Source organism: Caballeronia sordidicola, assembly GCF_002220365.1.
GTDB classification, from domain to species: domain Bacteria; phylum Pseudomonadota; class Gammaproteobacteria; order Burkholderiales; family Burkholderiaceae; genus Caballeronia; species Caballeronia sordidicola_C.
In genome coordinates this window covers 114,694-170,833 of record NZ_MTHB01000023.1, presented here as the reverse complement: position 1 = coordinate 170,833, position 56,140 = coordinate 114,694, and the positions used below count along the sequence as shown (strand labels likewise).

At 60.7% G+C, this 56,140-nt stretch carries 54 protein-coding genes and 3 tRNA genes (1 of these 57 cut by a window edge); 36 read left to right on the top strand and 21 right to left on the bottom strand.

All coding sequences use genetic code 11. From position 1 onward, the window contains the following. The 6 genes from BSU04_RS03215 to BSU04_RS03190 all read right to left on the bottom strand — a co-directional run. Window positions 1-296 carry the 5' portion of a GNAT family N-acetyltransferase gene (locus BSU04_RS03215; RefSeq protein ID WP_089159244.1) on the bottom strand. It extends 193 nt beyond the left edge of the window, so the window shows 296 of its 489 coding nt (coding positions 1-296); its start codon is at window positions 294-296; its stop codon lies beyond the left edge, outside the window. Further along, window positions 296-571 (bottom strand): hypothetical protein, encoded by a 276-nt coding sequence (locus BSU04_RS03210; RefSeq protein ID WP_031363462.1) that lies wholly within the window; start codon window positions 569-571, stop codon window positions 296-298. Before BSU04_RS03210 ends, BSU04_RS03215 begins: the two co-directional genes overlap by 1 nt. 133 nt (window positions 572-704) lie before the next feature. After that, window positions 705-2,039 (bottom strand): molybdopterin molybdotransferase MoeA, encoded by a 1,335-nt coding sequence (moeA, locus tag BSU04_RS03205; RefSeq protein ID WP_089159221.1) that lies wholly within the window; start codon window positions 2,037-2,039, stop codon window positions 705-707. A gap of 180 nt (window positions 2,040-2,219) precedes the next feature. Beyond that, a complete protein-coding gene (gene mobA, locus BSU04_RS03200; protein WP_089159220.1) occupies window positions 2,220-2,867 on the bottom strand; it encodes a molybdenum cofactor guanylyltransferase MobA in 648 nt (215 codons plus the stop codon). 1 nt (window position 2,868) lies between these two features. Then, window positions 2,869-3,978, bottom strand: a complete 1,110-nt coding sequence (gene moaA, locus BSU04_RS03195) for a GTP 3',8-cyclase MoaA (RefSeq protein WP_089159219.1) — start codon at window positions 3,976-3,978, stop codon at window positions 2,869-2,871. 187 nt (window positions 3,979-4,165) lie between these two features. After that, window positions 4,166-7,585, bottom strand: a complete 3,420-nt coding sequence (locus tag BSU04_RS03190) for an Rne/Rng family ribonuclease (RefSeq protein ID WP_089159218.1) — start codon at window positions 7,583-7,585, stop codon at window positions 4,166-4,168. A gap of 924 nt (window positions 7,586-8,509) precedes the next feature. Here BSU04_RS03190 and BSU04_RS03180 point away from each other — a divergent pair. The 4 genes from BSU04_RS03180 to BSU04_RS03165 all read left to right on the top strand — a co-directional run bounded on the left by BSU04_RS03180 (window position 8,510) and on the right by BSU04_RS03165 (window position 11,664). Then, window positions 8,510-9,514: an RluA family pseudouridine synthase gene (locus BSU04_RS03180; RefSeq protein ID WP_089159216.1), complete on the top strand. Its 1,005-nt coding sequence runs from the start codon at window positions 8,510-8,512 to the stop codon at window positions 9,512-9,514. Next, a complete protein-coding gene (locus tag BSU04_RS03175; protein WP_089159215.1) occupies window positions 9,515-10,174 on the top strand; it encodes an HAD-IIIA family hydrolase in 660 nt (219 codons plus the stop codon). Then, window positions 10,171-10,581 (top strand): Rieske (2Fe-2S) protein, encoded by a 411-nt coding sequence (locus BSU04_RS03170; RefSeq protein ID WP_089159214.1) that lies wholly within the window; start codon window positions 10,171-10,173, stop codon window positions 10,579-10,581. Before BSU04_RS03175 ends, BSU04_RS03170 begins: the two co-directional genes overlap by 4 nt. 84 nt (window positions 10,582-10,665) lie before the next feature. Next, a complete protein-coding gene (locus BSU04_RS03165; RefSeq protein WP_089159243.1) occupies window positions 10,666-11,664 on the top strand; it encodes a S49 family peptidase in 999 nt (332 codons plus the stop codon). 134 nt (window positions 11,665-11,798) lie between these two features. Here the strand turns inward: BSU04_RS03165 and BSU04_RS03160 are convergent, their stop codons facing one another. Both BSU04_RS03160 and BSU04_RS03155 read right to left on the bottom strand, forming a co-directional pair. Then, window positions 11,799-12,518, bottom strand: coding sequence for an SAM-dependent methyltransferase (locus BSU04_RS03160; protein WP_089159213.1), 720 nt, complete (start codon window positions 12,516-12,518; stop codon window positions 11,799-11,801). After that, window positions 12,515-13,129, bottom strand: coding sequence for a Maf-like protein (locus BSU04_RS03155; protein WP_089159242.1), 615 nt, complete (start codon window positions 13,127-13,129; stop codon window positions 12,515-12,517). Before BSU04_RS03155 ends, BSU04_RS03160 begins: the two co-directional genes overlap by 4 nt. Before the next feature lie 478 nt (window positions 13,130-13,607). Between BSU04_RS03155 and BSU04_RS03150 the strand changes: the two genes are divergently transcribed. From BSU04_RS03150 to nagZ, 22 genes are all read left to right on the top strand, one after another. Further along, window positions 13,608-14,261, top strand: coding sequence for a DUF177 domain-containing protein (locus BSU04_RS03150; protein ID WP_089159212.1), 654 nt, complete (start codon window positions 13,608-13,610; stop codon window positions 14,259-14,261). A 196-nt stretch (window positions 14,262-14,457) separates the two neighbouring features. Next, window positions 14,458-14,637 (top strand): 50S ribosomal protein L32, encoded by a 180-nt coding sequence (gene rpmF / locus BSU04_RS03145; protein ID WP_056354381.1) that lies wholly within the window; start codon window positions 14,458-14,460, stop codon window positions 14,635-14,637. A 141-nt stretch (window positions 14,638-14,778) separates the two neighbouring features. Next, window positions 14,779-15,951: a phosphate acyltransferase PlsX gene (gene plsX, locus BSU04_RS03140; RefSeq protein WP_089159211.1), complete on the top strand. Its 1,173-nt coding sequence runs from the start codon at window positions 14,779-14,781 to the stop codon at window positions 15,949-15,951. Next, the gene (locus tag BSU04_RS03135; RefSeq protein ID WP_089159210.1) at window positions 15,951-16,940 is read left to right on the top strand and encodes a beta-ketoacyl-ACP synthase III; all 990 of its coding nucleotides are present in this window, start codon (window positions 15,951-15,953) and stop codon (window positions 16,938-16,940) included. Before plsX ends, BSU04_RS03135 begins: the two co-directional genes overlap by 1 nt. A gap of 77 nt (window positions 16,941-17,017) precedes the next feature. Further along, a complete protein-coding gene (gene fabD / locus BSU04_RS03130; RefSeq protein ID WP_089159209.1) occupies window positions 17,018-17,959 on the top strand; it encodes an ACP S-malonyltransferase in 942 nt (313 codons plus the stop codon). A gap of 46 nt (window positions 17,960-18,005) precedes the next feature. Further along, window positions 18,006-18,746, top strand: coding sequence for a 3-oxoacyl-ACP reductase FabG (gene fabG / locus BSU04_RS03125; RefSeq protein WP_089159208.1), 741 nt, complete (start codon window positions 18,006-18,008; stop codon window positions 18,744-18,746). 262 nt (window positions 18,747-19,008) lie between these two features. Next, on the top strand, window positions 19,009-19,248 hold the full coding sequence (gene acpP / locus BSU04_RS03120; RefSeq protein ID WP_004197638.1) for an acyl carrier protein: 240 nt from the start codon (window positions 19,009-19,011) through the stop codon (window positions 19,246-19,248). Window positions 19,249-19,394: 146 nt separating this feature from the next. Next, a complete protein-coding gene (fabF, locus tag BSU04_RS03115) occupies window positions 19,395-20,633 on the top strand; it encodes a beta-ketoacyl-ACP synthase II (protein WP_089159207.1) in 1,239 nt (412 codons plus the stop codon). 46 nt (window positions 20,634-20,679) lie between these two features. After that, the gene (locus BSU04_RS03110; protein WP_089159206.1) at window positions 20,680-21,174 is read left to right on the top strand and encodes a hypothetical protein; all 495 of its coding nucleotides are present in this window, start codon (window positions 20,680-20,682) and stop codon (window positions 21,172-21,174) included. Between the two features lie 93 nt (window positions 21,175-21,267). After that, window positions 21,268-21,867, top strand: a complete 600-nt coding sequence (rpoE, locus tag BSU04_RS03105) for an RNA polymerase sigma factor RpoE (protein WP_031363443.1) — start codon at window positions 21,268-21,270, stop codon at window positions 21,865-21,867. An 80-nt stretch (window positions 21,868-21,947) separates the two neighbouring features. Beyond that, window positions 21,948-22,577 (top strand): sigma-E factor negative regulatory protein, encoded by a 630-nt coding sequence (locus BSU04_RS03100; protein ID WP_089159241.1) that lies wholly within the window; start codon window positions 21,948-21,950, stop codon window positions 22,575-22,577. Between the two features lie 3 nt (window positions 22,578-22,580). Beyond that, entirely contained in the window at window positions 22,581-23,624 is a 1,044-nt protein-coding gene (locus tag BSU04_RS03095) for a MucB/RseB C-terminal domain-containing protein (RefSeq protein ID WP_089159205.1), read from the top strand. Window positions 23,625-23,643: 19 nt separating this feature from the next. Next, the gene (locus BSU04_RS03090) at window positions 23,644-25,302 is read left to right on the top strand and encodes a DegQ family serine endoprotease (protein WP_089159204.1); all 1,659 of its coding nucleotides are present in this window, start codon (window positions 23,644-23,646) and stop codon (window positions 25,300-25,302) included. Next, on the top strand, window positions 25,299-25,580 hold the full coding sequence (locus tag BSU04_RS03085; RefSeq protein ID WP_089159203.1) for a glutaredoxin family protein: 282 nt from the start codon (window positions 25,299-25,301) through the stop codon (window positions 25,578-25,580). The genes BSU04_RS03090 and BSU04_RS03085 overlap by 4 nt, the downstream gene beginning before the upstream one ends. A gap of 131 nt (window positions 25,581-25,711) precedes the next feature. After that, window positions 25,712-27,502: a translation elongation factor 4 gene (gene lepA / locus BSU04_RS03080; RefSeq protein ID WP_089159202.1), complete on the top strand. Its 1,791-nt coding sequence runs from the start codon at window positions 25,712-25,714 to the stop codon at window positions 27,500-27,502. 21 nt (window positions 27,503-27,523) lie between these two features. Beyond that, the gene (lepB, locus tag BSU04_RS03075) at window positions 27,524-28,417 is read left to right on the top strand and encodes a signal peptidase I (protein ID WP_089159201.1); all 894 of its coding nucleotides are present in this window, start codon (window positions 27,524-27,526) and stop codon (window positions 28,415-28,417) included. Window positions 28,418-28,641: 224 nt separating this feature from the next. Further along, the gene (rnc, locus tag BSU04_RS03070; RefSeq protein ID WP_089159200.1) at window positions 28,642-29,988 is read left to right on the top strand and encodes a ribonuclease III; all 1,347 of its coding nucleotides are present in this window, start codon (window positions 28,642-28,644) and stop codon (window positions 29,986-29,988) included. Between the two features lie 105 nt (window positions 29,989-30,093). After that, the gene (gene era / locus BSU04_RS03065; protein WP_089159199.1) at window positions 30,094-30,993 is read left to right on the top strand and encodes a GTPase Era; all 900 of its coding nucleotides are present in this window, start codon (window positions 30,094-30,096) and stop codon (window positions 30,991-30,993) included. After that, window positions 30,980-31,894, top strand: coding sequence for a DNA repair protein RecO (gene recO / locus BSU04_RS03060; protein WP_089159198.1), 915 nt, complete (start codon window positions 30,980-30,982; stop codon window positions 31,892-31,894). The genes era and recO overlap by 14 nt, the downstream gene beginning before the upstream one ends. After that, the gene (gene pdxJ / locus BSU04_RS03055; protein WP_089159197.1) at window positions 31,891-32,664 is read left to right on the top strand and encodes a pyridoxine 5'-phosphate synthase; all 774 of its coding nucleotides are present in this window, start codon (window positions 31,891-31,893) and stop codon (window positions 32,662-32,664) included. The genes recO and pdxJ overlap by 4 nt, the downstream gene beginning before the upstream one ends. A 46-nt stretch (window positions 32,665-32,710) precedes the next feature. Continuing rightward, entirely contained in the window at window positions 32,711-33,166 is a 456-nt protein-coding gene (gene acpS / locus BSU04_RS03050; RefSeq protein ID WP_089159196.1) for a holo-ACP synthase, read from the top strand. Between the two features lie 49 nt (window positions 33,167-33,215). After that, on the top strand, window positions 33,216-34,220 hold the full coding sequence (nagZ, locus tag BSU04_RS03045; RefSeq protein ID WP_089159195.1) for a beta-N-acetylhexosaminidase: 1,005 nt from the start codon (window positions 33,216-33,218) through the stop codon (window positions 34,218-34,220). Between the two features lie 95 nt (window positions 34,221-34,315). Here the strand turns inward: nagZ and BSU04_RS03040 are convergent, their stop codons facing one another. The 4 genes from BSU04_RS03040 to earP all read right to left on the bottom strand — a co-directional run bounded on the left by BSU04_RS03040 (window position 34,316) and on the right by earP (window position 38,618). Then, a complete protein-coding gene (locus BSU04_RS03040; RefSeq protein WP_089159194.1) occupies window positions 34,316-35,698 on the bottom strand; it encodes a sigma-54-dependent transcriptional regulator in 1,383 nt (460 codons plus the stop codon). 314 nt (window positions 35,699-36,012) lie between these two features. Continuing rightward, window positions 36,013-36,348 (bottom strand): BON domain-containing protein, encoded by a 336-nt coding sequence (locus BSU04_RS03035; RefSeq protein ID WP_089159193.1) that lies wholly within the window; start codon window positions 36,346-36,348, stop codon window positions 36,013-36,015. Window positions 36,349-36,641: 293 nt separating this feature from the next. Beyond that, window positions 36,642-37,199, bottom strand: a complete 558-nt coding sequence (efp, locus tag BSU04_RS03030; RefSeq protein ID WP_062089336.1) for an elongation factor P — start codon at window positions 37,197-37,199, stop codon at window positions 36,642-36,644. 216 nt (window positions 37,200-37,415) lie between these two features. Further along, a complete protein-coding gene (gene earP, locus BSU04_RS03025; protein ID WP_089159192.1) occupies window positions 37,416-38,618 on the bottom strand; it encodes an elongation factor P maturation arginine rhamnosyltransferase EarP in 1,203 nt (400 codons plus the stop codon). Between the two features lie 286 nt (window positions 38,619-38,904). On the opposite strand from earP, the gene uvrC reads away from it, so the two are divergent. From uvrC to BSU04_RS03000, 5 genes are all read left to right on the top strand, one after another. Then, entirely contained in the window at window positions 38,905-41,112 is a 2,208-nt protein-coding gene (gene uvrC / locus BSU04_RS03020; RefSeq protein WP_089159240.1) for an excinuclease ABC subunit UvrC, read from the top strand. A gap of 85 nt (window positions 41,113-41,197) precedes the next feature. Then, window positions 41,198-41,794, top strand: a complete 597-nt coding sequence (gene pgsA / locus BSU04_RS03015; protein WP_089159191.1) for a CDP-diacylglycerol--glycerol-3-phosphate 3-phosphatidyltransferase — start codon at window positions 41,198-41,200, stop codon at window positions 41,792-41,794. Window positions 41,795-41,953: 159 nt separating this feature from the next. Next, window positions 41,954-42,029: transfer RNA gene (locus BSU04_RS03010), tRNA-Gly, on the top strand. Between the two features lie 57 nt (window positions 42,030-42,086). Beyond that, a tRNA-Gly gene (locus BSU04_RS03005) sits at window positions 42,087-42,162 on the top strand. Window positions 42,163-42,272: 110 nt separating this feature from the next. Continuing rightward, window positions 42,273-42,346, top strand: a tRNA-Cys gene (locus BSU04_RS03000). 79 nt (window positions 42,347-42,425) lie between these two features. Here the strand turns inward: BSU04_RS03000 and lhpI are convergent. From lhpI to BSU04_RS02985, 3 genes are read right to left on the bottom strand one after another with little or no spacing between them, the layout of a single operon-like run. Then, on the bottom strand, window positions 42,426-43,340 hold the full coding sequence (gene lhpI / locus BSU04_RS02995; RefSeq protein ID WP_256982057.1) for a bifunctional Delta(1)-pyrroline-2-carboxylate/Delta(1)-piperideine-2-carboxylate reductase: 915 nt from the start codon (window positions 43,338-43,340) through the stop codon (window positions 42,426-42,428). Between the two features lie 2 nt (window positions 43,341-43,342). After that, window positions 43,343-44,350, bottom strand: a complete 1,008-nt coding sequence (lhpH, locus tag BSU04_RS02990) for a trans-3-hydroxy-L-proline dehydratase (protein WP_089159189.1) — start codon at window positions 44,348-44,350, stop codon at window positions 43,343-43,345. A gap of 16 nt (window positions 44,351-44,366) precedes the next feature. After that, entirely contained in the window at window positions 44,367-45,488 is a 1,122-nt protein-coding gene (locus tag BSU04_RS02985) for a branched-chain amino acid ABC transporter substrate-binding protein (protein ID WP_089159188.1), read from the bottom strand. A 128-nt stretch (window positions 45,489-45,616) separates the two neighbouring features. Here BSU04_RS02985 and BSU04_RS02980 point away from each other — a divergent pair, with 128 nt between their 5' ends. Further along, window positions 45,617-46,345, top strand: a complete 729-nt coding sequence (locus tag BSU04_RS02980; protein WP_089159187.1) for a FadR/GntR family transcriptional regulator — start codon at window positions 45,617-45,619, stop codon at window positions 46,343-46,345. A gap of 93 nt (window positions 46,346-46,438) precedes the next feature. Here BSU04_RS02980 and BSU04_RS02975 read toward each other — a convergent pair whose 3' ends face one another. The 3 genes from BSU04_RS02975 to BSU04_RS47330 all read right to left on the bottom strand — a co-directional run bounded on the left by BSU04_RS02975 (window position 46,439) and on the right by BSU04_RS47330 (window position 48,957). After that, the gene (locus tag BSU04_RS02975; protein WP_089159186.1) at window positions 46,439-47,560 is read right to left on the bottom strand and encodes a glycosyltransferase family 1 protein; all 1,122 of its coding nucleotides are present in this window, start codon (window positions 47,558-47,560) and stop codon (window positions 46,439-46,441) included. A 45-nt stretch (window positions 47,561-47,605) separates the two neighbouring features. Beyond that, window positions 47,606-48,625, bottom strand: coding sequence for a hypothetical protein (locus BSU04_RS02970; protein WP_089159185.1), 1,020 nt, complete (start codon window positions 48,623-48,625; stop codon window positions 47,606-47,608). 209 nt (window positions 48,626-48,834) lie between these two features. After that, window positions 48,835-48,957, bottom strand: coding sequence for a hypothetical protein (locus BSU04_RS47330; protein WP_256982056.1), 123 nt, complete (start codon window positions 48,955-48,957; stop codon window positions 48,835-48,837). Window positions 48,958-48,990: 33 nt separating this feature from the next. Between BSU04_RS47330 and BSU04_RS47325 the strand changes: the two genes are divergently transcribed. Further along, window positions 48,991-49,116, top strand: coding sequence for a hypothetical protein (locus BSU04_RS47325; RefSeq protein WP_256982055.1), 126 nt, complete (start codon window positions 48,991-48,993; stop codon window positions 49,114-49,116). Between the two features lie 116 nt (window positions 49,117-49,232). Beyond that, on the top strand, window positions 49,233-49,730 hold the full coding sequence (locus BSU04_RS02965; RefSeq protein ID WP_089159184.1) for a GNAT family N-acetyltransferase: 498 nt from the start codon (window positions 49,233-49,235) through the stop codon (window positions 49,728-49,730). 13 nt (window positions 49,731-49,743) lie between these two features. Here BSU04_RS02965 and BSU04_RS02960 read toward each other — a convergent pair whose 3' ends face one another. After that, on the bottom strand, window positions 49,744-50,595 hold the full coding sequence (locus tag BSU04_RS02960; RefSeq protein ID WP_089159183.1) for a cytochrome c oxidase assembly protein: 852 nt from the start codon (window positions 50,593-50,595) through the stop codon (window positions 49,744-49,746). A 38-nt stretch (window positions 50,596-50,633) separates the two neighbouring features. Continuing rightward, a complete protein-coding gene (locus BSU04_RS02955; protein WP_089159182.1) occupies window positions 50,634-51,284 on the bottom strand; it encodes an SCO family protein in 651 nt (216 codons plus the stop codon). 347 nt (window positions 51,285-51,631) lie between these two features. Between BSU04_RS02955 and otsB the strand changes: the two genes are divergently transcribed. Together otsB and otsA are read left to right on the top strand one after the other, a co-directional pair. After that, window positions 51,632-52,402 carry a trehalose-phosphatase gene (gene otsB / locus BSU04_RS02950; protein ID WP_089159181.1) on the top strand — a complete coding sequence of 257 codons (771 nt, stop codon included), beginning with the start codon at window positions 51,632-51,634 and terminating at the stop codon, window positions 52,400-52,402. Further along, window positions 52,399-53,778 carry an alpha,alpha-trehalose-phosphate synthase (UDP-forming) gene (gene otsA / locus BSU04_RS02945; RefSeq protein WP_089159180.1) on the top strand — a complete coding sequence of 460 codons (1,380 nt, stop codon included), beginning with the start codon at window positions 52,399-52,401 and terminating at the stop codon, window positions 53,776-53,778. Before otsB ends, otsA begins: the two co-directional genes overlap by 4 nt. 104 nt (window positions 53,779-53,882) lie before the next feature. Here the strand turns inward: otsA and BSU04_RS02940 are convergent, their stop codons facing one another. Beyond that, window positions 53,883-55,721 (bottom strand): ABC transporter ATP-binding protein, encoded by a 1,839-nt coding sequence (locus BSU04_RS02940; RefSeq protein ID WP_089159179.1) that lies wholly within the window; start codon window positions 55,719-55,721, stop codon window positions 53,883-53,885. Window positions 55,722-56,140 lie beyond the last annotated feature (419 nt).

Below are 56,140 nucleotides of genomic sequence, written 5' to 3'. Positions count from 1 at the left end.
GTGCCGAGACCGCTGCCGCGAGTGGCCGGCTTCACGTACAGGTCTTCGAGAAACAAGCCGCGCTTGCCGAGGAAGGTCGAGTAATTGTGGAAGAACAGCGCATAGCCCACTATGTGCCCGTTCTCTTCGGCTACCAGGGCTTCGGCTGACGGCCGCGCGCCGAATAGCGCGTCGTGCACGCCGCCCTCGGTCGCAATGAACATGTGCATGAGCTTTTCAAACTCGGCCAGCTCGAGCATCAAGCTAAAGATCGCGGCGGCATCGGCGGGCGCGGCGGGTCGGATCTGAGTGTTCATCATGCCTCCTCTGGTGCGTCGGACAAGACGATCTCAATACCGCCGAACCGTGACGCCACCCAGTTGTACGCATGGCACGCGATCCACAGCAAGATGAAGCCGAGGATCGCATTAAGCAGGAGCGCGCTTGTTACGGTGCTCAGCTCGACCGAGCCGTATCGGAAGAACGCAACCAGCACGCCGAGCAACACGATGGGTACGCTGAAGGTCAGGTACACGAGAATCAGCGCTTTGGCCGTTTGTCCCGGCGCGATGAACGAAATCTGTTTTTTCATGAAGGAAAAGCCCCGTCAGTCATAGTGCAATGCATTCGAACCATCCGTTTTAGCCGCCTGAGTCAGGGCGGCGCGGCGGTCCAGGTTCTTGAGGTTCAGGTTCTTGAAGCAGGTTGTCGAAGAGCCTTTGAAACTAGATCAGGCCGTCGAATGGCAGGATATCCACGCTGTCACCTGCATCGATATTTCCTGCGTCGTGCTTCAGGACAATGAAGCAATTGGCTTCGCTCATTGAACTCAGCACGCCCGAGCCTTGCGGCCCGGTTGTCACCACATGCCAGTGCCCGGCGGTGTCCCGGCGTGCAATACCGCGTTGAAACTCCGAGCGCCCGGCGCGTTTGTTGATCGGTTGCGAACTCGTCGCCGCTATCAACGGCAGCGAATAGGGCGTCGCGCCCGACATGGCGAGCAACGCCTCGCGCACGATGAAATAAAACGTTGCCATCACCGCAACCGGATTGCCCGGCAAGCCAAAGAACAAGGCAGATTCGCCTTCGCCCGGACGCTTGCCCGACCACAGGCGGCCGAACGCGAGCGGCCGGCCGGGACGCATCGCGATCTTCCAGAACGCCACGTCGCCAAGCGCGTTCATCAGGTCGCGCGTGAAGTCGGCATCGCCAACAGACACGCCACCCGAACTGATCACCACGTCGGCGCCCTGCGTAGCCTGTCGCAACGCCCGTTCAAGCGATGCACGGTCGTCACGCACAATCCCCAGATCCACCGGTTCCACGTTCATCCGGCGCAGCATCGCGAAGAGGGTATAGCGGTTGCTGTCGTAGACGCAACCCGGCGCCAGCCCTTCACCGACCGAACGTAATTCGTCACCGGTTGAAAAAAACGCAACACGCACGCGCCGTTGTACCTCCACGCCGCCAATACCCAGCGACGCAAGCAAACCAAGATCCGACGCACGCACAATACGGCCCTTGCGCAACGCCGGCTGGCCTTGCGCGAGATCCTCTCCCGCGAGCCGCCGATTTGCACCGCGCACGATACCCGCTGGGGCGAACGTGATGGCATCGCCTGTGCGCTGCACGAGTTCTTGCGGCACGACGGTGTCGCAGCCAGGCGGAATCAGCGCTCCGGTCATGATGCGCACGCATTGCGCGGCAAGCGGATGCCCTTCGAACGGTTGTCCGGCGAGCGCCGTACCCGCGACCGTCAAGCGGAGCAGTGCATCGTCGGGGAGGCTCGATCTCGCCGCATGGTCCGATCCACTCGGCAGCGTCGCACCATCGAACGCATAACCGTCCATGGCCGAGTTGTCGTGTGATGGAACGTTGATCGGCGAGATGACATCTTCTGCCAGCACCCGATCAAGTGCGTTGAAGAGACCAACGTGTTCCACCTCGGTGCGACCGCGCGGCAACGCCCACTGGCGCACGATCTCCTGCGCCGCGCTGACGGGCAGCGCGTTCGGATCGTACTCGGCGACGCAGCTCGGAAAGTGCCTGGGTGTGTTCATTGATGGGTGGAGCGGAAATCGCGATGCAAAGCCCGCGATGCAAAGCCCGCGGGCGGACCGGTGAAAGGGCTGGCATGTCGAGGATGCTGGCGCTGCCGCTGCTGTAGTCGCTGCAAAGCGGCGACTGACCAAGCCGAGGCATCGCCGCAACCCTGAGCATGGAGCGAAACGAACCGGTGCTTAGTTGCGATTGAGATCGGCTAGCTGCTGCAAATCGTTGACATTGTAAAACGCACGCTCGTTGGCGAAGCTCACTTCTACCGCCTTGTGGCGCGCGTACCACGCGCGGACCTTGCGCTCGCCGGTACGGATGTACGCGTCGAGATCGTCCGCCAGCGAAGCGCGCAGCAACGCGAAAACCGGGTGCACCTGGCGTTCGCCCGCGGCATCGACGACCGCCGCCATCGCGATATCCGCTTGTCCGGCGCTCAAGCCGTCGAATAGCCGTTCGGCCAGATGAGACTCGATGAAAGGCGCGTCGCAGGGCACGAACAGCACGAATTCAGTTTGTGCTGCATGCAACGCCGCCGATATCCCGGCAAGCGGGCCCGGAAAATCGGGAAACGCATCGACAATCACCTTTGCCTGGAAGGGCATGCCAAGCTGCGCGTAGATCTCGAGGCTGCGATTCGCGCTGATCAGCATCGCGCCGCATTGAGGCTTGAGCGCCCGCAGCGCATGGAGCGCAAGCGGTTCGAGGTCGAGCGGTTGCAGGCCTTTATCGACACCGCCCATGCGCGATCCGCGTCCGCCCGCCAGCACGACGCCAGTGATGTCGCGCTTGTGCACTGGACTGCCGGCCGGGCGAGGTAAATCGACATCGGCCATGTCAGCCGCCGATATAGGACATTTCGACGCGCGGAGCGTCCGGGTCGGCAGCAGGCAACGCGTTGCTGCCGCGAAGTTCCGAGTAGCGGTCGGTGCGCGCTTCCCAGATCCGGGCAATAGCTGTGGCAACCTTGGCGTCGCTTGCGCCACTGCGGATCAGCGCGCGCAAGTCGTGGCCGGACGTGGCGAACAGGCACAAGTACAGCTTGCCTTCAGTGGAGAGGCGGGCCCGCGTGCAGGAGCCGCAGAACGCGCGTGTCACGCTCGAAATGACACCGATCTCACCGCTGCCATCCTGGTAAGCCCAGCGCTGCGCGGTCTCGGCGTCGTTGTGGGCTTCGAGCGGCCGCAGCGGAAAATGCTCGGCAATGCGCGCGACCACGTCCGCCGACGGCAACACTTCGCTCATGTTCCAGCCGTTCGACGCCCCCACATCCATATATTCGATAAAGCGCAGCACCGTGCCGCTGCCTTTGAAATGGCGCGCCATCGGCACGATTTCGGCGTCGTTCGTGCCGCGCTTGACCACCATGTTGACCTTCAGCGGCGCCAGGCCGGCAGCGTGCGCGGCCTCAACGCCTTCGAGCACGTTGGCGACGGCGAAATCGGCGTCGTTCATGCGGCGAAACAACGCATCGTCGAGCGCGTCGAGGCTCACCGTTACCCGCGACAACCCCGCGTCTTTCAGCGAGCGCGCCTTGCGGGCGAGGATCGATCCGTTGGTGGTGAGCGTGATATCGAGCGGACGGCCTTCCGGCGTGCGCAGCAGGGCCAGCCGTTCAATCAGGAATTCGATGTTCTTGCGCAGCAGCGGTTCGCCGCCGGTCAGACGGATTTTTTCTACGCCGTGTTCGACGAACAACTTCGCCAGCCGTTCGATTTCCTCAAACGACAGCAGGGCACTATGCGGCAGGAATTCGTGGTTTTTATCGAAAACTTCGCGCGGCATGCAGTACACGCAGCGAAAATTGCAACGATCAGTCACCGATATGCGCAGATCGCGCAACTCACGCGACAGCCGGTCGGTGAGCAGTCCGCGCGGCGTCGCTGCGATGCCGGAAAAATCCGGGATCGCGCTGACATCGGTGACAGGAATGATGCGTCGGGACATGATCCTTTTATTTCTCGTGCAGCGGCGGCGGAGCGGGCCGCTATCAACTTCGAACAGTTCATTTTAGCGGAAGGGCGGTCCGAAGGCGGCTCGCCCTCGCCTTTTCAGGGGCATTTGTCCTCCGGCCGATAAAAAAGCGCCACGGACCGAAGTCACGTGGCGCTTTTCGACAGGTCAGATGCGATTACTAAGCGTCTTTACCTGTTTCCACTTGCTGCATCGGCGCGGCGTCCAGCGGCGGCAGGCGTTTGCGTTCGCGCACGATACGCTTGGGCGCTTCCGCCTGAGCCGCGGCTTCGCGGGCTGCGCGGAGTTTGTCGGCGTCGGTATTCACCCAGACGAGGCCCGCCGTATCCAGCATCGGCTTGAGCGCTTCTTCTTTCAGGGTGACAGCCGCGACCGGAGCGACTGGCGCAACCTCGGCAGCCGGGGCAGCTGCTACGGGAGCGGGCGCTACAGGCGCTGCAGGAGCCACGGTTTCCACCGGTTCAAACGTCTTTACCGGCTCGGATTCGACCGGCGCCGACGCCTCTGCCAAAACCGGCGCGGGCGATGCGACTGGTGCAAACGTCTCCGATGCCGGTGTCGAGGCGACATTCGCCGTTTCCACCGGTTCAGCGACTTGAGCTTCCGGCACCGCTTGAGCTACGACGGGCGCGGGTTCCGCTGCCTTCGGGGTATCGGTGAAAGGACTTTCGACCTTTTCTTCCGCTACCTTCGGCGTCGGTCCGAACGGGTTTTCGATCGGCCGTGACACTGGCTTTTCAAAGATGTGCGTCGCGGGGGCTTCGACAACCGTTGCGCCGGTTTCCTGCGCAGCATGCACTTCCTGCGCGCCATGCGACACCACAAAACCTTCGGCTTCGGCGCGCTTTGCTTCCACGGGCACGGCTTCAACCGGCGCAACGCGAACCGGTTCCGGCAACTCCGTCACGCTGATCGCGGCGGCCGAAACCGGCTCGACCGTGACTGCATGTGCGGGTGCTTCCACGGGCGCCTGCACAGCGGGTGCCGTTTCAACGGGTTTAGCCACAGCGGGTGCGAAATCGCGGCTGTCATCGGCTTCGTTCGACGAATCCGTGTCAAACACGCCGGCTTGTGCCCGTTCGCTGTCAACATTGCCTTCGTTTTCAGCAGTGTCGGCGGCCTGATTGGCCGTTACACCGTCTTCTTCGCGATCACGGCGTCCGCCACGACGACCCCGACGACGGCGACGGCGTTCTTCGCCTTCACGCGCTGCGCTGGCCTGATCGGCCTGCAATGCGTCAGCGTTGCCGTTCTGCTGCGATTCCTGGCCCGACAGGGTGGTGTCCGTCAACTCCGACACGACCGTTTCGCCTTGCGTCAATGCTTCGACGGCGGCTTCCGGTTGCGGCTTGCGGCGTTCGCCCCGTTCCGGACGTTCCCCACGTTCACGGCGTTGACCACGATCAGCGGCTTCAGCACTTTCCGGTGCGCGTTCACCACGGTTCTCACGCGGTTCACGCGGCTCGCGTACTTCGCGCGGCTCGCGTGGTTCACGGCCTTCACGTGCCTCACGCGGTTCGCGACCTTCGCGTGCCTCACGCGGCTCGCGGCCTTCACGTCCACCACGCGGTTCGCGCGGCTCGCGGGTTTCACGTGCTTCGCGCGGCTCACGCGTTTCCTTCGGTTCCCGTTCCTCGCGGCGCGGGTTTTGACGACCACCTGCCGTGCCCGGCGCGCTTGGCGTAGCGCCCGTAGCGGCAGCAGCGCTATCGCGCGAAGCAGCGCCACCACGACGGTTGCGGTTCCGATCACCACCCTGGCCCGTACGCTCTGGCCGTTCGCCACGAGCCGGACGTGCCGGTGCGGGCGCTGCGACCGGCGCGGGAGCCGGTTTTACTTCGGGCTGGACGCCGAACAGGTTCTTCAGCCAGCCGATAAACCCGCCTGTCGATGCAGCCACCACCGGAGCCGCTGCCGCGACCGGAGCCGCAACGACCTTCACCGGTGCGCTAGGCGCAGGCGATGCCGGCGTGATGCCCTTGACCATCGCTTCCTGCTTCGGCTTGATTTCTTCGGTGCGCTTGCTGTAACCCGTTTCGGATTCCAGTTCGTGCGCCGCTTCTTCGGCCATTTTCCAGGAGGCACGCGGTTCGTCGAGACGGGTATCGTCGTGACGCAGGCGTTCCAGCTTGTAATGCGGCGTTTCGAGATGCTTGTTCGGGATCAACACGACGTTGACCTTGAAGCGCGACTCGATCTTGTTGATTTCCGAACGTTTTTCGTTCAGCAGGAAGGCGGTGACTTCCACCGGCACCTGGCAATGAATCGCCGCGGTGTTTTCCTTCATGGCTTCTTCCTGAATGATCCGCAGCACTTGCAGCGCGGACGATTCGGTGTCGCGGATATGGCCTGTGCCGTTACAACGCGGGCACGTCACGTGGCTGCCTTCGGAGAGCGCCGGACGCAGCCGCTGACGCGACAGCTCCATCAAACCGAAGCGCGAAATCTTGCCCATTTGTACGCGCGCACGGTCGTGCTTGAGCGCGTCTTTGAGACGCTGCTCGACTTCGCGCTGGCTCTTGGCCGACTCCATGTCGATAAAGTCGATCACGATCAAGCCGCCCAGATCGCGCAGGCGCAACTGGCGTGCAACTTCGTCGGCGGCTTCGAGGTTCGTGCGGGTCGCCGTTTCCTCGATGTCCGCGCCCTTGGTCGAGCGGGCCGAGTTCACGTCGATGGCCACCAGCGCTTCCGTATGGTCGATCACGATCGCGCCGCCCGAGGGCAACGGCACCGTGCGCGAATACGCAGTTTCAATCTGGTGTTCGATCTGGAAACGGGAGAAGAGGGGAACGTCGTCGTGATAACGCTTAACCTTGCTCAGGTTATCCGGCATCACGATGTCCATGAAGGCGCTAGCCTGGTCATGGATCTCGGTGGTATCGATGAGAATTTCGCCGATATCCGGCTGGAAGTAATCGCGGATTGCGCGGATCACGAGGCTGGATTCGAGATAAATCAGCATCGGCTTGCCGGCCACGCCGCTTTGCGACGCCGCTTCCACCGCGCGCCACAATTGCATCAGGTAGTTCAGGTCCCACTGCAGTTCTTCAGCCGAGCGGCCGATCCCTGCTGTGCGCGCGATGATGCTCATGCCTTCCGGCAAATCGAGCTGGGCCATCGTTTCGCGCAATTCCTGGCGCTCGTCGCCTTCAATCCGGCGCGATACACCACCGCCACGCGGGTTGTTCGGCATCAGGACGAGGTAACGTCCGGCGAGCGAGATAAACGTGGTCAGGGCCGCGCCCTTGTTGCCGCGCTCTTCCTTTTCGACCTGGATGATCAGTTCCTGGCCTTCGCGCAGCGCGTCCTGGATGCGCGCGGAGCGCATGTCGACGCCTTCCTTGAAATACTGGCGGGCGACTTCCTTGAACGGCAGGAAACCGTGGCGGTCTTCGCCATAGTTCACGAAACAGGCTTCGAGCGAGGGCTCGATGCGGGTAATGACTCCCTTGTAGATATTGCCTTTGCGCTGCTCGCGCCCGGCGGTTTCGATGTCGATGTCGATGAGTTTTTGCCCATCGACGATGGCGACGCGCAATTCTTCTTGCTGCGTCGCGTTAAACAGCATGCGTTTCATTGGACGGCTCCAGAGCGGCTCTACCGGCCCCCATCGAGCGAATTCGCGCGGTTGTCAGTCGCGTGAAGCAGGAGGGCGGGCGCGCCGCGCTTTTTTGTGTGTGTTGTCACAAAGCACGCTGGAGCGGGAGTTCTGGCGGGGAGAATTGCCTGGGACGGGTCTAGCCACCGGCCAGCGACGAAACGCGTCGTGACGGGCAACCAGCCCTGGGGCACATGCGAACAGACTTCGACACGCCGTGAAGCAACGGCTGGCGGCTTAAGCGGCACAGCACTGCGGCTCGACGTCCTTCAAACTACTTGAGGAGCCGGCAGCGCAGCCAGCAGCAGCCGGATGCGGCCTGACACAGTGTCAAACGGGTGGAGGGTTTTCGCGCCAAACCCGCGCAATAAGCAAACCGACCGACGTTTTCCAAACCTGCAGCAGGCTGCCGTTGCGGTTTGCCGGGTGCTCAAAGCGCCCGACAACCGCGTTGGGTGTCTCGTCTTGTTGCGTCCTCTGCCACGCTTCGCCCGTTTCAGCGCAGCTTGCAGCAGAAGCCGTTTTCTTCGCAACGGCCAAGCGACAATGTTCCGTTCACCCTAACTTGATACCCGCCCGATATCTTTTAGATACCTGCCTGATACCCGGGTCACATCCGGAAGAAGCCGGGTTTAAGTCCGGACCTCATCGTCTCTCGCCGATAAAATTCTTGATCGCCAAAAATCCGTTACCGTGTCGACGATCGACTCGACCGAACGCGCCTGTGGGCACCGTCCCTGCCGCGCGATATCGTCGTGCGTGCAACTTGTTACTCCGTTTTCCGGGTGAGCAACTGACCCTGGGCGCAAGTAAAATAACGGTTTACTACTTGCACCTGTACAGTCTGACAACATCCGGCCAGCTTAGTGGCTTTTTCCAGACTGTCCGCAAATTATATTCAGAATGAATGAGTTAGGCAAAACATCCCATAAAAAGGTCGCAAGCGAACAGGTCTCAATGATCGAGATCGACGAAAATGCGGCGGGTCAGCGCATCGACAATTTTTTACTCCGCGTCTGTAAAGGCGTGCCGAAAAGTCACATTTACCGGATTTTGCGCAGCGGGGAAGTGCGCGTAAACAAGGGCCGTATCGACGCCGCTTATCGGCTGGAAATGGGCGATCTTGTCCGCGTCCCGCCTATTCGCACCGCACAATTGGACGAAACGCCGGTTTCATCGAATGCGCCCGCAGCCGAATTCCCCATACTATTTGAAGACGATCACCTGATCGTGATCGACAAACCTGCGGGCGTCGCCGTTCACGGCGGCAGTGGCGTGGCGTTCGGTGTTATCGAACAATTGCGCAATGCGCGCCCGCAGGCAAAATTCCTCGAATTGGTGCATCGGCTGGATCGCGAGACCTCCGGCGTGTTGATGCTCGCAAAAAAACGCACAGCGTTGATCAACGTGCATGAGCAAATGCGCGAGAACCGTATCGATAAACGCTATCAGGCCGTCGGTCACGGCGACTGGCTCGCGGGTTGGGGTCGTCGGCGGATCGTGAAAGAACCGCTGCACAAATACCTGACGCCCGAGGGCGAGCGCCGCGTGCGGGTCCAGGACGACGGCCTCGCGTCGCATACCGTGTTCAACCTGATCGAGCGTTTCAGTGACTACGCGTGGGTCGAGGCGGAACTGAAGACCGGTCGTACGCATCAGATTCGTGTGCATATGGCGCATATCGGCCTGCCGATCGCTGGCGACACCAAATATGGTGACTTTGCGCTAAACAAGAATCTGGTGCGCACCGACGCCAATCCGTCGCTCAAACGCATGTTCCTGCACGCTTTCCGGCTGAAACTCGTGCATCCGGCCAGCGGCGAGACGCTTCAGGTCGAAGCGCCGCTGCCCGCCGAATGCCGGCGCTTCATCGAACAACTCAAACAAAATTCTAGAGAGACCCAATAAATGGCCCGTCAGCAATTCGATCTGATTGTCTTCGACTGGGACGGCACCTTGATGGATTCCACGGCGCACATTACGCGCAGCATTCAGGCGGCGTGCCGCGACCTGAGCCTGCCCGTTCCCGCCGACGAAGCGGCAAGCTATGTGATCGGCCTGGGGCTGCGCGACGCATTGCAGATCGCGGCGCCCACGCTCGATCCCGTCGATTACCCGAAGCTTGCCGAGCGGTATCGCTTCCATTATTTGATCAAGGGTGAGCAAACCGAGCTCTTCGACGGCGTGCGCGGCATGTTGCAGAGCCTGCGTGACGAGGGTTATCTGCTGGCCGTCGCAACAGGCAAAAGCCGTGTGGGCCTGAACCGCGCGCTGGACCAGTCGCGCCTGACGAGCCTCTTCGACGGCACGCGCTGCGCCGATGAAACCTTCTCCAAGCCGCATCCGGCCATGCTGCACGAACTCACGCGCGAACTCGGGCAGGACGTAAGCCGCACCGTGATGATCGGCGACACCACGCACGACCTGCAGATGGCGAAGAACGCCGGTGCGGCCGCGGTCGGCGTGACGTATGGTGCGCATCCGGCGAAGTCGCTGCACGCGCTCGAGCCGCTGTTCGTGGCCGAAAACGTGACGTCGCTGGGGGATTGGCTGCGGGAGAATGCATGACAGGAACGCCGCTTGAGGCGCCGCTCAAGGCGCCTCCAGAACCGGTCCGAATCTGCGCGTCGGAGGAGTTGATCGACGGCGGCGACGGCGTCCGTCATAAAGCCGTCGACAAAGGCGGCGAAGCCACCGTGTTTTTTGTCCGATACGACGGCAAACCGTTTGGCTACCTCAACCGCTGCGCCCATGTGCCCATGGAGATGGACTGGTCCGAGGGCAAGTTCTTCGAGAGCTCCGGCTTATACTTGATGTGCGCGACACATGGCGCGATTTACGAGCCGGACACGGGAAAATGCGTCGGGGGCCCTTGCCGCGGCGCGCGTTTGCGGCGGGTGGCAGCGGAAGATCGCGACACACCCGAAGGCAGCGCCGTCTTCTGGCTTCCCGACGACGATCTCCGTCCGGCTTGACCGTTCTAGCGGGTGTTTTCGCGGGTGTTTTCGCGATTCGAAACGAACCCGCTCTTCATTTTCAATCAGTCAACCAGGCGACGCATGTCCGATCAAATTCCCACCGATTCCGCGGATAAGGCGCGTCCCAAATCCATCGGCGACACCGGCGACAACTGGGAGCGCGCTGCGCTCGAACGCATTGCGCTCGCAGCGATCAATGAACAGCGGGCCGCACGCCGCTGGCGGATATTTTTCCGCTTCGTGTTCCTCGCCATCCTGGCGATCGCGGTCTGGAGCGCGTTCGATTTCACCAGCGACAAAGTCGCGAAAACCTCGCGCCATACGGCGCTGGTCGAACTGGAAGGCGAGATCTCTGCCAATAGCGACGCCAGTTCGGACAACGTCAACGCAGCGCTCGACAGCGCTTTTGAAGACGACGGCACTGCAGCGGTGATCCTTCGCTGCAACAGCCCGGGCGGCAGTCCGGTGCAGGCCGGCATCATCAATCGCGAGATCACGCGCTTGCGGGCGAAATATCCGTCGAAGCCGCTGTACGTGGTCGTGGGCGACATGTGCGCGTCGGGCGGTTATTACGCCGCGGCCGCCGCCGATAAAATTTACGTCGACAAGGCGAGCATCGTCGGATCGATCGGTGTGCTGATGGACGGTTTCGGCTTTACGGGCCTGATGGACAAGCTGGGCGTGGAACGCCGGCTGCACACGTCGGGCGCAAACAAAGGCGCGTTCGATCCGTTCTCGCCCGAATCGCCGGCCATGAACGCCCACGCGCAGGACATGCTCGACCAGATTCACCAGCAATTCATCGATGCCGTCAAACAAGGCCGGGGCAATCGGCTGAAAGACACGCCCGACGTGTTCTCGGGCATGTTCTGGACGGGCCAGAAAAGCGTGGAATTGGGTCTCGCCGATGGATTCGGCGACGCCGATTACGTCGCGCGTGAGATCGTGAAACAGCCGGATCTTGTCGATTACACGCAGAAGGAGAGCATTGGCGAGCGGGTGGCGCGCAAGTTCGGCGCGGCGGTCGGCAATGCATCGATGCACGCGCTGATGATGGGCGGGAAGATGCAGCTGAAGTGACGCAGCTGAAGTGACGCAGTTGAAGGGAGCGCGCCGGCGTTCTTCATTCAGATGAAAACCGCTCGCCTTGAGTCTTCAGGCGAGCGGTTTTTCGTGCGAAGTGCGGAAAGCGTGGCAAAAGGATGCGCCCCGACCTATGCGCCTAGTAGCAAGAAAATCGCTGGCCGCTTATGCAACTCTGGCGCAGCTTTCTTTTTCCAGTCTGACACGGTTCGCGTGACGATCGTCTCGGCCGGTAACGTCAGGTCGACCGCGACGCACACCAGCGTGGACGGCGCGCAGGTCGCGAGCAGCGTGTCCAGCAGCGCACGATTCCTGTACGGCGTCTCGATAAATATCTGCGTCTGGTTCGCCTTGCGGGACAGCGCTTCCAACTCGCGCAGGCGTTTGCCCCGTTCGGCGGCATCAACGGGAAGATACCCGTTGAACGCGAAACTCTGGCCGTTCATTCCCGAAGCCATCAGCGCCAGCAAAATCGAACTGGGTCCGACGAACGGCACCACTTTGACACCGCGCTCGTGGGCGCGGCGCACGAGCAGGGCGCCCGGATCTGCGACCGCCGGGCATCCCGCTTCCGAAACGAGGCCGGCGTCGGTACCGGCCAGAATCGGCTTGAGCAGTTTGTCGACTTCACCCGGCGGGGTGTTGACGTTGAGTTCGCGGATCTCGATTTCCTGGATCGGCCGTTCGGTTCCGACCTTTTTCAGGAAGGCGCGTGTGGTTTTCGCGTTCTCGCCAATGTAGTACTGCAGCGCCGCGGCGCGTGCTCGCACGGGTTCGGGAAGAACGTCGGCGAGCGCGGCGCTGTCGCCGTCGCCGAGCGTGTTCGGAATCAGGTACAAAACGCCGCTCATGCTGCCCCCAATAACGGAAACCCGGCCGCGCGCAACATTCGCGACAACGCGATCAGCGGCAAACCGACCAGCGCAGTGGGATCGTCGGAATGAATTGCATCGACAAGCGTAATGCCCAAACCCTCCGATTTCGCGCTGCCCGCCACGTCGTAAGGCGTTTCGGCAAGTAAATATGCTTCGATTTCCGCGTCCGACAACTCGCGAAATTGCACGCGGGTGACGATATCGGCGGATTGGATATGGTCCGAGCGGCTGTCGAAGAGACACAGCGCGCTGTGGAATTCGACACTTTTGCCGCGCATCGACTGAAGCTGAACGCGCGCGTTGTCATGCGTGCCGGGCTTGCCGATCTGACGGCCGTCGCAGGTCGCAACCTGATCGGAGCCGATCACGAGTGCGCCGGAAGCGTCGGACACGCGGGCCGCGGCCGCACGTGCCTTGGCGATCGACAGCCGGACAGCCGTGGCTTCCGGCGTTTCACCGGCGAGCGGCGTTTCGTCGATATCGGGCGTGATCACATCGAAGGGAATGCGCAAGCGCTCGAGCAACTCCCGCCGGTAACGCGAACTCGAGGCAAGGATGAGACGCGGCTTAGTTGAGACGTCGGGCATGAAGGGTTGGCTATGAACAAATGGGGTGAAGGACGGAAACGGGCTGGGACCGAACCAAAATGGCGGTGCCGCACGCCGAAGCATAAGTGTTTGACTCGAAAAGACAAAGCCGCTATGATTTTGGGCTTTTCATCGGTATGCGAAGGCCTTTTTACGCATGCCGAGATGGCGGCAGTGGCCGGAAGTGTACTGAGATGTCTCGCGGTTCTGTTTCACAGTTCTGTTGCGCGGTTCTGTTGCGCGGTTCTGTTTCGCTGCTCAAGAGGCAGCCCAGAGTAGGCAGGGCCGTTTTTGAGGGCCGTTTTTGAGGGCCGGATGTGGCGCTCTCAGGCACGCGGCAAGGCGCTCAGCTGGAAAATCGGGATAAACCACACCAGCCGGACGGGTCCGGTGCGGTGCATACTGCAGTTTCACCCCCGGTCGTCCTCCGCGGACTTGCTATCCAGCCGTCGCGGCAACGACCACTGCAGGAGCGCACATGACACAGAATCCTGGCAAACCTGCATGTCCCGCCGACTTGCGCGCGCTCGACTTGTTCGAATTCGCCCAAAGCCGTCGGCAGGCAGCAGGCGGTGTACGGGTCTCGCAATTGCCACGCATGCTGAACGAAGTGCCGGCAGATGCCCCAGACCGCGACACGGTATTTTCATGGCAGGCCGAAGGCTCCATGCAGCCTGAGTTGCAGGACGACGGTACCGAAGCGCCGCAGCCTTATTTGCGGCTCGCGGTGCACGGATCGGTCTGGATCGAATGCCAGCGTTGTCTTTCGCCGTATTCGCAGCACCTGGATGTCGATGCAACGTATCGCATAGTCACGACGGAAGACGAAGCAGACGAGTTTCCGCTAGATAACGATGAAGTGGAAGTGATCGTTGGCTCACGCCAGTTCGATCTCGTCGACTTGATTGAAGAGGAATTGTTGTTGACCTTACCGCTCGTGCCGAAGCACGAAGTGTGTCCTGAAGTGCACGAGAGCCTGGTAACGGGCCTCGCGGGCGCCGAGGGCGAGCTGGACGATGGTGGTCTGAATGGCGATGCAGGCACGCAGCAGGATGGCGGCACAGGCAGGCCCAATCCGTTCGCCGCGCTCGGTAAGCTCAAGCAGGGCGGTTCCGACGACAACAAGCATTAAGTAACATTAGCGGGCAATGAAGCGCGTGCATTGAGTGCGCTTCAATCGCTCGCTTTAAAAGAGTATTGATGTCCGGCATCAGGCCGGGCGTCGAATCATCAGGCGGCGCGATGCGCCCTGAGACTCACTGGCCTCACGTCAGGGTCTCGGGCGTGCCGAGCTGTGTTAGAATTCGCAAAATTTTTCTGGAGTCATCATGGCAGTTCAGCAAAACAAGAAATCGCCGTCCAAGCGCGGCATGCATCGTTCGCACGACTTCCTGACCGCGCCGGCGCTGGCTGTTGAGCCGGGCACGGGTGAAGTCCATCTGCGTCACCACGTGAGCCCGAATGGCTACTATCGTGGCAAGAAAGTCATCAAGACGAAGAACGACTAAGCGTACGACGCTTGTTGCGTCTGGCGTCACCGTCTTGACTCGTGGTCTGAGTCGCGGTTGTTCGCGCTTGACATGTTCCCGGTACAACAAGAAGGCGGCATTTCACTGCCGCTTTTTTGTGCCTGAAATTCGTCGCACTCCATGACCGTAAAGATCACTATCGACTGCATGGGAGGCGACCACGGCCCGGCCGTGACCGTTCCCGCCGCGGTCAGTTTCGTGCGTTCGCATCCTGATGCGCAGCTGTTGCTTGTCGGCATCGAGTCGGCCATCCGCGCGCAGCTGAAAAAGTGCAAAGCCGCTGACGAAACCCGGCTGACGGTCGTCCCGGCCACCGAAGTGGTCGAGATGGACGATTCGGTAGAGGTTGCGCTGCGGCGCAAGAAAGATTCCTCCATGCGGGTGGCGCTCAATCTCGTCAAGGACGGCCAGGCCCAGACGTGCATCTCGGCGGGCAACACCGGCGCATTGATGGCTGTGTCCCGCTACGTGCTCAAGACACTGCCGGGCATTGAACGTCCGGCGATCGCAACTGCGATGCCAAGCCAGAATGGCTTCACCACCGTGCTCGACCTGGGCGCGAACGTGGACTGCGAGCCGCAACACCTGCTGCAATTCGCCGAAATGGGCCACGCGCTGGTTGCCGCTATCGGGAACAAGGAGCGGCCGACCATTGGTCTGCTCAACATCGGCGAAGAAGTCATCAAGGGCAACGACGTCATCAAACGCGCCGGCGAATTGCTGCGCGCAAGCACGCTCAATTTCTACGGCAACGTGGAAGGCAACGACATCTATAAAGGCACGACCGACGTGGTCGTGTGCGACGGTTTTGTCGGCAATGTGGCGCTGAAGACCTCAGAAGGCTTGGCGCAGATGCTGACCGACATCATCCGCGAGGAATTCAGCCGATCGCTCGCGACCAAGCTGATGGCGCTCGTCGCCATGCCCGTTCTCAAACGCTTTAAACGCCGGGTCGACCCCGCTCAATACAACGGCGCCGCGCTGCTCGGCCTGCGCGGGCTGGTCATCAAGAGCCACGGATCGGCACAAGCCTATGGGTTTGAGTGGGCTATCAAACGCGGGTATGATGCCGTCAAAAATGGCGTGCTTGAACGCCTCGTGCGCGCCATGGAAGAAAACGCTGCTCCCGTGCAACAAGCGGCGCTCGGCGCTTTCGCTGACACTGCTGGCACCGTGGTCCCGAATCAGGCCGACCCCGCGGCCGACCCCGTCGTCCCTGGCGATAATACGGTCGCTGCCCGCCCGCTAGTGCAGCCGGGCGAACCGGGTGCCGCGCTATCCTCGAAGGCATAATGGCTCAATCGAATCTCTATTCTCGCGTCATCGGAACGGGCAGTTATTTGCCGCCGGATCGTGTCACGAACCAGGATCTGGCCGAGCGCCTGGCAAAACAGGGTGTCGAAACGAGCGATGAGTGGATCGTCGCCCGCACCGGTATTCATGCACGTCATTTCGCCGCTCCTGATCAGACGACCAGCGAACTCGCCTTGCAGGCTTCGCGTCATGCGATCGAGGCTGCGGATATTGATCCGCAATCGATCGATCTGATCATTGTTGCCACGTCCACGCCTGACTTCGTCTTCCCCAGCACAGCTTGCCTGTTGCAAAACAAGCTCGGCATCAAGAACGGCGGCGCCGCGTTTGATATCCAGGCCGTCTGCTCGGGCTTCGCTTACGCAGTAGCAATGGCCGACAGCCTAATCCGCGGCGGCTCAAATCGCACGGCGCTGGTCGTTGGTGCCGAAACCTTCTCGCGCATTCTCGATTTCAACGACCGCACCACGTGCGTATTGTTTGGCGACGGCGCGGGCGCAGTGATCCTGCAAGCTTCTGACGAACCCGGCGTACTGTCCAGCGCGCTTCACGCCGACGGCAGCCACGCGAACATCTTGTGCACGCCGGGCAATGTGAACAAGGGTGTGATCGAAGGCAGCGCGTTCCTGCACATGGACGGTCAGGCTGTGTTCAAGCTGGCGGTGAAGGTGCTGGAAAAAGTGGCCGTCGAGGCGCTCGAGAAGGCGCAACTGAGCGCGAGCGACATCGACTGGCTCATTCCGCATCAGGCCAATATCCGCATCATGGAGAGCACCGCGCGCAAGTTGCATGTGCCGCTCGAGCGCATGGTCGTGACCGTTGGCGAGCATGGCAATACGTCGGCGGCATCCATTCCGCTCGCATTCGACGTCGCCGTGCGTGACGGCCGTATCAAGCGCGGCCAGCATGTGCTGATCGAAGGGGTGGGCGGCGGCTTCACGTGGGGCGCGTCGGTTATCCGCTATTAAGCGGTTATCAAGCGGATACGACTCCCCCTTCGTCACGCCACGTCAGTCATTCGACAATCCAATCGAGCAAAGACCTCATGAAATTCGCGTTCGTTTTTCCGGGACAAGGTTCCCAGTCGGTCGGCATGCTCAATGCATTCGCCGATCACGCCGTGGTGCGCGAAACCGTGCAACAGGCATCCGATGCGCTCGGCCAGGATCTGGGCAAGCTGATCGCAGAAGGCCCGGTGGAAGAACTGGGTCTCACCACGAACACGCAACCCGTGATGCTGACGGCCGCGTACGCGATTTATCGCGTGTGGGAAAAGGAGACCGGGCTCAAGCCTGCGATCGTCGCGGGCCATAGCCTGGGCGAATATACGGCGCTGGTTGTCGCCGGTGCGCTGCCCTTTTCCGCCGCTGTGCCGCTCGTGCGGTTTCGCGCGCAAGCCATGCAGAGCGCCGTGCCGGTGGGCGTTGGTGGCATGGCCGCCATTCTTGGTCTCGACGACGACGCGGTGCGCGCCGTCTGCACCGAAGCATCGGCGGCGGGGATCGTGGAAGCGGTGAACTTCAACGCACCGTCTCAAGTGGTGATCGCCGGCGCCAAGGCAGGCGTTGAAAAAGCCTGCGAAATCGCGAAGGCCAAGGGCGCGAAACGCGCATTGCCGCTGCCGGTATCGGCGCCGTTCCATTCGTCGCTGCTCAAGCCGGCGTCGGACCAGTTGCGCGAGTACCTGGCGAGCGTCGATATCAGCGTGCCGCAGATTCCGCTGATCAATAACATCGATGTCGCGAGCGTCGCCGAACCGGCTGCCATCAAGGACGCGCTCGTGCGCCAGGCCGCGGGTCCCGTGCGCTGGGTCGAAGTCGTGCAGAAGATGGCGCACGAAGGGTTCACGCACGTGATCGAATGCGGTCCGGGCAAGGTGCTGAACGGGTTGACGAAGCGGATCGACGGTACGCTGATCGGCGCGTCTGTCTTCGATCCGGCTTCGCTCGAAGAAACCCGCAAGCTGCTCGCCGGCCGAATTCGTTAGCCAGACAGGCCAAAGCAGTTAAGCCAAGACAAGGAACGGACGAAAGATGATTCTGGACAAGCACATAGTGGTCGTGACGGGTGCGTCGCGAGGGATCGGCCGGTCGATCGCAGTCGAACTCGCACGTCAGGGCGCGACCGTGATTGGTACGGCGACCAGCGAAAGCGGCGCAGAAGGCATTACCGAAGCGTTGAAAGAGTTTGGCGGACAAAGCCGTGGCGCCGTGCTGAACGTGACTGATGCGGCCGCGAGCGAAGCGTTTATCGACGGCGTGGTCAAGGAATTCGGCGGCCTCGACGTGCTGGTGAACAACGCCGGGATCACGAAAGATCAGTTGGCGATGCGCATGAAGGACGACGAGTTCGACGCCGTCATCGACACCAACCTGCGCGCCGTTTTCCGTCTCTCGCGCGCAGTGCTGCGCCCGATGATGAAAGCGCGTGGCGGACGGATCATCAACATCACGTCGGTGGTGGCTTCGTCGGGCAACCCGGGCCAGGCTAACTACGCGGCTGCCAAGGCTGGCGTGGCGGGCATGACGCGGGCGCTGGCGCGTGAAATCGGCAGCCGCGGGATCACGGTGAACTGCATTGCGCCGGGTTTTATCGATACCGACATGACCAAGGTCTTGCCGGAAGCGCAGCGCGCGGCGCTCACAGCACAGATACCACTCGGCCGACTGGGCAGCCCGGAAGATATCGCTCATGCTGTGGCTTTCCTGGCTTCCCGCCACGCGGGGTACATCACGGGCACGACGCTTCACGTGAACGGCGGCATGTACATGTGACAGGCATTTCGTTAATATCCGCGCCTTGGGGCGCGGGTGCGCAAAGTGCTGATTTGAAGCACGGTGCGCGAGGCGGGAAATTTGCTGTCAGAAGTGGTAAGCGGGAAAGGGCGCAGGAGAGTGCGCAGAAAAGGGCGTGACGGGCATCAAAGGCATGTCACGCGCCAAACAAAGCTGATTCCGTGCGTGGGTATTTACGGGTACAAACCTGATAAAATGCGCGCACTTGTGTTTTTGAACTACATTTCCCTCGGAGGGCTGCATGGACAATATCGAACAGCGCGTGAAGAAGATCGTCGCCGAACAACTGGGCGTCGCCGAAGCCGAAATCAAGAACGAAGCTTCGTTCGTCAACGATCTGGGCGCTGACTCGCTCGACACCGTCGAACTCGTGATGGCTCTCGAAGACGAATTCGGCATGGAAATTCCTGACGAAGAAGCCGAGAAGATCACGACGGTTCAGCAAGCAATCGACTACGCTCGCGCCAACGTCAAGGCCTAAAGCCCGACGCGCAAGCTGCTTCTACGCTATTCGGGGTTGACGCTCTGTCGCGATTCGAACCGATTTAACAGCCACAGGGCTCACAGGGCAATTTCCTGTGAATCTTGTGGCTTTTGCTTTTTGTCATTTATGGATAAGGGGTTACCGTGAGCCGTCGTCGTGTTGTTGTTACAGGCCTTGGGCTGATTTCGCCTGTTGGCAATACCGTTGCCGACGGCTGGGCCAATCTGGTCGCTGGCAAGTCGGGCATTGCCGAGATCACGAAGTTCGATGCCACGAACTTCTCCACGCGCTTTGCCGGCGAAGTCAAAGGCTTCAATGTCGAAGACTATATGCCGGCCAAGGAAGCGCGCCACATGGATACCTTTATCCATTACGGTATCGCGGCCGGCGTGCAGGCCATGCAGGACAGCGGGCTGGAAATCACCGAGGAAAACTCGGAGCGCGTGGGTGTCGTGGTCGGCTCGGGCATCGGCGGCTTGCCGATGATCGAAGTCACGCAAACGGAATTGCTGAATCGCGGCCCGCGCCGGATTTCGCCGTTCTTCGTACCGGCGTCGATCATCAACATGATCTCCGGCCATCTTTCCATCCGCTTCGGTTTGAAAGGACCGAATCTCGCCATCGTGACTGCCTGTACGACGGGGCTGCATTGCATCGGCGAAGGCTCGCGGCTGATCGAATACGGCGACGCCGACGTCATGATTTGCGGCGGCTCTGAAGCGACCGTATCGCCATTGGGTGTCGGCGGCTTCGCGGCGGCGCGCGCATTGTCGCAACGCAATGACGACCCGGCGACCGCCAGCCGTCCGTGGGACAAGGATCGGGACGGGTTTGTACTGGGCGAAGGCGCCGGCGTGATGGTGCTCGAAGAATACGAACACGCGAAGGCACGCGGCGCGAAGATCTACGCCGAAGTCAGCGGCTACGGCATGAGCGGCGACGCGTATCACATGACCGCACCGCCGGAAGACGGCGACGGCGCGCGCCGCAGCATGCGCAATGCGTTGAAGAACGCCCAGGTCAATGCGGACGAAGTGCACTACCTGAACGCGCATGGCACATCCACGCAGCTCGGTGATCTGGCCGAGACCATCGGTATCAAGAATGCCTTCGGCGACCACGCGAAGAAGATCGTGGTGAATTCCACCAAGTCGATGACGGGCCATCTGCTCGGTGGCGCCGGCGGACTGGAATCGGTCTTCACTGTGCTGGCACTGCACCACCAGATCTCGCCGCCCACCATGAACATCTTCAACCAGGACCCGGCTTGCGACCTGGACTACTGCGCGAACGAAGCGCGGAAAATGAAGATCGACGTGGCGCTGAAGAACTCGTTCGGTTTCGGCGGCACGAACGGCACGCTCGTTTTCAAGAAGCATTGAGCGGCGTGTGCAGCGGCGTGCGCCTGATCGTTGCTGGAACGGACGAATGACAAGCGCGCACATTCTGTTGCCGCAGGTGTCGGCGGATTTGCTCGCAGCCGACTTGCCCGCCGATTCCCCGCGCCGGCATATACTCCGTCCCTCACGGTTCCTGTGGGGTGCTACCGCAGCATTCGTGGCGGTAGCGGCGGGGTCCGTATTCCACTGCGTGGCGGCTTACGCCGGGCTGTCCAGCGGATGCATAGCGGCTTTGACCGTAACTGCCGCGCTGGCCACTGCGGCCTGGGGCGCCGAGCGGCGCCGACCCATCGCGTTCGAGATCGGACAAGATGGTTTGACCACGTGGGATCGCGCGGGGAACGCGCAATACCGGCGTATTACAGGTTGCGCCCAGTGGAGCGACCGCTTGCTTGCCCTCATGCTGGTCTCGGCGGAAGGCCGCCTCGCATCGTTTCTGGTGGCCGCCGACGCGCTCGCCAATGCCTGCGCGTTCCGCGAACTGGCTGTACGCGCCCGGCGTTGCGCCCAGGAACATCTGTAACGCGTGTAACCGCCGGTCAGCATCGGGCGTGTTCCGGCGGCGTAACGCTACAATAGCCGTCCGCGTAGCACCCCCAAATAACGGATTTCCCAGGTGAGCGAAAAAGAAATCGATCAGGTACTGGTCGAACGCGTGCAAAAGGGCGATAAAGCAGCGTTCGAGCTACTGGTCGCCAAATATCAGCGCAAAATCATCCGGCTTATCTCGCGTCTCGTGCGGGATCCTGCCGAGGTCGAGGACGTCGCGCAGGACGCCTTCATCAAGGCTTATCGCGCGTTGCCGCAATTTCGCGGAGAATCGGCGTTTTATACGTGGCTTTACCGGATTGCGGTGAACACCGCGAAGAACTACCTTGCCACTCAGAGCCGGCGTGCTCCAACTTCTACCGAAGCTGATGCAGAAGAAGCGGAAACTTTCTCCGACGCAGACCAACTAAGGGATATCAACACGCCTGAGTCGATGTTGATGAGCAAGCAGATCGCACAGACGGTCAATGCTGCAATGGCGGTTTTACCGGAAGAACTGCGCACCGCCATTACTCTTCGTGAGATTGAAGGTCTGAGCTACGAAGAAATTGCCGAAATGATGAATTGCCCTATTGGGACCGTCAGATCAAGAATTTTTCGTGCTCGCGAAGCCATTGCGGCAAAATTGCGTCCGTTGCTGGACACTCCCGAAGGCAAGCGCTGGTAACAGCGAGGGTGCGCGGGGCAGGGACGCGGTATCTGAGTCAGGTAGTGTCACTACGGGGTGCAGTCAAGATGGGGAGCATCATGGGGTCGGTTTCGGTGCAATCGCAAGCTAGCTCGCGCGGCGAGCGTCTGTCCGCTTTTGTCGACGGTGAATCGTTCGACGGTTCGGGCGACATCAGTCAGTTTCTTTCCGGGTTTACGCAGAAGGATCGCGCGGCGTGGTCGGATTTCCACTTGATCGGCGACGCCCTGCGTTCCGACGATCTCGCGGCGAGTCCTGCAGCCAGCAGCGCATTCATGAACGCGTTTTCGGCGCGCTTCGAGGCCGAAGCGCATGTATTTGCGCCTGCGGCCATTCCAGCGGTCGCAGCGCAACGCGTTCGTTCGAATCTGTTCCGCCGTCGCGTCATGCCGGCTTTTGCCGTCGCGGCTGCCGCAGCCACGCTCACGTGGATCGTCGTGCCGCAATTGCAGGGCGTGGACGGCCACAACGGCGGCCAGATGGCGTCCTTGTCGTCGGATCATGTGCAGCGCGTGGCCATGGCTTCCATGCCTGCCGCCAGCACGCGTTCACCGGTTGTCGAAGCGAACATCATTCGCGACGCAAGCCTGGACCAGTATCTCGAAGCGCATCAGCAATTCTCCCAACAGCCCGTCATGCCGGGCTCGATGCCTTTGATTCGCACTGCGGCTACCAGCCAAGGCCAATAACTGATGCAACGTGTGCGGTTGAAGAAAACGACTCATTGGGGGCGGTTGCCGGCGTTGATGTTCTGTGCAGCCGCGTTGTTATCCGCGGCATCAAGTGCTTTTGCGCAGGGCGACGATTCCGCCGCCGCGCGCAAGTCCGCTGCGGAACTGCTCAACCGGATTCACGACGCCGCACAGCAGCAGAACTACGAGGGCACCTTCGTCTACCAGCGTGGGACAACAGTGCAATCGTCGCGGATTACCCATTCGGCGGCGCGCAGCGACGGTGAGTTCGAGTCGCTGGAAAGCCTGGACGGCAAGCCTCGCAGGATGCTTCGCCACGACGACGACATGTATACGTTCGTGCCCGAACGGCATTTGGTCGTCGTCGAAAAACGTCAGAACAAGGACGCGTTCCCATCGTTGCTGACTACCAGCAGCGAGCAGGTTCTCACGGTCTATGAGCCGAAAATGCTTGGACCGGACCGTGTAGCCGGGATTGACAGCCAGGTGATCGAGCTCGATCCGAAAGATGCTTGGCGCTTTGCGTACAAGCTTTGGGCCGACTCGAAAACCGGTCTTCTGCTGCGCGCGCAGACGCTCGGTCCCGACGCTCAGGTGCTCGAACAGCTTTCATTCTCGCAAGTACAGATTGGCGGATCCGTGGACCGCGCCGGCATTGCGAACGGAATCAAGAACATAGCCGGGTGGACGGTCGTGCGCCCGCCGGTTGAGCCGGTCGATATGGAAGCGCAGGGATGGAAGATCACACCTGCCGTGCCGGGTTTCCGCGAGATTCGCGAGTTGCGCCGGCCGATGGCGTCGCGTGAAGAGGGCCAGCCGCCGATTCCCGTCGATCAGGCTGTTTTCTCTGACGGACTCGCGGCAATCTCGATTTTCGTCGAGCCCGTGGAAAAAAATTCCCGCAAGGAAGGTGCTGGGGAGAGCGGCGCGACACACGTGCTGGTCAAGCGCCGCGGGGATTTCTGGATTACCTTGCTGGGCGAAGTACCCCAGGCCACGTTGCAGCAATTTGCTTCTGCCATAGAATACAAGCCTTCCAAGTAATTCCTCGGCCCACCACGATATGAGCAATCTCTCGCTGCGCACCTATTTCGCGGCCGCGGCGTTTGCCGCATGCCTGCCGCTCGCGACCTTCGCGGCCACAGCAACAGCAACGGCGCCCTCGTCGATGCCAGCGCCTGCAGCCACACCGGTCGCGGTGCCGGGAGTGAATCTGCCCGACTTCACCACTCTTGTCGATAAAGTGGGCCCGTCGGTCGTCAATATTCGTACGACAACCCGCGTCAGTAGCAGTAACGATCTGCGCGGCTTGCCGCCCGGTATGGACGACGGCGACATGTCGGAGTTCTTTCGCCGTTTCTTCGGCATTCCAATGCCCGGCACGCCCGGTTCGCCGCGCGGTGGCGGTGGAAGCGGTGGTGGTAACGGCGGCAACGGCGGCAACGGCGGCAACGGCGGGAGCGGAGGGAGCGGAGGCGGCGACCAGGGTGGCAGCGATAACGGCAGCAGCCAGGGCAATCGCAACTCACCGCAGGACAGCCCTGACAATCAGGACAATTCGGAGCAGAGCAGCGGCGTAGGCTCGGGCTTCATCATGTCGGCCGATGGTTACGTGATGACCAATGCACACGTGGTCGACGACGCGGACACCATTTACGTCACGCTCACGGACAAGCGCGAATTCAAGGCGAAGCTGGTCGGTGTAGATGAGCGCACGGACGTGGCGGTCGTCAAGATCCAGGCGACGAGCCTGCCAGCCATTACCATCGGCGATTCGAACAAGGTTCGTGTCGGTGAATGGGTGCTGGCAATCGGCTCGCCGTTCGGGCTCGACAATACGGTGACGGCGGGTATCGTCAGTGCGAAGGGACGGGACACCGGCGACTATCTGCCCTTCATCCAGACTGACGTCGCGGTGAATCCGGGCAATTCGGGTGGTCCGCTGATCAACATGGCGGGCGAGGTGATTGGCATCAACTCGCAGATCTACAGCCGTACGGGCGGCTTCATGGGGATTTCGTTCGCGATTCCTATCGATGAAGCCATGCGCGTCGCCGATCAATTGAAGACGACGGGCAAGGTCACGCGCGGCCGCATTGCTGTGGCGATCGGCGAGGTCACGAAGGAAGTGGCGGACTCGCTTGGGCTTCCGAAGGCGCAGGGCGCGCTCGTGAGCAGTGTGGAAGCGGGCGGCCCGGCCGACAAGGCGGGTATCCAGCCGGGCGACATCATCCTGAAGTACAACGGCCACGACGTGTCCACGGCGACGGACCTGCCGCGCATGGTCGGCGATACGAAGCCGGGCACGAAGGCGACGATCACCGTGTGGCGCAAGGGTGAGTCGCGCGATTTGCCGATCACCATTGCGGAAATGCAGCCGGACAAGGTCGCGAAGACCGAGGCCAAGAAGACGCCGGCGCCGAAGGCGAGCGCGAGCAACACGCTCGGCATTGCGGTGAGCGACATTCCGGCCGACCAGAAGAAGGCGCTGAAACTCACGAATGGCGTGATGGTGGACGCGGTGGAAGGTCCGGCGGCGCGTGCCGGCTTCCAGAAGGGTGACATCATCTTGCGGATTGGCGATACGGATATCACGAGCGCGAAGCAATTCGGCGCGGTCGCGCAAAACGTCGATCCGAGCAAGATGGTCGCGGTGCTGGTGCGTCGTGGCGACAACACGCAGTTCGTGCCGTTGCGCCCGCGTGCGCCGGCGCAGAAATAAGCACGATGAGCGCGCTTAAACTGTATGGGCGCGCTTGGTGCCACCTGTGCGAAGACTTGCGCGCCGAACTTGAGCCGATTGCGGCTGAGTTCGGCGTCGCTATCGAGTGGATCGATGTTGACACTGATCCCGCGCTCGAAGCGGTATACGACGAACTCGTGCCCGTTCTCGTGCTGGATGGCGTGGAGTTATGCCACTACCGGCTGGACGAAACGCGGGTGCGGGATGCGCTTTCAAGCACGCGTGCAAGCGCTCCCAGCACGCGCACAAGTCCCTGAGCAATCGGACCTTTCCCGTAAAATCCGCCGTCAGCCCGCCTTTTCGGCTAAAATAGACAAGTTTTTCACCCCCATTTTCAAGGCGTGCTCCGCGTTTGTCTGGGCGCGCCTTTTTGCTTGATCGGCACTGAATGAATCATATTCGTAACTTCTCGATCATTGCGCACATCGACCACGGCAAGTCGACGCTCGCCGATCGCATCATCCAGTTGTGCGGCGGACTGTCCGACCGCGAGATGGACGCGCAGGTGCTCGACTCCATGGATCTCGAGCGCGAACGCGGCATCACCATCAAGGCGCAAACGGCGGCACTGAGCTACAAAGCGCTCGACGGTCAGGTCTACAACCTGAATCTCATCGATACCCCGGGCCATGTCGACTTCTCGTACGAGGTCAGCCGCTCGCTGTCCGCCTGCGAAGGCGCGCTGCTCGTGGTCGACGCCAGCCAGGGCGTGGAAGCGCAGACGGTCGCCAATTGCTACATGGCGATCGAATTGGGCGTGGAAGTCGTGCCGGTCCTGAACAAGATCGACCTGCCCGCCGCAGACCCCGAGAACGCGATTTCGGAAATCGAAGATGTGATCGGTATTGATGCAACCGACGCCGCGCGTTGCAGCGCGAAGACGGGCCTCGGCGTGAGCGACGTGCTCGAGGCGCTGATCGCCAAAGTGCCGCCCCCGAAGGGCGATCCGGACGCGCCGCTGCAGGCGCTGATCATCGATTCATGGTTCGATAATTACGTCGGCGTGGTCATGCTCGTGCGCATCAAGAACGGCACGCTGCGCCCGAAGGACAAGATCAAGATGATGGCGTCCGGTGCGATTTATCCGGTCGAAAGTCTCGGCGTGTTCGCGCCGAAAGCCACGAATCTCGCGTCGCTGTCGGCGGGGCAGGTGGGCTTTATCATCGCGGGCATCAAGGAGTTGCAGGCGGCGAAAGTGGGCGATACGGTCACGACCGTCGCGCGCCCGGCCGAAGTGCCGCTGCCCGGTTTCAAGGAAGTGAAGCCGCAAGTGTTCGCGGGTTTGTATCCGATCGAAGCGAATCAGTACGACGCACTGCGTGAATCGCTGGAAAAGCTGAAGCTCAACGACTCCTCGCTGCAATACGAGCCTGAAGTGTCGCAAGCACTTGGTTTCGGTTTTCGATGCGGCTTTCTCGGTCTCCTGCACATGGAGATCGTGCAGGAGCGGCTCGAGCGCGAATTCGACATGGACCTCATCACCACGGCGCCGACCGTGGTGTATGAAGTCGTGAAGCGCGATGGCACGCTGATTCAGGTCGAGAACCCGGCCAAGATGCCGGAGCCTTCTTACATTGAAGAAGTGCGCGAGCCGATCGTGACCGTGAACCTCTACATGCCGCAGGAGTATGTGGGCGCGGTGATCACGCTCTGTACGAACAAGCGCGGTTCGCAGATCAACATGCTGTATCACGGCCGTCAGGTCCAGCTCACGTACGAAATCCCGATGGCGGAAATCGTGCTGGATTTCTTCGACCGGCTGAAGTCGACGTCACGTGGTTATGCTTCGATGGATTACGAGTTCAAGGAATATCGCGCGTCGGATGTGGTGAAGGTCGACATGCTGATCAATGGCGACAAGGTCGACGCGTTGTCAGTGATCGTGCACCGGTCGCAGAGCCAGCATCGCGGACGCGAAGTGGCGTCGAAGATGCGTGAACTGATTCCGCGGCAAATGTACGACGTGGCAATCCAGGCGACTATTGGCGCGAATATTATCGCGCGCGAGAACATTAAAGCATTGCGTAAGAACGTTCTGGCAAAGTGCTACGGCGGCGATATCTCGCGAAAGAAAAAGCTTCTGGAAAAGCAGAAGGCCGGCAAGAAGCGCATGAAGCAAGTCGGTTCGGTCGAGATTCCGCAAGAAGCTTTCCTCGCGATTCTTCGCGTCGAAGATTAATAAAACAACCGGAAACGATTGATGAATTTTGCGTTGATTCTTTTGGTGCTCGTCATCGTGACGGGGATTGCGTGGGTGTTCGACAAACTGGTGTTCGAGAAGCAACGGCGTCGGGCAGCAGATGCAGCGGTAGCGGAATTCGATCAGCAGCAGGCACGCCTTGAGCCCCGTTTCGCCGATGAAAACGCGCCGCAAACGCGCGCTCGCCTGCGCGATGAAAAGCTCCGCCAGCCATGGTATCTGGAATATTCCGCAAGCTTCTTTCCGGTGATCCTGGTGGTGTTCGTGGTGCGCTCGTTCGTAGTCGAACCGTTCAAGATTCCGTCGGGATCCATGGTGCCGACACTGCTGGTAGGCGATTTCATCCTCGTCAATAAATTCGAATACGGTCTGCGCCTGCCGATCAGCAATACCAAGCTGACCGGCGGCACGCCGCTCAAGCGCGGTGACGTCGTCGTGTTCCGTTATCCGAAAGACGAGTCGGTGGATTACATCAAGCGCGTGATCGGCCTTCCCGGCGACACCATTGCGTACCAGGACAAGAAGCTGACCATCAACGGCAAGCCGGTTCCGGAAACAGCGTTGCCGGATTTCTTCGATGACGAACGCATTGGTTATGCAAAGCAGTTCGAAGAAGATCTCGACGGCCGCAAGAATGCGATCCTGAATAACGCGCAGGTGCCGCCATTCGTCATCGGCGCCGACGACTTCCCGTTCCGCGACAACTGCAACTACAACGCTCAAGGCGTCATTTGCAAAGTGCCGGCGGGTCACTATTTCATGATGGGCGACAACCGCGATAACAGTGCAGACAGCCGTTATTGGGGTTTCGTGCCGGATGCGAATATCGTAGGACGCGCATTCTTTATCTGGATGAACTTCAGCAGTTTGAAACGCATTGGGGTGTTCCATTGAAGCGCGGTTTTGATAGCGGGTTTGATCAGGATCACAAGCAGTAATTTCGTTCGACAACTACGCCGCGTCATCGCGGCGTAGTTGTTATTGCAAGTCACCTTTGAGCCGCCTAGAAACAGCACGAAGAAGCGCGGCTAACGTGTGCTTGTGGTGTCATTTTCCTTGCGGTTTTTCGGCCTGACAGCCGGATTCGCCCCTCCCGGCGCCCGCGTTATACTCTGCCCATGCCCTCAACCCCGTTGGAAAGCCGGCTCCAGTACGAATTTCGCAATGCGGAATTGCTGCGCCAGGCGATGACCCACCGCAGTCACAGTGCCACGCACAATGAACGACTCGAATTTCTCGGAGATTCCGTTCTAAATTGCGTGGTGGCTGCGCTTTTGTTCCAGCGATTCGCAAAACTCGACGAAGGTGATCTTTCTCGCGTCCGTGCAAATCTCGTCAAGCAGCAGTCGCTGTATGAGATTGCACAGGCACTGAATGTCTCCGAGGCGTTGCGGCTGGGCGAGGGCGAGTTGCGCAGCGGGGGCTTCCGCCGCCCGTCCATATTGGCTGACACGCTTGAGGCCATTTTCGGCGCGGTCTTTCTGGACGGTGGTTTTGACGCCGCGCTTCAGGTGATCAAGCGGCTTTACACGCCAATCCTCGATCATATCGATCCACGCACGATCGGTAAGGACGCGAAGACGCTGCTGCAGGAATATCTGCAGGGCCACAAGATTGCATTGCCGACCTATACGGTCGTGGCTACGCACGGCGCGGCGCATAACCAGCAATTCGAAGTCGAATGCACGGTGCCGAAGCTCGATGTGAAGGTGTCCGGTTCCGGTGCGAGCCGGCGCGCGGCCGAACAGGCTGCGGCAAAGAAGGCGCTCGATGAGCTGGCTTCCGCCGCGCCGGCCATGACGGCGAAGCCCAAGCGCAAGGGTTCGCGCGCAGCCAAGCAGGCGGAGCTGGAAATCGTACCGGGCGTCACGGGCGTGCAGGCGGCGCTCGACCTTCGCGCACCGGACCGGCGCGAACGTGCACGCGCCAGCAGCAGCAATAGCGCCAGCCAGAGCAGCAACACGCATAACGATCCCGAGCGTCCGGCCACCGCGCCGTTCGCCGTGATTCGCGCATCGCATGTGGAACCGTCGGCGGGTGCATTCGCCGGTGCGGAGAAAACCGAGCGGTCGACGATTCATCGGACGGAGAAGGCGGAGAAGGCCGAAAAAGCAGCGGCGGAAGCGCCGGCGGTCGCAAACGAGGGCGCGGACAAGTCATCGGTTGCGCACGTTGAATCCGCAGGGGATAAACCTGTGCATAACCCGGTGGAAAAAAGCGCCGCGAAAGCAGATAGTGCAGGTGAAAAGGCCGTCGCGAAACAAGCCGACAAGCCTGCAGTGAAAAATGCTGAAGCGTCCGGTATCGAGAAGCCCGCTGTCCCCGCGCGGCAGCGTGAAGACGTGTCCGCCGCGCATTGCGCAACGGCCCCGAAGGGCGCAGAGAGCGTTGAAGCGCAGGTTGAAGTGCACCTGGAAGAAAGCGTCGATGAAACTGTCGTACGCGCCGCCGATACCGGCCACTGACGAGCGCTCTGAAGCCCGCCACTGAAGCTTGCACGCTTCCGATCACAAGCATAATCCCGACGCCACGCGTCCCCACGAATTCACCGAATCTGCAGCCGCACAATTATGAACGCACCCACTCCCTCTGGTTTCCGCTGCGGCATGGTCGCGATCGTCGGTCGGCCTAATGTCGGTAAATCGACCTTGATGAACGCACTGGTAGGGCAGAAAGTCAGCATCACGTCGCGCAAGGCGCAGACCACGCGCCACCGCATCACCGGCATTCACACGCTGGACGACGCGCAGTACATTTTCGTCGATACCCCGGGTTTCCAGACCAAGCACAGCGGCGCGCTGAACCGTTCGCTGAACCGCGCGGTGACGTCGACGCTCACGTCCGTCGACGCAATTCTGTTCGTGATCGAAGCGGGTCGGTTTGGTCCCGACGACCAGAAGGTGCTCGACCTGATTCCGAACGACACGCCGTGCCTGTTGATCGCGAACAAGCTCGACCACGTCAACGACAAAGCGACGTTATTCCCGTTCATGCAGAAGATGAGCGCGCTGCACGACTTCAAGGAAATCGTGCCGATGACCGCGAAGCATGCTGATGACATTACGCGTCTGATGACGGTCGTGAAGCCGTATCTTCCGGAAGGTTCGCCCATTTACGGTGAAGACGATCTCACCGACCGCAGCGAGCGTTTTCTCGCCGCTGAAATCCTGCGCGAGAAAGTGTTCCGCTGGACCGGTGACGAATTGCCTTACACGAGCACGGTGATGATCGACAAATGGGAAACCGAGGGCCGTTTGCGCCGCATTTTCGCGACCATTCTGGTCGAACGCGATACCCACAAGGCGATGATCATCGGCCAGAAGGGTGCAAAGCTGAAGCAGATCAGCACCGAAGCGCGCCAAGACATGGAGCGGCTGTTCGATGGCCCCGTGTACCTTGAAACCTTCATCAAGGTGAAGAGCGGCTGGGCGGACAACGAAGCGGGACTGCGCGCCTATGGGTACGAATGACGCGTGGATGACCCAGTCCTCCGACGCAGAATCCGATCCGCTCGCCGACGATAATTTCAGCGCCGACGAACCTTCTCCCCCTGCGCCGAAAAGGCGCAGGACGGCGTCGGCGTCCGCGAAATCGGTCGCGCCTAAAGAGTCCAAAGAGCCCAAAGCGCCAAGACCGCCGCGCGCCGCGCCGCGCTCGGACTTTCGTATCGCGGAGCAACCCTCGTTCGTGCTGCACAGCTATCCGTATCGCGAGACGAGTCTCGTGCTCGACGTATTTTCCCGCGATCACGGCCGCGTTGCGTTGGTCGCCAAGGGCGCCAAGCGCCCGCATTCCGCATTGCGCGGCGTGCTGCAAACTTTCCAGCCGCTGGGTTTATCGTGGACGGGGAAGGGCGAAGTCCGCACCCTGACGCAAGCGGAATGGGTCGGCGGCATGTTGCCTCTTGCGGGCGACGCGTTGTTATGCGGTTTCTACGTCAACGAATTGCTCGTCAAGTTCTGCGCTCGTGAAGACGCGCATCCTGCGTTGTTCAATCATTATGTGTTGACGTTGTCGCGTCTCGCGCACGGTGAGCCCGCCTTGCATGCGCTGCGTTCGTTCGAGCGGGTGCTGCTGCGTGAAACCGGTTACGCGATGGCGTTGAATAAAACCATCGCGCGCCAACCCGTTCTCGCCGATCAAAAATACGTCTTCGATCCCGAACGCGGTGTGCGCGATGCATCGGATGATGTACCGTCGCAATGGCCGGTGATCGCCGGTCAAACCCTTCTCGACATGGAGAAGGACGAATACAGCCGCCCGCAGACGGCCGCGCAAAGCAAGACGTTGATGCGTTTTCTGCTGAATGTGTATCTTGGCGGCACGCCGCTCGCCACCCGTCAAATCCTGATCGACCTGCAAAATCTATGAGCTTCTTTCTATCGTCGCCCGCTAACGTGATCGATCTGGGCGTCAACATTGATCACGTCGCCACGCTGCGCAACGCGCGCGGCACGCAGTACCCCGACCCGATCCGCGCCGCGCTGCAAGCCGAAGAAGCGGGCGCCGACGCCATCACGCTGCATTTGCGGGAAGATCGCCGGCATATTGTCGATGCTGACGTTCACGCGTTGCGTCCGCTATTGAAAACGCGCATGAACCTCGAGTGCGCGGTGACGCCGGAGATGCTGGATATCGCGTGTGGCGTTCGTCCGCACGACGTGTGTCTCGTTCCGGAAAAGCGCCAGGAACTGACGACCGAAGGCGGGCTCGATGTCGCCGGCCAGTTCAACGCCGTGAAAGCCGCGTGCGAGCAGTTGCGTCAGGCGGGCGCGCGGGTGTCGCTGTTTATCGACGCCGATGAAACGCAGATCCGCGCCGCGTATGAAGCCGGCGCACCGGTGATCGAATTGCATACCGGTTGTTATGCCGAAGCCCACGACGAAGCCACCCGCCAGAAAGAGTTTGAGCGCGTCGCGCGCAGCGTCGATTTCGGCAATTCCCTTGGCTTGAAAGTGAATGCCGGGCACGGTCTGCATTACACCAATGTCCAGCCGATCGCGGCGTTGGAAGGCATCGTGGAATTGAATATCGGCCATGCGATCGTGGCACACGCCATCTTCGCCGGCTGGGACAATGCGGTGCGCGAGATGAAGGCAATCATGGTGGCGTCGCGCCTGGCCGCCACTGCTTCGCGATAAACGCGAGATAAACGATAAGCGCCAACAACCCAACTCAGGCCCAACGATGGCGATCTACGGAATAGGTACGGATCTCGTTCAGGTAAGCCGCGTGGCGGGCGTGATGGAGCGCACGAAAGGGCGCTTCGCTGAGAAGGTGCTCGGGGCTGACGAACTTCGCATTTACCATGCGCGTAAAGCGCGCTCCGAAGTCCGCGGCCTCGCCTTCCTCGCGACGCGGTTCTCCGCGAAAGAAGCGTTTTCGAAAGCGATCGGACTTGGCATGCACTGGCCGATGACATGGCGCGCGCTGCAAACGCTCAACGAGCCGAGCGGCAAGCCAAAGATTGTCGCGTCGGGGGAACTCGCCGACTGGATGGCGGTGCGCGGTATCACGGCCCAGGTCACGATCACCGATGAACGCGATTACGCGGTGTCATTCGTGATCGCGGAAACGGGCGTGAGTCCGCACGCGACCCCAGGCGTGAACCCAGAAGCGCACACAGCACCCAAAACCCCCTGACTTTTTCGCTCCCAATTTGAACTCGTTAAAACGCATTCCCGGGCCGGTCATGCTCGACGTGGCCGGCACCACCCTCTCCGACGCCGATATTCACCGTATCGACCATCCGATGACCGGCGGCATCATCCTCTTCGCACGGCATTTCCAGGATCGCGCCCAGCTCGTCGCGCTGACTGACGCGATTCGCGCGGTTCGTGACGACATCCTGATTGCCGTCGATCACGAAGGCGGCCGCGTGCAGCGTTTCCGTACCGATGGCTTCACCGTCCTGCCCGCGCCAGGCAAGCTCGGCGAACTGTGGGACCGGGACGTATTGCTGGCGACGAAAACCGCGACCGCGTTCGGTTATGTGCTCGCGGCAGAGTTGCGGGCGTGCGGCGTCGACATGAGTTTTACGCCCGTGCTCGACCTCGATTACGGGCACTCGAAGGTGATCGGCGATCGTGCGTTGCATAGCGACCCGCGCGTGGTGACGATGCTCGCCAAGAGCCTGAACCACGGTCTCGCGCTCGCCGGCATGGCCAATTGCGGCAAGCATTTTCCGGGGCATGGGTTTGCATCGGCGGATTCGCATGTGGCCATGCCCGTGGACGACCGTTCGCTCGAGGACATCCTCGCCGCCGATATCAAACCGTACGACTGGTTGGGCCTGTCCTTGGCGTCGGTGATTCCGGCGCACGTGATTTACCCGCAGGTCGATGAGAAACCCGCGGGCTTTTCGCGAGTCTGGCTGCAGGACATCCTGCGCGGCAAGCTCGGTTTCAACGGCGCGATTTTCAGCGACGACCTGTCGATGGAAGCCGCCCGCGCCGGTGGAACGCTGACCGAAGCGGCCACGGCGGCGCTCACGGCAGGCTGTGACATGGTGCTGATCTGCAATCAGCCAGACGAAGCGGAGAAGGTGCTGGACCGGCTTACGTTCGTGCAGACTAAGGCATCGCAGACCCGCTTGCGGCGGATGCGGCCACGAGGCCGTGCATGGCGCTGGGGCAAGCTCATGGCACAGGTGGAGTATCAGCAGGCGCTGGCACTGGTCAAACGTGCGCTGGGCTGAAAGGCTTTCTACCGTAGGCGGGTGCAGATGAGCGCAGCCGTAAAAAAAGCCGCTGGTTCGAAAGAACGGGCGGCTTGTTTCAATCAACGTCCGAATCACTCCAGCTTCATGCGCTGCAGCTTGTTGTAAAGCGTCTTCGGGCTGATCCCGAGCAGCGTCGCCGCGCGGTGCCGCGTGCCGCCCACCGCCTCCAGCGTGGCACGAATCAGCATGTCTTCGACATCGGCGAGCGCCGTGCCCACCGTCACCTGCACGCTGCTGCCGTTCAATCCACGCCCGCTTGCGCCGCTTTGCTCGTCGGCGCGCAAGGTTTCGATCACATCGCCGGATGCGTGATACGCGCGGCGCACCCGTTCGCGTAGTTCGCGCACGTTGCCAGGCCATTCGGTCGCGAGGCACTCGCGAATGAAATCCGGGCTCACGCGTTTGGGAGCGCCGCTCGTGATGCCGCTCACGTGGGTCTCGCGATTCAGTTCATCGACGAAATGCTCCGCCAGCAAGGCGATGTCATCGCCCCGGTCGCGCAAGGGCGGCAAGGCGATCGACGACGCATTCAGGCGCAGGAACAGATCCTCGCGCAATTTGCCGTCGGCGACCGCGTCTTTCACCGGCGTACGCGTCGCGGCGAGCAGGCGGAAGTCCGTGACGATCTTATTGCTGCCGCCCACGCGCATGAAGGTCTGCGAATCGAGCGCGCGTAGCAGCGCTTCCTGCTGCGGGATCGGCAATGCATCGATCTGGTCGAGGAACAGCGTCCCGCCACCCGCTTGCTCAAGCAAGCCGGGTTCGCGGTTCTCCGCGCCGGCAAACGCACCGCGTTCGTGGCCGAACATCAGGCTTTCCATCGAACGATTGCTGGTTTCGTTAGCCGCGGCGCAGTTGAACGAAACAAACGGACCTTTGCGACGCCGGCTCATCTCATGCAGCGTGCGAGCGGCGACTTTCTTGCCGGTGCCGCTTTCGCCGCAAATCAACACGGCCGCTTCCGTGGGCGCGGTGTGTTCAATCAGATCGTAGACATGCTGGATCGCACCGCTGCGTCCAAGCAATCCGCCGAAATGGCCGAGGTCGCGCAGCGTGGAGCGTAACCCCCGTACTTCTTCCGTCAACTCGTAAGGGCGCGGAATACGGGCGAGCAAGCTGCGCAGGCGCGGGATGTTGACCGGCTTTAGCAGATAGTCCCAGATCCCTTGCCGCAAGCCCTCGATCGCGCTCTCCACCGTCGCGTTACCCGTCATCACAATCACAGGCAGCGCACCACCGGGCGGTTGCGCCGGCAGGTTGTGCAGAAGGTCGAGACCGCTGCCGTCGGGCAGGTTCAGGTCGACCAGCACGACGTCCGGGATGAAGCGCGTAAGCGCCGAGCGCGCTTCGGCGAGCGTGGTCGCGGTATCGACGGAAAAACCGTCGGCCGCGAGGATGGCGGACAGGCCGGAAAGGCTGTTGGGATCGTCTTCGACAATCAAAGCGTGTGGCATGGCGGACACAACGTATTAAATGGTCTGAAATTCGTTCCGCGCCGGTCGCCTTCAACGGCGAGATCCAGCGGCGGACGCCTCGATGCCGGGCTACGTCGGTGTGGGCTGCGAGCGGGGTGACGTCAAGGTGTCAGTTTCCGCCCAAGTTTCCAGCCCTGTCCCGACGCTGCGGGGTCTTTGTCCTGCGCTTCCCGATGTGCTCCTGAAGCGTTCTCCTGAAGCGTTTTCCTGAAGCGGCGGTTTCGTTGGAGCATGGGCTAAGCACGCCCTGCTCCCGACGCAATCGCTTAGCCCGTTGGCGTGCGATTGACGTGCTATTGCGGCTTCACGTTCAGTTCGTTCTTGACCGACTGCACGCCTTCTACGCCGCGCGCGACCGCCACCGCTTTTTGAATCTGGTCCGGCGAATTCACAAAGCCCGACAACAGCACTTCACTCCGATACGTCGTCACACTCACTGCCAGCGACTTCAGGCCCGGATCTGCGAGTAATGCTGTTTTAACCTTGGCGGTCAGTGCTGAGTCAGCGGTGTACTCGCCAGCCGACTCATGCGATGGTGTCGACGAACATCCTGCAGTGATCGCGATTGCCGGTACGGCGCATGAAACAGCAAGAACAAGACGGGCAAGAGCGGTTTTTGTAATTGGCATGGTCGTGTGTTGTTGTTGGAAAATTCGACGCCGTCACAGCGCGGCCACAACTAGCGCAGCAGGTTTCATGCCATCTTCATGTTTATAAAAAATCAAGGTTTTAGCACTGAACATCGCATCCGATGCAGGGATCATCCGGAAATTTCGAGAAACGGTCCGGTAAAGTTTGCCTGAATTGGCAATAATGTTCAGCAAAAAGAAAAAGCGCCCCGAAGGGCGCTTTTTTTATTCTCATTTTATTCTCGTTTACCTGAAGCGCGCAGCCGGCCTTGGGCAGCCGGCCGGCCGAACCATTAGGCGCGGCTGCGGTACTCGTTGGTACGCGTATCGATTTCGATCTTGTCGCCAATACCGCAGAACAGCGGCACTTGCAGTTCGAAACCCGTCGCGAGCTTGGCCGTCTTCAGGACCTTGCCCGACGACGTGTCGCCCTTCACTGCCGGTTCCGTATAGATGATCTCGCGAACCAGCGTGGTCGGCAGTTCCACCGAGATGGCTTTCTCGTTGTAGAACACCACTTCGCACGGCATGCCGTCTGCGAGGTAGTGCAGGGCGTCGCCCATCATGTCGGCTTCGACTTCGAACTGGTTGTAGTCGGCGTCCATGAACACGTACATGGGGTCGGCGAAGTACGAGTACGTCACTTCCTTGCGGTCGAGCTGGACGACGTCGAACTTGTCGTCCGCCTTGTACACCGATTCCATGTTGCCGGTGGAAAGAAGGTTACGGAACTTCATCTTCACGACCGCGGAATTGCGGCCGGATTTGTTGTACTCGGCCTTCAGCACGACCATGGCATCGCTGCCGATCATCACGACGTTGCCGACGCGGAGTTCTTGTGCGGTCTTCATATAAAAAAACTGTCCTGTACGAAAATGTGAGCCTGATCGCTGCAGTGTCGACGGCCGGCTCGTGGCAGGGTTGCTTGCTTTAATCGAATAAATCGCAAACCCGGGCGCTGTAGCCGCCTCACTGAATATTCATTAACTACTTCCACCGTGCTTATTCCACTGTGGAATTCGTTCGGAACTGATGGCGCTCCAAACTGCAAGCCGTTGGATAACCGCTTATTTTAACTGAGTTTTCGCGAATTCCGCCAGATTTCCAGCCAGATCGCCAACGCTTGCCAGTTCCGATGCCCAATCGGCGGCGCGCCGTTCCAGCAGCGCGCGGTTTTGCCAAAAATCGTTCCAGTCCGGGGTGCCCGCGCTGTTCCATGCGTGCCAGAAGCGTTCGAGCGAGGCCCGCGCCTTGTCCGGCAAGCCGTTCGCGTAGTGCGCGAGCGCCGCGTCGAGTTTCGGCAGATGGGCGTCATCGCCTTGCGGGTAGATGTGCCAGACAAACGGCTTCTGCGCCCATTGCGCCCGCACGAACGAATCTTCGCCGCGTACGAAATTCAGGTCAGCGGCCCAGAGCAGGGCGTCGAAAAGGGGCTGTTCGACAAAACCCAGCCCGTAGGCCGAGAGCGATCCGCTGGTCGCCTTCGCCCCCGCCTGAAAGTCCGGCAGGCCGAAAAACCGCGCAACCGCACCGGAAATGCGCCCTTGCGGCACGAGCAACGCGATCGGCGTGGCGCAATCGCGCCATTGTTCAAGCAGTGTATCGACGGCGGGATTCTCGTACGCGAACATTGAAATGACGGTAGTGCCGGAGGGCGGCGGCGCGATGCCAACACGCGCGTGCCACCAGGCATTGCGATCGAACGCCCTGCGCTCGGCATCAAGCGCACGCTCTTTCAGCACACCACCGGTACCGGGGCCCAGGCCGGGGAAAAAGAACGTCTTGTTGAGCGCGTAGCGCGGATGCGGAGACGGCCTCAGGTGAAAATCCGCGACCCAGTCCTGCGCGCTCAGATATTCGAGATTCATCCACACGGGCTTCTTCTCGCGGCGTGCCATCGCGCTCACGTACACCGCCGGCAATTCGCAGCCGAACGCCTCGATCACGACATCGGCGATCTGCAGCGTGTCGCCAACGTGCGACGGCGCATGCCATTGCTCGATCATCACGCCCGCCGCCCTTTGGCGGTCGAGCGCGGGATCGACCGCGGGGCAGAGCGCATGAAAGGCCTTGAGGTCATCGACGAACAGCCGCACTTGCCAGTCGTGTTCGCCGGCCAGTTGGCGCGCGAGCCGCCAGCAGACGCCGATGTCGCCGAAATTGTCGATGACCGCGCAGAAGATGTCGCACGCGATGCCGGTGGCCGGAGCGCCAGGCTCGACGCTGGCGTGGCCGGAAGCAGCCGGCAATTGTTCCGATGAAGACGGCATGGGCAATAGAGCGGCGATGAACCGCTAATGAAGGGTGAAGAATGGTGGGCAGCGGTTTGAACTAAACTGGCGCTTTCAAGGATAGCGATTCGCGCGGCGCGCTGCGTTACGGTTGCGTTACGGTTGAGTCAGGGGCTTGCTGGGCGAGCGTACTTGCCGGCGTATTGCGCGGGTGACTCGGGCGTCCGTGGCTTCGTCCATGCGTCGTGCTTCGTCGATGCTCCGCTCGCAACCAATAAATCATTTTGCCAAACTCAAGCTGCGCGTTCCCCGCCATCATCCCTGCATGACAGACTCTGACGTTTTTGACCCTAAAAAAAGCCTGGCTCAGTTGCCGCACCTGCCGGGCGTGTACCGCTATTACGACGAGCAGGGCAACGTGCTGTACGTCGGTAAGGCGCGCGACCTGAGAAAACGGGTGTCGAGCTATTTTACGAAGACACTGCTTTCTCCGCGCATCGCGATGATGGTCACGCGCATCCGCAAAATAGAAACCACGGTCACGCGCTCCGAAGCAGAAGCGCTGCTGCTCGAGAATAATCTGATCAAGGCGCTTGCGCCGCGCTACAACATCCTGTTTCGCGACGACAAGTCGTACCCGTATCTCAAGCTTACCGGCCACAAGTTTCCGCGCATGGCGTATTACCGTGGCGGCGTTGACAAGAAGAACCAGTACTTCGGCCCGTTTCCGAGCGCGTGGGCCGTGCGCGAAAGCATCCAGATCCTGCAACGGGTTTTCCAGTTGCGCACTTGCGAGGATTCCGTTTTCAGCAACCGCACGCGGCCTTGCCTGCTGCATCAGATCGGGCGCTGTACGGGTCCATGCGTCGGTCTGATCAACGAGGAGGATTACGCTCGCGATGTGTCGAACGCATCGCGCTTCCTGCTCGGACGCCAGGGCGAAGTGATGAAGGAACTCGAACAGAAGATGCACGCATTCGCCGCCGATCTCAAGTTCGAACAGGCCGCGGCCGTGCGTAACCAGATGAGCTCGCTGTCCACCGTTCTGCATCAGCAGGCCATCGAGGTCGGCGGCGATAACGACGTCGATATCCTCGCGGTCGTCGCGCTGGGCGGCAAGGTGTGCGTGAATCTCGCGATGGTGCGCGGCGGCCGGCATCTCGGCGATAAAGCCTATTTCCCGACGCATGTAGAAGCGGCGTTGGCGATAGAAGATGCGATGCAGGAAGAGCTTGCCGGCGATGACTTCGTGGACACCGTGGCGAATATCGTCATTGAACAAGTCGATGCGCCGGCCGATGAAATTGCACTGCCCGCCGGCACGCTCGCGGCGCGCGAACAGGCCTTCGAGGCCCACGCTACTACCGGTGAAATGCAGAAGGAGATGGCCGAAACCGGCGACGCGTCGCTGAATGACGCGACGGAATCGCAACGTCAGGGCGCGCTCGAAGCTGAAGTCCTGGAGGCGTTTATCGCCCAGCATTACATCGGCAATCGGGTGCCGCCGGTGCTGGTGGTGAGCCACGCGCCGACGAACCGCGAGCTGGTCGATCTGCTGATCGAGCAGGCGGGGCACAAGGTCGTGGTGCTGCGCCAGCCGCAGGGACAAAAGCGCGCGTGGTTGTCGATGGCTGAATCGAATGCAAAGCTCGCGCTCGCGCGGCTGTTGTCCGAACAAGGTTCGCAGCAGGCCCGCACGCGTTCTCTTGCCGACACGCTCAGCTTCGAAATGGACGATCTCGCGCAGTTGCGGATCGAATGTTTCGACATCAGCCACACGATGGGTGAGGCGACTCAGGCATCGTGCGTGGTGTATCACCATCACAAGATGCAGTCGGCCGAATATCGGCGCTACAACATCACCGGCATCACGCCGGGTGACGACTACGCCGCCATGCGCCAGGTCCTCACGCGCCGCTACGAGAAGATGCTGGCGCTGGCCGCCGCTCGAGCCGCCGATGAACCGCCGCGGGAAGCGGTGGAATCGGCGGAGCCGGTGGAAGCGGCCGAGTTGGAGGCCGAAGCGCAAGAAGAGCAAACCAGTCCCGCCGAAGCCGATGTCGCTGAACCCGTACCGTCGGGCGGCCGCTTGCCGAATATCGTGTTGATCGATGGCGGCAAGGGCCAGGTCGAGATCGCGCGGCAAGTGTTCGCCGAACTGGGCCTGGATGACAGCATGCTGGTCGGTGTGGCGAAGGGAGAAGGGCGCAAGGTGGGCCTCGAGACCTTGATTTTCGCCGATGGCCGCGCAGCGCTCGAACTGGGCAAGGAGAGCGCGGCGCTGATGCTGGTCGCGCAGATTCGCGACGAAGCGCACCGGTTTGCGATTACCGGCATGCGCGCGAAACGGGCGAAGACGCGGCAGACATCGCGGCTCGAGGAACTGGAGGGCATCGGCGCGAAACGGCGTCAGAAGCTGCTGTCGCGTTTCGGCGGTTTGCGTGGGGTGCAGGCGGCGAGCGTGGAGGATCTGGCGAGCGTCGAAGGCATTTCGCAAGCCCTCGCCGAGCAGATCTACCGGCAGTTGCATTGAGCGCAACGTCCGGCCGTTCAGCCCGTCGTCTTGTGACATATAGGGCGACGCGGCACAATGGCACCTCTCTATAAGAGTCACGCCCATGCCGTTTAATTTTCCGATTTTCCTGACGTGGCTGCGAATTGTGCTGATTCCGCTCGTCGTGGGCGTCTTCTATTTGCCGGACGTGATGATGAGCCCGGACCATCGCAACCAGCTTGCCATGGTCATCTTCGTGCTGGCCGCGCTGACTGACTGGTTCGACGGCTACCTCGCGCGCAAGCTCAATCAGACATCGGCATTCGGCGCGTTTCTCGATCCCGTTGCAGACAAGCTCATGGTCACCGCCGCGCTGCTCGTGCTCGTGCAGCTGATGCGGCTGAACGCGGTGATTGCACTGGTAATAGTGGGGCGTGAGATCACGATTTCGGCGTTGCGGGAATGGATGGCGCAGATCGGGGCATCGAAGAGCGTGGCGGTGAATTCGCTCGGCAAATTCAAGACTGTCTGCCAGATGGTCGCGATCCCCATGCTGCTGTTCTACGGGCCGCTCAAGATTGCAGGCACGCCGCTCGTTATCGATACCCGCGTGTGGGGACTCTGGCTGATCTATGTCGCTGCATTTCTTACGGTCTGGTCCATGCTCTATTACATGAAGCTCGCATGGCCGCAAATTCGCGAGCGCGGTGGCATGCTTTGATTCAGATTGGCGAGCGTTTAAAAGTGATGGGGTACATACAAAGCGCTTGACACTAAAGTTGGCCTTCTCCATAATCTCGTTTCTGTCGGGTGAACGCAGAAAACAGCGAAGCCTGATGAAGGTCAAAAGCAGTAAATTGGCAGAAGAAGTCAGCAAGATGCGGGAGTAGCTCAGTTGGTAGAGCGCAACCTTGCCAAGGTTGAGGTCGCGAGTTCGAGCCTCGTCTCCCGCTCCAAATTAGGAAGGTCGTTGGCAATGGTAAGCCGGCGGCTGGCAGTAAGTGCAGGACCATGCGGGAGTAGCTCAGCTGGTAGAGCGCAACCTTGCCAAGGTTGAGGTCGCGAGTTCGAGCCTCGTCTCCCGCTCCAAAAAAAGGGGAAGCCAAGCTTCCCTTTTTGTTTGGTAGACCAGTTCACAATGTGGTGAAGTTCGGTTGGTTTTGCCAGATACGGAATGCAATATGTAAGTCCCCGCTTCTGGCGCGATAGCAAAGCGGTTATGCAGCGGCCTGCAAAGCCGTTTAGGCCGGTTCGACTCCGGCTCGCGCCTCCAGAGATTCAAAGAAAAAGCCCTGACTTGTCAGGGCTTTTTCTTTGTCTGCGGCGATCGCGCAGACAACTGGCGGGTCGATCTACGCGCCAGATAAACAATGTCGCGCCAAGCGTGCGGCAGCCAGATCCCACGCAGCGCACCCAACGCTTTTGAAGAGGATCGGTTGATCCGGCGAACCGATCCACGAGCGCTCGATGACACCGGCCAGCGAGCCGACCCTGTCCCAATCGACGTTCGCCTGAATAAGATCGCCGGCTTCGTGTTTCGCGCCCGCCGGATCGTCCACCAGGATCTCGCTTTGATGCACGATCGACGCGGCGATTTCGGCTGCATCCGGCGTGAACGCGCCGACTCCCACCACCAGTCGCCCGGGGCGCGCGGCATCGCGGTAGACCGGGGTCTTGCTCGTAGTCAGTGTGACAACGACATCGACGTCTCCGGGGATCATGTCGCCCTCGAGCGGTATCACTCGTGAGCCTGGTTTTGCATGCGCCGTCGCGAACCGGGCCGCCGCTTCGGGCGTCGATCCTTTGACGTACAGAACCGCCTCGGGGAACAGCGCCGCAAACGCTTCGGCATGGTTGCTCGCCTGCTTACCCGTGCCGATCAGCAGGATCGATTTCGCGCTTTGGGCAAGGTTGCGGATGCCCAGCGCCGATATCGCGGCGGTGCGTCTGCCCGTAACCGTCGGGCCGTCGAGCGAAAAGAGCAGTTGTCCGTTGGTGGAGTCGTATGCCGTGACTTGGCCGTGAATCGTCGGCATGCCTTGCGCCCGATTGCCGGGACACACGTTCACGAGCTTGTGGATCGCGATGTCTGCTGCACTCGCCGGCATCGAGAGCATCACGCCGCCTGCCTGCAGCGGCACGACCAGCCGCTCCGGACTTTCTATTCTGCCCGCTGCATAGTCGACAACCGTTGCGCTCAAGGTATTGACCAGTTCGGGATAGGGAAGCAGCGCCGCAGTCTGTTGTTCGTCGTAGGATCGGGTCATGTTCATCGCACCAGGAAACCGTAGGTCAGTGGATCGCGGTCGTCGATGATCCAGTTGGCGAAGCCGCAAATGTACGCATTGCCCTCGACTTCCGGGATGACTGCATCGAACGGTCCGAGCTTCGTTTCGCTGAGCACGCGCCCATTGAATACCGTGCCGATCACCGACTCGTTGATCAGCGTTTCATCTTTGCCCAGCAGGCCACGCAAGTACAGTTGCGCAACCCTGCCGGCCGTGCCGGAGCCGGTCGGCGAGCGATCGACTTCACGATCGGCGAAGACACAGCAGTTCGCCTGCGTGGAGCCCGCATGCCGCGGTTGATTCGCGATGATCGTGCCGTAGATGTGATTCAGCTCGGGGATTTCGGGATGCTCCACCTTGACCGCCGCATTGGCAGCGGCCTTGACCTCGGCGCCGAACTGAATCAGTTTGTCGATGGCCGATTCGCGTATGGGCAGGTCGAAGGGAGCGCCATCGGTGTAGAAATAAAACGCCCCGCCGAACGCGATGTCGCCGGTAACGGTCCCGAACGACGGTGTCTCCACCGTCACGTCACGTTGCCAGATGAACGAGGGCACGTTCACGAAGCGCACGTTGCCCGCGTGATTCCCATCCCATTGCACGAACGCTTCGATGAAACCACACGGAGCATCTATTCCCACGCGTGTTTCCGGCGAAGTCCGTTCGACCCAGCCCAGTTCCACCGCCGCTGTCGCGAGGCCTATCACGCCATGGCCGCAATGATCGCTGTAGCCCTCGTTGTGCACGAAGATCACGCCAAAATCGGCGCCTTCGCTGACGGGCTCCGTGAGGTAACCGCCGTACATGTCGGCGTGACCGCGCGGCTCGAACATGAGCGCGCGGCGAATGTGGTCAGCATGCTCCTTCAGCCAGGCGCGACGAGCGACGATGGTCTTGCCCTGCATCTTCGGCAGACCGCTCGTGACAATGCGAAATGCCTCGCCTGCGGTATGAACCTCGACCGTGCTAAGTGCTTGCGTGATTTTCATATCGATTTCAGGTGGATCACTCGCCGTATGCAACCGGCAAGCCGTTCTTGATGACATACACGGTCGTGGGCGCACCCTTCAGATCGCCCTTCGCGTCGAAGGAATACGTTCCCGCGATGCCCTTGTAGTCCGTCTTCGCCAGTTGCGCGATGAGCTTTGCTTTGTCCGTGGTCGTGCCGGCCTTCACCATCGCGTCGGCGAGCAGCATCATGCCGTCGTAGTAGCTGACCGCGTAGACCTGCGTATCGGTGTGATACGTGTCCTTGTAGCGCTTGAGGAAGTCGCGGCCCGCAGCCGTTTTCTCGAGCGCCGTGCCGCCTTGCGCGCAATACACGATCGATGCATCGTCGCCCGCCACCTTGCCCATGTCGGCAGAGCAGATGCCGTCACCGCCTAGCAGCTTCGCCCGGAGTCCCCGCTGGCGCATCTGCTTGGCCATCGGCGCGCCCTGCGCGGCGTAACCGCCGAAGAAGATCACGTCGGGATTCTTGGCCTTGATGGTGGTCAGGATGCCGAGGAAATCGGTCGCGCTGGAATTGGTGTACTGGTTGTCGACAATCTTGATGCCGTGCGCCTTTGCCACGCTTGCAAACTGTTCCGCGACGCCTTGGCCGTAAGCCGTGCGGTCGTCGATGATCGCCGCGGTCTTCGCTTTCAATGTCTTTGCAGCGAATTCGGCCATGGTGCCGCCGAGCTGCTCGTCACTCGCGCCAATGCGGAAGATATTGTTGAAGCCCTGTGTCGTCAGGGCGGGATTCGATGCGACCGGGAGCATCGGGATGCCGGCGGAATGGTAGATTTGCGACGCCGGAATGGCGACGCCCGAGTTGTACGGTCCCAGCACGGCAACCACACCGCTATCGCCGAGCTTTTGGGCGATCTGAACACCAATCTTGGGATCGGCCTGGTCATCTTCCGAGTCCAGTTTGAACGTCACCTTTTTCCCCGCGACTACCACGCCTTTCTTGTTCAAATCCTCGACGGCCAACCGCGCGCCGTTTTCGTTGTCCTTCCCGTTGACGGCCTGTGGGCCGGTCAATGGCGCCGAATGACCAACCGTCACGACTTCTTGCGCGTAGACGCCGGCGTTGGCAAAAGCCGCCGTGGCGACCAAGAGACCTGCGACAGCCTTTTTCATTTGGGTAATCTCCGAGGTGAACTATACTGGTTTTAAATGTAGACCAAAATTGGTTCTCGAAGCAACCATTTCAAAATGCCGGGACCGGTTTTGGTCTTTCCGGTGACCATGTTTGATGAGATTCAACGATGGCAGCAATTCACGCAGAGCTCGACGGCTCATTCCGCCCGCGGCAGATCTACGAGCAAGTGTCTGAAAAAATCCGCGATGAGATTGTTGCAGGCCGGTTCTTGCCGGACTCACGGCTGCCGTCGGAGCGCGATCTCGCGGCATTGTTCGGTGTTGGACGGCCCGCCGTTCGCGAGGCGATCGGCGCGCTGCAGAACGAAGGGCTTGTCGTCACGAAGCGCAACTCGGGGACGTTCGTCTGCGGTGACGTCATCGATCGCCTGTCGCATCGGAAGGCGGATACCGGAGCGGCCGACTTCAGTCCCAGTTCGACGCTCGACGTACGAATGGTTCTAGAACCGGCAGTAGCCCGGCGCGCGGCTGCGCGCGCGCAACGCGACCGGATGGCCGAGCAGTATCTCAGTCAGATGGAAAACATCTACGACATCGACGACCCGGCACAGCGCGCGTTATGGAATAGCAGCGACCGCTTGTTTCATCGGCAACTGGCGGTGATGACGGGTGATGCGCTGATGGTCAAGATCGCTGATGAAGTAGCCAGTTCGATGGACCAGCCATTGTGGAAGCGTCTGAAAGACGAGGGAATCTACGACGCAGGCCGGATTCGTCTTTATGTGGCTGAACATCGGTTGATCTATGAGGCAGTGGTTCAGGGCGATGCGGATGCCGCGGCGTTCTACGTTGAACAGCATATCAAGCGTGTGGAACGCGATATCGCGCCAAAGTAGACGGTGTCCGGACGCAAAGACCTGAGGACCGGTCAACCTTGAAGCTGCGGCCAAGCTGAATGGCCGCCCCTCGCGACTCTCCGGGTCAGCGCCTCAGCGTCCGCGTACCGTCTCAACGAGTGTTCTCCACGGGCTGTTGGCGCGCTTGCGCGCGGCCCAGCGGTGATTTGGCAATGCCACCGCAAGCCAGGGTTCGCTATGCCCGGCGAAGCGTCGACCATGAAAGCGGTATGGCGCCTCAAAGAGATCAAGATATGCGCGTCGATAATGCTCAACCATCGCGGCTTCCTGATAGTACGTCTCCATCCACTGCCGCGAGGCCGCGCCCAGTTCCGTGCGTAGCGACCGGTCCCATAGCAGTTCGCGAAGCGGACCCTCGGCTTCCTCAAGCCGTACATCGATCCAGGGCAGTTCGAGGGCGCCTGTCATCGCTCTAAGCTGAGACTGAACGCGATTGTCCAGATGACCCAAGGTGGGCTTCCCTTGCGACAACGCTTCCAGCCCGCTCAAGTGATAATTCCCAGTCACGCATTCGTCGATGGCAATCGCCGCTTGTTGCTTGGCCCGCAAACATGCGTCATGCGGCGTATCGACAATCAATTGAAGCTCGCATAAGCCCTTGCGCTCCAGTTTGCGCAGCAGTTTGAGGGTTTGCGGAACGCCCTTGGTTTCCCAGCGAGTTTTCCACGCAGATGACCTGCCGCTCGGCGAAAACGTGACGAGCGGCATGCCGTGCGCGTCGGCATTGCTTTCCGGGGCGGGTAGATAGCGAGGATCGTTCAGCGGGATCACATTGGGAACCACCCTGGCGAATGGGTAATAGCGCTCAGGACCCTGCGCAATAACGAGTTGCGGCACGTCCTCGTACACAATCCGCTGGACCACTGCGGCGTTACCCTTGGCCCAGAGATCCGGGGCCGAATGGTATTGCTTGATGATTTTCTTACCGCCGAATCGCTGATGGAAGTTCGGACCGAAGGTCTCATCGATCGAAAAGAACTGATGGACGTGAATGACGTCGGCATCGGCAATGACGTCGAGCGCCTGTTGCTGCTGAGTCTTCCAGTCGAGATCGACAGCAAAGGTTCGGCTGCGATACGCGCTGCTATTGAAGACGATATGCCGCGCCTGGACGTCGGTGAGCCGATTAAGTGCAGAAACAATGTTGCCGGGACTACCCGCCACCGGCGTATTGGAAATATGAACAACCTTCATTGCGCGATGCCGCGCCAGGTAAGCTCATACGCCGTCAGCCGCGGACTATTCCTGTTCAAGGGATACATGAGCCAGCGAGTGCCAGTCGTCTTTTTCAATAATGTCGCTCCCGAGCGCACTCTGGGCCGAGAGGTTCACCACGCGTACGCCGCGACGGCTCAAGAGCGGGGCGGCATGGCGAAACGACGGTTCTATAAAAGAATTGAAATCTCCGTCCAGCGCGCTTGGCTGCATGGTCTCTTTAGTTTCGTAGAAGCGCGGTGTTTGTGCCGCGTTCAACAAATCGAGTCCATGCATGAAGATGGTGTTGAACCCAAGGGAGGTGAGCACTTGCAAACCCGTGTAGGCCACCGTACGGCCATCGAATATGCCCCGGCTGATATTGAAGCTGAAACCTAAAGTGGGTTCTTCATCAAACAGCACAAGATCCGTGCTCGCATGCGTGGAAAGGAGTTCGTGTTTAAGTAATGCGCGCTTGCAAGCGGGGTATTGAATATCTTCAATCAGGTACACCCGGCAACGAAACTGGGATAACGGGAAGTATTGCGCGATGTACCATAATACTAATGGGGTAACAAATAACGTCAGCTTTTGCTGAACCACGCGTGCTACCAGATCAGGACGCTTTCGGACAAACCCGGCATCCACGATGCAATAATATTCAAACCGGATTGGATGTTTATCTTGTAAAGCAATCGCGCCGTTTACTCCCATGACGTTATGGAGATCAAGCGCACCATAATCGATGTCATTGACCGACGGGCCCGTGGCAATCAGATGGCAATCCCCCGTCTGGGATGCGAGCAGGTCATCGGGATTCTCGACCAGCAAATCATGGCCTTCAATCGACATGCGTTTCAGGAACCCGCGCGAATCCCGCTCAATTGACACGCCGTGCCACAAACGCTCGTTATGTCGAAACGCATTGGAGTGGGACCAACGATAAACAAGCTTGAAAAACGTGCTGGACAGGCGTTGTGCCGGCTTCGGCCATGCATATTCGTGAACGACGGACATCTCGCTTGCAACGGATTGCGATGGCCTTATCTGGTCTACCGAAATCATAGAGCGCACCACTCCAGAAATGCGACGGGGAAATGAAGCGCCCGACTGGGTGACGACTAGTCTAATTAAACGTCACCTTCCCTGCGTTACAGTCAGTCCCACAACAGTTACACCTTGTTACCAGTTCATTAAGGTTCGTTTAACTTAATTAGGGAACGGTCATCCGGATTAACTCGGTAAAGGCGAAGTCCGGAAAGCCGAGGTGTCGATCACGCATCTCCAGCACCGCGATTGACCAATGCGGTTGACCGGTCAAGCCATGCCGGCAGCACATCGCGCAATTGCCCCGACCGCAGATAAGGCACGGCCGCGAGCCGGCTCGGCTGCGGCAAGCCGACTCCTTGAATCCCCGCAAGCAGGCAACCATGCTCGTCGTCGATCTGGAGAAACCTGTCGAGCTTCACTTTTGCGAGCTGACCGGCCGCGTGGAAATCGAATCCCTGGCAGGATCCATTCTGACCCGCCGAGCACTTGATGCCGACGTGGCGTGACAGATCGCCGAGCGTGCGCGGTGCTTGCCTCGCGCGGCATAATTACAGGTTCAGACCTCTCAACATCTTCATTTCCCAAGACGCGAGGCGTCGAAAATTCCCACCGAAAAGTCCCTATGACCGAGCCATTTTCCGAATTCGACTGGTGCTGGAAACCATTCGCCGACCTTAGCGCACTTGACGTCTACGCCATGCTGGCGGCGCGCAGCGAAGTGTTCGTGGTGGAGCAGCATTGTGTGTACGGCGATGTCGATGGACAGGATGTCGATGCGTGGCATTTGCTCGTGTATCGGCGTTCGGCCGATGCACGGCCGGTGCTCGCCGGTTATTTGCGAGTCCTGCTGCCGGCCGCTGCTGAAGGCACGAAAGAAACAGAAGACTCCGATATCCGCATCGGCCGTGTACTGACCACAGCCGGCTTTCGCGGCATCGGATTAGGTCAGGCGATGCTCGAACGCACACTGGGTCTTGTCGGCGAACAATGGCCCGGCCAACCGATACGCCTGCATGCACAAGCGCGATTGCAGCGCTTTTATGCGGGCTTCGGCTTCGAGCCAATCTCCGATGTTCACGTGGAAGACGACATCCCTCACATATGGATGCGCCGGTCATAAAAGAACTGCGGCGTTAAGCCGTCACCAGTTCCGCTCGCGCCCGCTGCTGGACCAGCCGTTGACGCGTCGACAACCTGAGCCAATGGCGCATCGCGATCAACGCACCGATCACACTCATCATCGACCCGGGGATCCACAGCAGCAAACCGCCGATCTGCTGATCGCGCATGGGGCTGATCCACGTGAAGGCGCGTCCGCAGATGGAATAGATCGGATAAAGCTCGTGCGGCGTGAAGAAAATATACGCGCCGAGCATGATCTGTGGCGGAATCGCGGCAATCACGATCAGGATGCGGCGTCCAGGCGCGAGCCGCGCGGGAGGCGCCGGGCGCGAATCGAGCACGAGCCACCAGAACAGCAGGCCGTCGATCACCATGCTCCAGTTCATGATGCGGTACAACCGCCAATCGAGCATCGCCTTGAAGTGGATCGGCGAAAGCAGCCAGAAGTAGATGAGCCCGACAAACAGCACCACCGCGACAACCGGATTAAAAATCACCTTGAACAAGATGCGCGCCGCGGCCGTGTTGAGCGCGGGCTTGAGCCAGCGTTGCCGCCAGGTGAACGGAATGCCGGCCCGCAGCGCCGCGCCCGGATACGACAGCGCAATAAAAAACGGCCCAAGGTGATGCAGCACCAGATGTTGCAGCCGATGCATGAAGAATTCATGCTCGAAGAAGTAGTCGAGCCGGGTATGCAGCGCGACGTAGAGTGCAGTCAGGCCGAACCAGAACGACACGTGCCGCGCGAGCGACACGTGTGCTCTTTTCGCGCCGCGCGCGAACAACACGGCCGCGATCAGCACGGCGATCACGACGGTGGGCGAAGGCTCCCACGGATCGAGCCAGTAGAGAATCGAGGACATGTTGACGGTAACGCTCAGGCGGTGGTTAATGAGTGAATTCAGGAATCGGTCGAGTCGATCACGCGGCGCAAATCGTGCGTGATCGTATCGATGGAATCGCTCTCGGTGGCGAGCAGGCGCGCGTGGCCGTGGCTATCGAAGATATAGACGGCCGAACTATGCGTGACGTCGTACGCGCCGGACGGATCGCGCTTCTCCATCTGGTAAGCCACCCGATACCGTTTGGCAATGCTCTCGATTGCCCCGTCCGTGCCGGTCAGTCCAACCGCGTGCTGCGCGTCGAACGCGCGCACGTAGTCGTGCAGCGCAGCCGCGGTATCGCGGGCGGGATCGACGGTGATAAACACAATGCGCGTGTTTTTAGCATCGGGCCCAAGTTGCTGCATGACTTGCATCAGCCGTGCCATGGTCTCCGGACACACGTCCGGGCAGTGGGTGTAGCCGAAGTACACCAGTGTTGTCTGGCCCTGGAACGACTGACCGGTGACGGGTTTGCCTGTATCGTCGGTGAGCTTGAAGTCCAGGTCGGGCAGGTGGCCGCTGACATCGGTCAGCTTCCAGGGCGTTGTATCAGGGCGCGAGCATGCAGCGAGGCCAGCGCTCAGGATCAGGGCGGTGAACAGAGTGGCTAGAGTGGCGAGTACGGCGGCGAACCAGCCCTTGGGTTGAAAACTGAACCAGGAAGACATTTTGCAACTCGGATGAGGGGAGGGTGCATCAAGCAAGCAACGCGGACGAGGGATCAAGGAACTGTCCGTGAAGCCGCCCGGGTGCCGACTCTATCTCAGAATAGAAGCTTACGCCGGGCGTACAGCCGAGCTGGCGCGTGGTCGAGGCGTTATGCCGCAGGGCCGCCGGTAAAGGTTGAAAGTTAGTCGAAGCAGGTTTGAAAGCTGCTTGATACTTGGCACAGGGTGTTGGCTTGCCGCGTGAGCGTGCAACGAACGGTCCAACGCCGCTTTCCCAGACAGGGTTACAAAGCGCGGTAACATGCGCACACTTTTCCGGTCCTTCTCCGGCTGAAAGGCAGATATAGATGCAAAACCTCCCAGACAAATTCCCGCTCGCCACCACCGCTTTTTTCTTTGATTTCGACGGCACGCTCGTTGAACTCGCGCCCACGCCGGACGGCGTGACCGTTCAACCGGTCGTGCCCACCATCCTCAGCGCATTGCGTCGCGCGACCAACGGTGCGGTGGCGATCGTGTCGGGGCGCGGGATTGACAGCATCGACTCGTTTCTTGCAATGCCCGATCTGCCCGTGGCGGGTTTGCATGGCGCCGAGCGGCGCGATTCGAACGCGGATGTCCACCGCGTCGGTTTCAACGACGAGCGGCTGCTGCGCATGGAACATGTGCTCGAAGGCGTGGTGACGGCCAATCCCGGCATGCTGCTGGAGATCAAGGGCGCGGCGCTCGCGCTGCATTATCGGAACGCGCCGGAGCGCGGCGCAGCGGCGCGTGAGGCGACCGAGAAACTGGTTGCGCGATACGCCGATGCGTACGTGCTGCAGCCCGGCAAGATGGTTTATGAAATCAAGCCAAAGGATGTCGATAAAGGCCGCGCGGTAGTGGCTTTCCTGAACGAGCCGCCGTTCGCGGGGCGTCAGCCGGTGTTTATCGGCGACGACCTGACGGACGAGAAAGGCTTCGCCGTGGTGAACGAGCGCAATGGTGTGTCGATCAAGGTCGGCGCTGGCGACACGCTCGCGCATTCGCGGGTGGAATCGGTTGGTGCGCTGCTCGACTGGCTGCAGCGTATTGCGGGAATTGACGGGGTAGAGAGTTCTAAAGGGACGCGTTCGTGAGCAGGCTGATCATTGTTTCGAACCGGGTCGCGCCAATCTCCGAAGGCGGCCCGGCGGCGGGCGGCCTGGCGGTCGGTGTCTACGACGCGCTCAAGGAAACCGGCGGCATGTGGTTCGGCTGGAGCGGCGACGTGGTGGCGGAGCCGCCGCAGAGTATTACGCTGGAGGAGCGCGGCCGCGTGACGTTCGCGACCATCGGCCTGGCGCAGCGCGACTATGACCAGTACTACCGTGGCTTCTCGAACGCCACGTTGTGGCCGGCGTTTCACTATCGTCCGGATCTGATCCAGTTCGACCGCGACGAATTCGATGGTTATTGCCGCGTGAACCGTTGGCTCGCGAAGCAACTGGCGCCGCTGCTGAAAGCTGACGACGTCATCTGGGTCCACGACTATCACCTGATCCCGTTCGCCCAGGCGTTGCGCGATGAGGGCGTGACGAACCGCATCGGCTTCTTCCTGCACATTCCGTTTCCGGCGACACAGGTTCTGCTTAGCGTGCCGCGCCATCGCGTGCTGGTCGAGGCCCTGTGTTCCTTCGACCTGCTCGGATTCCAGACTGCGCCTGACTTGCGCGCGTTTTGCGATTACATCGAGACGCAAGCGAATGGTTCGGTCGTACGCATCGCTGGCGAGCCGAATGCGGTGAGCGCGTTCGGCAAGACGCTGCGGGCGGCGGCTTATCCGATCGGCGTTTATCCTGATGAAATTGCCTTGCTCGCCAAAGACGGCGAAAGCGGGCGCGAAGTCCAGACCGTCAAGACGACGCTGCGCGACCGCAAGCTGATCATGAGCGTCGACCGGCTCGATTATTCGAAGGGGTTGGTCGAGCGCTTTCGTGCGTTCGAAAAACTACTGGAGCATCAGCCGGCGCAGCGCAACAACGTGTCGTTCGTGCAGATCGCGCCGCCTACGCGCGCCGATATGGACACGTATCGCGACATCCGGTTGCAGCTCGAAGCGGAATCCGGGCGCATCAACGGGCGGTATGCGGAGCTCGACTGGACGCCGATCCGCTATATCCATCGGCAATATGAGCGGCCCGTGCTCGCCGCGTTGTTTCGCGCGTCGCACGTGGGGTTCGTCACGCCGTTGCGCGACGGCATGAACCTGGTCGCGAAGGAGTACGTGGCGGCGCAAGATCCCGACGATCCCGGCGTGCTGGTCCTGTCGCAATTTGCGGGCGCGGCGCAGGAATTGAACGGTGCGTTGATCGTCAATCCGCTCGATATAGCCGGCATGGCGGACGCGTTGGCCGCGGCCCTCGCAATGCCGCTGAAAGAGCGGCAGGCCAGGTACACGGACATGTTCGCCCAGCTCCGCGAGAACAATGTCTCGGTCTGGCGAGACAACTTCATGCGCGACCTGCAGGCGTAAAAAAGCCGCTTCGGTCTGATGAATCCGAAGCGGCTTTTTTTTCGCTTGAGTTTCGACTGAGTCTCGCTTGAGTCGCTAATCGATCGAGTCGCGACGAAGCAAGCTCAGGTCGATTCAGCTTTCGCCGCAAGTTGTTGCGAGGGCATGGTTGTCGGTGGCAACTTGCCATGCTGCTTGGACAGCAGTTCCCGATACAACCCGGGCCGGTTGCGCAACTGATCCGGCGAACCATCGTCGATCACCTTGCCGGCGCTCATCACGATGATCCGGTCGAAGCCTTGCAGCGTCGACAACCGGTGCGCAATCGCAATCACTGTACGGCCGACCATCAGCCGGTCGAGCGCTTGCTGAATTGCTTCTTCTGACGAACTATCGAGCGCCGACGTGGCTTCGTCGAGCAGCAGGATCGGCGCGTTTTTAAGGATCGCGCGCGCAATGGCAATGCGCTGACGCTGTCCGCCCGACAGCTTCACGCCGCGGTCGCCGACGATTGTGTCGAACCCTTCCGGCATTGCGTCGATGAAGTCCGAGCAACGGGCCTCGCGGGCGGCGGCGAGCACTTCTTCGCGTGACGCGTCCGGGCGGCCATACGCAATGTTCTCGTACACAGTCCGGTGGAACAGCGAAATGTCCTGCGGGACGAGCGCGATCGACAACCGCAGGCTGTCCTGGGTAATCAGCGAAATATCCTGCCCATCGACCTTGATGGAGCCGCCCTGAGGTTCGTAGAAGCGTTGCAACAGCGCGAGCACGGTGGATTTTCCGGCGCCCGACTTGCCGATCAGCCCAACACGCTGACCCGGCTCGATGTGCAGGTTGAATTTATCGAGAATCGGCCGGCGGCGCGGATACGCGAACGTGACTTCCTCGAAATCCACCCGTCCGCCTTGCGGCACGAGTTCCGTTGCGTCGGACCGGTCGGGCATGCCGTGCGGTTCCAACAGCGTCTGCACGGCTTCCGCCAGACGCGCGACGTGCTGCGTCACATCTACGAGCGCAACAGCCAGATCGCGGGTGCCGTGCAGAATCGTGAAACCGAGTGAACTGACCAGCACGATATCGCCGGACGTTGCTCGCCCCTTCGACCACAACCACAACGCCCAACCAAGCAATCCAGCCGAAAGAATCGCGGTCACGACGGCGTGGAACAGCCGCAGCTTCTCGAGATACAGCAAGCTTTGCTGGCGCGCGACCATTTCGGCCTTGACCGTCGAGCCGAAGCGCTTTTGCTCGCGAAACGTCATACCGAATGCACGCACGAGCGCCATGTTGCCGATCACATCGACCAGCTCACCATCAACCGATGCAGCTTTCGTCGCAAACGTGTGATGCCGTGCGGAGCCCCGCCCGGCGAGCCGGTACAGCACAAGCGCGAGAATGGCCGATGCGAGCATCAGACAGCCGGCCATCAACGGATTCACCGCAACAATCATGACAATTGCACCGATCACCGCGATGCACGGCGGCAACACGTTCCACGCCATGGTGTTCTCGGCGGTATAGATCGCATTCGACGTCGCCGTGATCCGGCTCGCCAGCATGCCGGGCTGTTTCTCCGAGAAGTACGTGGGGGAATGGCCGCTGAGGTAAGAGAACAGGTCGCGCCGCAGGTCGCCCGTCACCACGACGAACGCGTGCGCGCCGACCCAGCCGCCGACTCGCCACAGCATGTTGTCGGCGGCGATCAGGCCGACCAGAATCATGAAGGCGGACCAGAGCGGACCCGGATGGCCGCGGCCCTGGCCTAGCACGTCGATCAGATGCTTGATCGCGTACTGCGAGGCGAGCGCGCAGCCGACCGCTGCCAGCACGCTGGAAAGCACGATGGTGTGCGCGACAGGATGCCGGCGGATGTAACGGAACAGGAAGGCCAGCGGGCGGTTTGCATAGCTCGCTAGCTTCGCGTTGTGCACGTTACGCTGAGAGACGGTGAGTTGGTCCAATGGTCGTTTTCGGTCGAGTAGAGCGGTTGAGCGCGATGCTTCGCCGTGGCCGCATACGCGGCGCGTCTGGCCAGCGAGGCAATGGTGTGCCGATGGTGTGCAGCACCGATTGCTGAATTGTAGCGAGTGTAGCGAGCCAAATCGTCTCGCATAATGCTTTCCGTGGTGCATTTCCATCAGCCAGAACTGATTTTCAGCAAAAGTGCGTCGGCTGAACCGGGCAATCAATGCCCGCTGCAAACGAGTCTTGCACCTTCCACGGTCCGCCCGGTGTTGTTCGCGGTACCTCGACGTGAACGCGCTTCAACTGACAGCTACGCCCTTGGCAGGATGAAAGCACGTCGCGGTCCCGCTACCTGCATAGTGGCGCTAATGGCCAATCCGGCAGCGTATGAGTCTGTTTTAGACTAGCCGGATTT

What these genes read in the sequence shown, in the direction of transcription:
- BSU04_RS03210 (WP_031363462.1), bottom strand. Translation starts at nt 571, where the DNA reads ATGAAAAAACAGATTTCGTTCATCGCGCCGGGACAAACGGCCAAAGCG.
- moeA (WP_089159221.1), bottom strand. Translation starts at nt 2,039, where the DNA reads ATGAACACACCCAGGCACTTTCCGAGCTGCGTCGCCGAGTACGATCCG.
- mobA (WP_089159220.1), bottom strand. Translation starts at nt 2,867, where the DNA reads ATGGCCGATGTCGATTTACCTCGCCCGGCCGGCAGTCCAGTGCACAAG.
- moaA (WP_089159219.1), bottom strand. Translation starts at nt 3,978, where the DNA reads ATGTCCCGACGCATCATTCCTGTCACCGATGTCAGCGCGATCCCGGAT.
- BSU04_RS03190 (WP_089159218.1), bottom strand. Translation starts at nt 7,585, where the DNA reads ATGAAACGCATGCTGTTTAACGCGACGCAGCAAGAAGAATTGCGCGTC.
- BSU04_RS03180 (WP_089159216.1), top strand. Translation starts at nt 8,510, where the DNA reads ATGAATGAGTTAGGCAAAACATCCCATAAAAAGGTCGCAAGCGAACAG.
- BSU04_RS03175 (WP_089159215.1), top strand. Translation starts at nt 9,515, where the DNA reads ATGGCCCGTCAGCAATTCGATCTGATTGTCTTCGACTGGGACGGCACC.
- BSU04_RS03170 (WP_089159214.1), top strand. Translation starts at nt 10,171, where the DNA reads ATGACAGGAACGCCGCTTGAGGCGCCGCTCAAGGCGCCTCCAGAACCG.
- BSU04_RS03165 (WP_089159243.1), top strand. Translation starts at nt 10,666, where the DNA reads ATGTCCGATCAAATTCCCACCGATTCCGCGGATAAGGCGCGTCCCAAA.
- BSU04_RS03160 (WP_089159213.1), bottom strand. Translation starts at nt 12,518, where the DNA reads ATGAGCGGCGTTTTGTACCTGATTCCGAACACGCTCGGCGACGGCGAC.
- BSU04_RS03155 (WP_089159242.1), bottom strand. Translation starts at nt 13,129, where the DNA reads ATGCCCGACGTCTCAACTAAGCCGCGTCTCATCCTTGCCTCGAGTTCG.
- BSU04_RS03150 (WP_089159212.1), top strand. Translation starts at nt 13,608, where the DNA reads ATGACACAGAATCCTGGCAAACCTGCATGTCCCGCCGACTTGCGCGCG.
- rpmF (WP_056354381.1), top strand. Translation starts at nt 14,458, where the DNA reads ATGGCAGTTCAGCAAAACAAGAAATCGCCGTCCAAGCGCGGCATGCAT.
- plsX (WP_089159211.1), top strand. Translation starts at nt 14,779, where the DNA reads ATGACCGTAAAGATCACTATCGACTGCATGGGAGGCGACCACGGCCCG.
- BSU04_RS03135 (WP_089159210.1), top strand. Translation starts at nt 15,951, where the DNA reads ATGGCTCAATCGAATCTCTATTCTCGCGTCATCGGAACGGGCAGTTAT.
- fabD (WP_089159209.1), top strand. Translation starts at nt 17,018, where the DNA reads ATGAAATTCGCGTTCGTTTTTCCGGGACAAGGTTCCCAGTCGGTCGGC.
- fabG (WP_089159208.1), top strand. Translation starts at nt 18,006, where the DNA reads ATGATTCTGGACAAGCACATAGTGGTCGTGACGGGTGCGTCGCGAGGG.
- acpP (WP_004197638.1), top strand. Translation starts at nt 19,009, where the DNA reads ATGGACAATATCGAACAGCGCGTGAAGAAGATCGTCGCCGAACAACTG.
- BSU04_RS03110 (WP_089159206.1), top strand. Translation starts at nt 20,680, where the DNA reads ATGACAAGCGCGCACATTCTGTTGCCGCAGGTGTCGGCGGATTTGCTC.
- BSU04_RS03100 (WP_089159241.1), top strand. Translation starts at nt 21,948, where the DNA reads ATGGGGTCGGTTTCGGTGCAATCGCAAGCTAGCTCGCGCGGCGAGCGT.
- BSU04_RS03095 (WP_089159205.1), top strand. Translation starts at nt 22,581, where the DNA reads ATGCAACGTGTGCGGTTGAAGAAAACGACTCATTGGGGGCGGTTGCCG.
- BSU04_RS03090 (WP_089159204.1), top strand. Translation starts at nt 23,644, where the DNA reads ATGAGCAATCTCTCGCTGCGCACCTATTTCGCGGCCGCGGCGTTTGCC.
- lepA (WP_089159202.1), top strand. Translation starts at nt 25,712, where the DNA reads ATGAATCATATTCGTAACTTCTCGATCATTGCGCACATCGACCACGGC.
- lepB (WP_089159201.1), top strand. Translation starts at nt 27,524, where the DNA reads ATGAATTTTGCGTTGATTCTTTTGGTGCTCGTCATCGTGACGGGGATT.
- rnc (WP_089159200.1), top strand. Translation starts at nt 28,642, where the DNA reads ATGCCCTCAACCCCGTTGGAAAGCCGGCTCCAGTACGAATTTCGCAAT.
- era (WP_089159199.1), top strand. Translation starts at nt 30,094, where the DNA reads ATGAACGCACCCACTCCCTCTGGTTTCCGCTGCGGCATGGTCGCGATC.
- recO (WP_089159198.1), top strand. Translation starts at nt 30,980, where the DNA reads ATGGGTACGAATGACGCGTGGATGACCCAGTCCTCCGACGCAGAATCC.
- pdxJ (WP_089159197.1), top strand. Translation starts at nt 31,891, where the DNA reads ATGAGCTTCTTTCTATCGTCGCCCGCTAACGTGATCGATCTGGGCGTC.
- acpS (WP_089159196.1), top strand. Translation starts at nt 32,711, where the DNA reads ATGGCGATCTACGGAATAGGTACGGATCTCGTTCAGGTAAGCCGCGTG.
- nagZ (WP_089159195.1), top strand. Translation starts at nt 33,216, where the DNA reads ATGCTCGACGTGGCCGGCACCACCCTCTCCGACGCCGATATTCACCGT.
- BSU04_RS03040 (WP_089159194.1), bottom strand. Translation starts at nt 35,698, where the DNA reads ATGCCACACGCTTTGATTGTCGAAGACGATCCCAACAGCCTTTCCGGC.
- BSU04_RS03035 (WP_089159193.1), bottom strand. Translation starts at nt 36,348, where the DNA reads ATGCCAATTACAAAAACCGCTCTTGCCCGTCTTGTTCTTGCTGTTTCA.
- efp (WP_062089336.1), bottom strand. Translation starts at nt 37,199, where the DNA reads ATGAAGACCGCACAAGAACTCCGCGTCGGCAACGTCGTGATGATCGGC.
- earP (WP_089159192.1), bottom strand. Translation starts at nt 38,618, where the DNA reads ATGCCGTCTTCATCGGAACAATTGCCGGCTGCTTCCGGCCACGCCAGC.
- uvrC (WP_089159240.1), top strand. Translation starts at nt 38,905, where the DNA reads ATGACAGACTCTGACGTTTTTGACCCTAAAAAAAGCCTGGCTCAGTTG.
- pgsA (WP_089159191.1), top strand. Translation starts at nt 41,198, where the DNA reads ATGCCGTTTAATTTTCCGATTTTCCTGACGTGGCTGCGAATTGTGCTG.
- lhpI (WP_256982057.1), bottom strand. Translation starts at nt 43,340, where the DNA reads ATGACCCGATCCTACGACGAACAACAGACTGCGGCGCTGCTTCCCTAT.
- lhpH (WP_089159189.1), bottom strand. Translation starts at nt 44,350, where the DNA reads ATGAAAATCACGCAAGCACTTAGCACGGTCGAGGTTCATACCGCAGGC.
- BSU04_RS02985 (WP_089159188.1), bottom strand. Translation starts at nt 45,488, where the DNA reads ATGAAAAAGGCTGTCGCAGGTCTCTTGGTCGCCACGGCGGCTTTTGCC.
- BSU04_RS02980 (WP_089159187.1), top strand. Translation starts at nt 45,617, where the DNA reads ATGGCAGCAATTCACGCAGAGCTCGACGGCTCATTCCGCCCGCGGCAG.
- BSU04_RS02975 (WP_089159186.1), bottom strand. Translation starts at nt 47,560, where the DNA reads ATGAAGGTTGTTCATATTTCCAATACGCCGGTGGCGGGTAGTCCCGGC.
- BSU04_RS02970 (WP_089159185.1), bottom strand. Translation starts at nt 48,625, where the DNA reads ATGATTTCGGTAGACCAGATAAGGCCATCGCAATCCGTTGCAAGCGAG.
- BSU04_RS47325 (WP_256982055.1), top strand. Translation starts at nt 48,991, where the DNA reads ATGCTCGTCGTCGATCTGGAGAAACCTGTCGAGCTTCACTTTTGCGAG.
- BSU04_RS02965 (WP_089159184.1), top strand. Translation starts at nt 49,233, where the DNA reads ATGACCGAGCCATTTTCCGAATTCGACTGGTGCTGGAAACCATTCGCC.
- BSU04_RS02960 (WP_089159183.1), bottom strand. Translation starts at nt 50,595, where the DNA reads ATGTCCTCGATTCTCTACTGGCTCGATCCGTGGGAGCCTTCGCCCACC.
- BSU04_RS02955 (WP_089159182.1), bottom strand. Translation starts at nt 51,284, where the DNA reads ATGTCTTCCTGGTTCAGTTTTCAACCCAAGGGCTGGTTCGCCGCCGTA.
- otsB (WP_089159181.1), top strand. Translation starts at nt 51,632, where the DNA reads ATGCAAAACCTCCCAGACAAATTCCCGCTCGCCACCACCGCTTTTTTC.